Below are 57671 nucleotides of genomic sequence, written 5' to 3'. Positions count from 1 at the left end.
CAGGTTGATCAGCGCGCCGATCAACAGCCCCACCACCAGCGGGTTGGCCAGCGTCTTCAACAGCGACAGGACACCCGGGCGCTTGTCACGCCCGTGGCCGAGAGCGGCGTAGAGCGACTGAGTGGAGAACATCACCAGGCTGTGCAGCGCCAGCAGGGCGAACAGATAGACCAGCCCCTGCGGACCAAACAGCGCGCTGATCATGGGAATACCGATCAGCACGTTATTGGAGTAGCTGGCCGCCAGCCCTTCGGCGGAGGGGAGACCGCTACGCCAGTGCGTCCAGACATTGAAACCGGCAAAGAGCGCCAGCGCCGGCACGAAGTAGACCACCAGCAGCAGTGGCGACAGCGCCTCGCCCAGGGGCGCGCGGGCGATGCCGGTGAGCAGCACACAGGGTAGAAAAACGCGGAAGGTGAGCCAGGAGAGACCGCCGATGCTGTCGTGGCTCAGCCAGCGGCGCCAGCCCAGCACATACCCCAGCACGATCAGACCGAAAATAGGAAGAATGGCGATGACGGCGGCCATGGGCACCTCGCTTGTGCCTCACGACAGCCGGGAGGCGATGAATCGGACGGTAGTCACTGCCTCGAGGCAGCCGCCTCGGCATCATAACGCGTTGTGACACCTTGCGTCAGGCTTGCGGCGCTGTTCGGCTTTGGTCTCAACGCCGGGAAATTCTTTGCAGTCTTTCGTAATGTAGCGCTATGTTAATGCCACACATTGATCGGGGGCCCCTTCGGGCAATGACCGGACGGGACACCTCACGTCTTCAACGACATGCAGGCCATCGTCACAACAACAGGGACTATCATCATGATCATGCAAGGAAAGCGCCGCACTACCCTGACCGCCCTCGTCTCCGGCCTCGGCATGATGCTGGGGGCAGCAGTCATGTCCGGCAATGCCCAGGCAAGCGGGCAGCAGTTCATGACCATCGGCACCGGGGGCCAGACCGGCGTCTATTACGTGGTGGGGCAGTCGATCTGCCGCTTCGTCAACCAGGGGGACAGCGGCTACCGCTGTAACGCGCCCTCTACCGGCGCGTCGGTGGCCAACGTCAACGGCATCGAAAACGGCGATCTCGACCTGGGGGTGGCCCAGTCCGATGTGCAGTACAACGCCTACCACGGCGAAGGGCAGTTCGAGGGCAATGCCCGCGAGGATCTGCGCTCGGTCTTCGCTCTGCATGGCGAACCGATGACGCTGGTGGCGCGCGCCGACTCCGGCATTGAAAGCCTCGACGATCTGGTCGGCAAGCGCGTCAACATCGGCAACCCCGGCTCCGGCAACCGCGCCACCATGGAAGTGATCATGGCCGCCAAGGGCTGGACCACCGACGACTTCGCGCTGGCTTCCGAGCTCGACAGCGCCGAGCAATCCTCTGCACTTGCCGACAATAACATCGACGCCATGGTGTTCGTCGCCGGCCACCCCAACGGCTCGATCCAGGAGGCGACCACCACCACCGACGCCAACATTATCCCGCTGGATGACGAAACCATCCAGACGCTGGTCGAGGAGCACCCCTACTACAGCTTCTACACCGTGCCCGGCGGCATGTATCAGGGCAATCCGGACGACGTTCAGACCTTCGGCGTGGGCGCTACGCTGGTCAGCGCCGAGCGCGTCAGCCCGGATCTGGTCTATGCGGCTACCAGCGCAGTGTTCGAAAACTTCGATCGCTTCAAGCAACTCCACCCGGCTTTCAACAACCTCGACCCGCAGACCATGATCAGCGAAGGCCTGTCGGCGCCGCTGCACGAGGGCGCCGAGCGCTACTATCGTGAACAGGGCTGGCTCGAGGAGTAATCCTCTCCACACGGCTTCTCGTTACTGCAACGCCTCCGGTACCGCCGGAGGCGTTGTGTCGTTGTCACCGCCCGCCGCCACGGCGAGGAGATTGCCATGAACACTGCCTCCCGCGGCGACCATGCAACGCCCAACGCTCAGCAGATGGCGCAGGCCGCCGATACCGGCGGCCGCCAACTGGAAGGCATCACACGCCGACTGTTGCTGGCCGTCGCCGTGGCCTGGTCGCTGTTTCAGCTCTGGATCACCTCGCCGCTGCCCTATTTGATGGGCTTCGGCGTGTTCAGTGCCACCGAGGCGCGCTCCATCCATCTTGCCTTCGCGCTCTTTCTGGCCTTTCTCTCCTATCCGGCACTCAAGCGCTCACCGAAGGATCGCGTACCGCTGCCGGACTGGGCGATGGCGCTGGTGGGCGCCTTCTGCGCTCTCTACCTCTATCTGTTCTACGACCAGTTGGCCAACCGTCCCGGCAACCCCATTACCCAGGATGTGGTCGTCGGCATCGTCGGTATCGTGCTGCTGCTGGAGGGCACCCGCCGTGCGCTGGGCCCACCGCTGACCATCGTCGCGCTGGTGTTTCTCGGCTACTCGCTGGCCGGCCCGTACATGCCCGGCATGCTCGCCCACCGCGGGGTGAGCTTCGAGGCGCTGGTCAACCACCAGTGGCTGACCACCCAGGGGGTGTTCGGCATCGCATTGGGGGTGTCGACCAGCTTCGTCTTTCTTTTCGTGCTGTTTGGCGCCCTGCTCGACAAGGCCGGCGCCGGCAACTACTTCATCAAGGTCGCCTTTTCGATGCTGGGCCACTATCGCGGCGGCCCGGCCAAGGCGGCAGTAGTCGCCTCCGGCCTGACCGGTTTGATCTCCGGCTCGTCGATCGCCAACACCGTCACCACCGGCACCTTTACCATCCCCATGATGAAGCGGGTCGGCTTCAGCGCCACCAAGTCCGGCGCGGTCGAAGTCGCCTCTTCGGTCAACGGCCAGATCATGCCGCCGGTGATGGGCGCCGCCGCCTTTCTGATGGTCGAGTACGTCGGCATTCCCTATGTCGAGGTGATCAAGCACGCCTTTCTGCCGGCGGTGATCTCCTATATCGCGCTGATCTACATCGTCCACCTGGAGGCGATGAAAGCCGGCATGCAGGGGCTCAAGAGCGCCAATCCGCCGCGCCCCTGGCTTTTCAGGCTGCTGGGCTTCGCCACCGGCCTGGTGGGGCTGATGGCGCTCAGTGCGATCGTCTATTACGGCCTCGGCTGGCTCAAGCCGCTGCTGGGCAGTGCGACCCCCTGGGTGGTGGCGATACTGCTGGCGGCGGTCTATGTCGGTCTTCTCAAGCTGGGCGCGCGCTACCCGGAACTCGAACGCGACAACCCCGACAGCGACATCACCGAACTGCCGCGCACCAAACCCACCGTCATGGTGGGGCTGCACTACATCCTGCCGGTGGTGGTGCTGGTCTGGTGTCTAATGGTCGAGCGCCTGTCGCCGGGGCTGTCGGCCTTCTGGGCGACGGTGCTGATGATGGTGATCATGGTCACCCAGCGCCCCATCGACGCCCTCTTTCGCGGCCGCCTGCAGCTCGGTGACAACCTCCGACACGGCGTCAGGGATCTGTTCGACGGGCTGGTCGACGGCGCCCGCAACATGGTGGGCATCGGTATCGCTACCGCCACCGCCGGCATTATCGTCGGCGCCGTATCGCAGACCGGCGTGGGGCTGGTGCTGGCCGATCTGGTCGAGCAGCTGTCGATGGGCAGCCTCTTCCTGATGCTGCTGCTCACGGCAGTGTTGAGCCTGATTCTCGGCATGGGGCTGCCCACCACCGCCAACTATATCGTGGTGTCGGCGCTGCTGGCGCCGGTGATCGTTCAGCTCGGCCAGCAGCAGGGGCTGCTGGTACCACTGATCGCGGTGCACCTGTTCGTGTTCTACTTCGGCATCATGGCGGACGTGACGCCGCCGGTGGGGCTGGCGTCGTTCGCTGCCGCCGCCATCTCCGGCGCCGACCCCATTCGCACCGGCTTTCAGGCCTTCTGGTACAGCCTGCGCACCGCTGCCCTGCCCTTCCTGTTCATCTTCAATACCGATCTGCTGTTGATCGGTGTCGACTGGTGGCACGGCATCCTGATCTTCGTGGTCGCCACCGTCGCCATGCTGATCTTCGCCGCCGCCACCCAGGGCTGGTTCATCGACCGCAACCGCTGGTACGAAACCATCGCGCTGCTGTTGATCGCCTTTACCCTCTTTCGTCCCGGCTTCTGGCAGGACATGATCGTGTCGCCCTGGCAGCAGGTGCCGACGGCGCAGTTTGCCCGGGCCTACGGCGAGCTGGGCGACAATCAGTCGCTGCGGGTCAACGTCGAGGGGCTGGACAGCTACGGTGCGCCCACCAGTCTGGTGATCGAGGTACCGGCGGTAGCGGGCGATTCCGGGCAGCAGCGGCTCGACAATCTGGGCCTGACACTGCGTCAGGACGGCGAGCAGACCATCGTCGACATGGTGGCCTGGGGCAGCCAGGCGTCCGAGCTGGGTTTTGATCTCGATCAAACCGTGACCAGGGTGGCACTGCCACAATCGCGTTTTGCCAAGGAGTGGCTGTGGCTGCCGGCACTGGTACTGCTGGCGCTGGTTTTTGCCCTGCAGCGACGGCGGCGTGAGCCGGCGCTACGCAGTGAAGCAAAAGCCCGAAACGCCTGAAAGACGCCGCGCGCCATATCCGACGGTATGGCGCGCGGAGAGAATAGATTTTAAACCCCATTCAACATTGTAAAGCCCGGCTGTGGAATTCTCCCCGCCAGCGGCGTTAAATGGGACCAGATTCCTACTATTTATTTTTCGAGGTGCTGTCATGTCCGCCGAACGATCCCGACGAATCGACGCGACCGATATCTATCACAACACTCGCGCCGTGCGCCGCTGCTCGCTCGACCCCTCGATCCGCTGCCTGGCGGAACTGCGCGCCTCGCAGATCAACGGCGGCTGCGACAACTGCGAAAACCTGCGCGTCAGTGAAGCCGAAGCACTGGGCATCGACGCCGACAAACTGCGCGAACTGGCGCGCTGGGCGGATTCCGACCGCTTCAGCGCTCGCGAGCGCGCCGCCCTGGCCTGGTGCGAGTCCTTCACTCACTTCCGTCCCGTAGACAGCGGCACGCGCAAGCTGGCCATCACCACCTTTTCGCCCCGCGAACTGGCCGACCTGACGCTGGCCATCGAACTGACCGGCACCATGTCGCGTGTGGCGCGCCACATGGACACCCGGCAGAAGGGCTGAGCAGCGCCGACAGCACCGCTGCAAGCCCCTGCCCCACGGCTGCCCTCTCTACGGGCAGTCTCGTTGGCGTGTGTCTTTTATGGCACTGGCAACACCACCCCGCCTCCCTTACCATGGCTGTTACCGTCAACCTGAACGGCGCTGCTTGCGCGCGCCCTGTGCGTACGGGACACACCGCTCATGGCACCATCAGCCCATACCCTGCATCTCTCGCCGCACTGCCGGAACTGCTCGCTGAGTTCGCTGTGCCTGCCACTGGCGCTGTCGCCCGGCGACATCGAGCGCTTTGATAATATCGTACGCCGCCGTGCATCACTGGCCGCCGGCGAGACGCTGCAGCAACAGGGCGACAGCTTCGAATACGTCTACGCCGTGCGCAGCGGCAGTCTCAAGCAGACGGCGGTCGATGCCGAGGGCAACGCACAGATCAGCGGCTTCTATCTGCCCGGCGAGTTGATCGGCATGGACAGTATCGACAGCGGCGTATGGGCGGGGATGATCAGTGCCATGGAGCGTGCTGCCGTCTGCGAGATTCCCTTCGAACGCCTCGAAGAACTGGCCGCGCACCTGCCGGCGTTGCGCCGACAGCTCTATCGCGGCATGAGTCGCGAGATCGCCGGCGACCGACGGCTGATGCGCCTGCTCACCGGCCGCAGCGCCGACGAGCGTCTCGCCCACTTCCTGCTGGAGCTGACGCTGCGCCTTGATCGCGCCGGCGACAACCGCGACGCCGTGCGCCTGCCCATGCCGCGCCGCGATATCGCCACCTGGCTGGGGTTGGCGATCGAAACCGTCAGCCGCGTACTGAGCCGCTTTCAGGAACAGCAGCTGATAGCCGTACGCGGTCGCCGGCTGGAGATACTCGACCGGCCGGCGCTGGAGCGCGCCGCCGGCAGCGTCGACTGCTGCGGCCGGGGCGCCCCATCCTGATCAGGCTTCGAGGGCGTCGCTCTCCCGCAGCGCTTCAAGAATCACCTCGCGCAGGATCGGCAGGTGGCTCTCGTTCAGATTGCGCTCGGCGCTGATCAACGTCAGCCGCTGCTGTCGTGCCCGCGCCAGCAGCGGCTCAATATCCCCGGCGGTCAGCTCCTGACGATAGCGCCGCTCGAAGGTCGCCTGGTCGATCTCGCCGCCGCGCCAGGCACGCCGCAGCCGCGACGAAGGAGACACCGCGCGATACCATTTCTCCAGCGCCAGATCCTCCTCGCGCTTGCCCCGCGGCCATACCGGGTCGACCAGCCAGCGCGCCCCGTCGTGGTCCGAACTGCCCTGATAGACACGCTTTAAATGCACATCCCCGATCAACATATAACCCCCTGAAATCATAAGGTTGCCGCTATCGATCACGTTCTTTCGGATGGACCGTGAATAGAGCATACCCCGATCTTCGGGGCCTTGTCAGAGGGGGTAAATAAGCGCTGACCGATCCACCCGGGACTTTACCGGCTTCGACCCGGCGATGATTTTTTTATGGTATACGCCCCTTTGTTCATAGCGAAAAATGATGCTGGCGCCAAAGCGCAATAACCCCCTGCTGTTGCCGCTGCGCTGGTGGCGTGAAACGACCGGGGCGCCTTGACAACGCCGCCGGTTATCGATCCAGCCAGTCAAAAATGGCATGAGCCACATCGTCGGGGTGCTCTTCGTGTACCGACAGTCGGCCATGGGGTAACGACGCCGTATCCACGTCGGCAAGCGGCGACAGCGCTTTCATTTCGGCGCGCGAACGCGGCGGCATTGACTCGGTGATGACCACCAGCGCCCGCGCGCTGGATTTTTCCAGCGCCGCGACGAACGCCTCACGGGTTTCAAAGGGGTCCACCTCACCGGTCACGAAACGGATCGAGCCGTGGCGCGCGCCGGGCGTGCGCGCTACCCGCTGCTTGGCCGCCAGCCGCTCACCGGAGAGCCAGTTGGGGGTTTCGTAAACGTGCTCACCGGCCATGCGGCGGATGAACCAGCGGCTGACGTTGAGCCGGTAGAGCACTGCCCCGGCAACGGGGCGGTCGAACCAGCTGCGCAGATGGCCGAACCAGGGCTTGCGCTCTCCCGTCATGGTGGGTAGCGGCCCGCGCCAGGTCGGCGCGATCAGCACCAGCCGGTCGGCGGCTTCCGGGTGCGCCTGCAGGTGGCGCAGCACCGTCCCCGCACCGTGGCCGGCGGCGACGATCATCTCGGGCAGAAACACCACTTCATCGAGCAGCCAGCCGACGAAGTCGGCCAGCATCTTCGGGTTGGGCTCCAGGAAGGGGCGTGGGCGGTCACCATAGCCCGGCCAGTCCACCGAAATCGTAGCAAAGCGCGCTGCCAGCTTCTCCTGCAGGCCGTCCATTTCGTGACGCGTGGAGATGGTCGACAACGCCGGCAGCAGCAGCACCTGCGGCCCCTCGCCGCGGCGCGTTACCCCGACCTCGACGCTGCGTCCGCCCCACTCCCAGTGCAGGATCTGCTCGCTCTGATGCTCAGCGTTACTCATAGTGCAATACTCCGGTTGGACAATCGGGGCGGCGCGACAGGGTGACAATCTCTGCCAGGATAAGCAGTCTCGAACATTAAAACATTCCGGCCTGATTGCGACAGAAAGGAGCAGACAGTATGCAGATGGTGGCGGTGTACAGCATCAAGGGCGGCGTGGGCAAGACCGCCTCGGCGGTCAATCTGGCAGCCCGGGCGAGCCTTGCCGGGCATCGTGTCCTGCTGTGGGATCTGGACCCCCAGGCGGCGACCACCTTCTATCTGCGCAACAAGCCCCGAGTGCGCGGCGGCGGCGTGGAGAAGCTGGTCAAGGGCAAGGCGGCGCTGAACAAGGCCGTGCGCGATACGCCGCTGGACAACCTCGACCTGCTGCCGGCCAGCTTCGAATCCCGTGAGCTCGACCAGCTGCTCGAGGGCAGAAAATCAAGCCGCCTGCGCAAGGTGCTCAAACCGCTGTTCGAGGACTATGATCTGGTCATTCTCGACTGCCCGCCCAGCATCAGCACCCTCTCCGGCCAGGTGTTCTCCAGCGTCGATGTGCTGCTGGTGCCGGTGGTACCCACCACCCTGTCGCTGCGCACCCTCGAGCAGCTGCAGAACCACCTCGACCGGGAGGATATCGCCACGCCGGTGTGGCCCTTTTTCACCCTCGTCGACAAGCGCCGCAAGATGCACATGCAGACCATCGAGGACTTTCGGCAACAGTGGCCGGCACAGCTCTCCAGCATTATCCCCAACGCCAGCGTGGTCGAACGTATGGGCGTCGAGCAGGCGCCGCTGTCGAGCTTCGCACCACGCAGCGCCGCGGCGCACGCCTACCGGGAACTGTGGGAGGAGATCGAACGGCGGCTGTAAAACCCCGTTCAGCCCCAGTGGCTCAGCACCACGCCAGCCAGAATCAGGCCTCCGGCCAGCAGCCGTGCGCGACGCAGCGGCTCACCCAGCCACAGCGTGCCGATAGCGATGGCAAACAGCACGCTGGTCTCGCGCAGCGCGGCAACCAGCGCGAGCGGCGCCTGGGTCATGGCCCAGATGGTGATGCCGTAGGCGCTGATCGACAGCGCTCCGCCCATCAGCCCCACTCGCCAGTGCGCACCCAGTTGCGGCAACACCCGTACGCCGCGCATGACGATCAGCACCAGCAACATGGCGCTGCCGTCGAGCAGAAAGAGCCACACCACATAGCTGACGGCATCATGATTGGCGCGCGCACCGCTTCCATCGGCAAGGGTATAGCCGGCAATAAAGGCCGAGGTGATCAACGCATCGCGCAGCGCCGCCGCTGGCAGGCGCTGGTGGCGCCCACCGCGAAACGCCATGGCCAGAATACCCAGCACCAGCAGCGCAATACCGGCATAGCCCGGCAGCGAGGGCTGCTCGCTCAGGAAGAAAAGCCCTGCCAGCGTGACCAGCAGCGGCGCACAGCCCCGCGCGATGGGATAGACCTGGCCCAGGTCACCGCTGCGGTAGGCACGCACCAGAAAGACGTTATAGCCCACATGCAGCAGGGTAGAGACTCCCAGCCAGGGCCAGGCCGCTGGCCCCGGCAGCGCCACGAAGGCCACGCCGGCCAGCGCAATAAGACCGCAGGCGGTCTGGATCAGTGTGATGCTCAGCAGGCGGTCGAGCCCGACCTTGACCAGCGCATTCCAGCTGGCATGCATCAGTGCAGCGGCCAGTACGGCAAGAAAAACGGGGGTGGTCATGCGGTTTTCCCGGCGTCATCGAGGCAGGTATTGCCGCCCCGGACAGTAGTGTTACTGTCATTGAACCGTCACACACTACCGCATTCGGCGCAACCTGAAGCCCTCCGGACAGGCTCAGCGTCGCCCATGACCGAGCAGGCCCAGCGGCCGACGTGGGCTACAGGCTGCCGATCAGAACGCCGGCGGCAAACACCAGACCACCGCCCAGCACCACCTGGGCGGCGGCACGCCAGAAGGGGGTCTCCATGAAGCGCTTCTGAATCCAGGCGATCACCCACAGCTCGATGAAGACCAGCACAATGGCAAGCGTCGTCGCCGTCTGAAAGTGTGGAATCAGATAGGGCAGCGCGTGCCCCAGTCCTCCAAGGGTAGTCATGATGCCGGAGGCGAAACCACGCTTGACCGGCGAGCCGCGACCGGTCAACTTGCCATCGTCGGAAGCGGCTTCGGTAAAGCCCATCGAGATACCGGCGCCGACTGACGCCGCCAGACCGACCTGCAGGGTGGCCCAGGTATCGCCGGTGGCAAAGGCGGCGGCAAAGATGGGCGCCAGCGTCGACACCGAGCCGTCCATCAGGCCGGCCAGGCCGGGCTGCACATAGGTGAGAACGAAGTTACGCTTCGCGGTTTCACTTTCACTGGCGCGCGCGCCTTCACCGAGCATGGCCCCCTCGAGCCGTTCGGCGCGCTTTTCGTGGTCACGCTCGGCACGGGCCAGGTCGCCCAGCAGACGCCGCGTATCGGCATCCTCGCTGCGCTCCGCGGCGTGGGCGTAAAAGCGCGACGCATCGTGCTCCATTTCCCACGCCTGGGCGCGCACCCTGTCAAGATTGAGCTCGGCCATCAACCACACCGGCCTGCGCGTGATGAAACCACGCACATGCTCACGCCGAACGGGCACTATCAGGTTGCCAAAACGTGCGGCATAGCGGTCGATCAACAGGCGCCGATGCTCGTCCTCCTCCGCCGCCATGCCCTCGAACATGGCGGCAGAAGCGGGAAAATCATCACGCAGACGGTCCGCGTAGGCGGCGTAGATGCGGCTGTCCTCCTCCTCCGAGGAGATCGCAAGCGCCAGCATTTCCTTTTCTGTAAGCGAGTCGAAATCACGCCCGCTGGAGAGAAAGCGAAACAACATGGTCGTTCCTCCGAATGCTCGACTCTATAGTGTAACCGGCCGGCATTCACCGGCGCCGTTCAACGCCGCCCCGGCTCCAGAATCTCGCGCGCCACCTCGCGCCCGGTGGCGGTAAGCTGCAACAGTTCACCCTGGCGCTGGATATGGCCAGCATCCAGCGCCTGCAGTATCGCCCGCCGGGAACGCTCATGGCTCCACAGCAGGTGCTCGCGCAGTGCCCGGGCGACGTTCTCCTCACCCTGCTCGGGCTCGCCCTCGTGATTGTAAAGGTGCACCGCCAGGTTGCGGCTCTCGTTGAGGTGGCGCTGACGGCGGCGCTCGCGCGCCTGGGCCACCAGCCCGTAGCGCGGGCCAAATAGAAAGGCGAGCAGCAGGAAGACGCCGGTCATGGCCGCCATCATGCCACCGATCGACACATCCAGCCTGACGGCCAGGCCGTAGCCGCAGATGCTGGAGGCGATCGATACCGCCACGCCAATCGCCAGCATCAGCGCCAGGCGATCGGTGAGCAAATAGGCGGTGGATGGAATGACGATGACGAAGGCAACGAACAGCACCGCGCCCACCGCATCGAAGGCCGCCACGGCGGTGCCGCTGGTCAGCAGCAGTAGCGCATAGAACAGCACCCCGGGAGCAAAGCCCAGCGCCCTGGCCAGCGCCGCATCGAAGGTAGCCAGCTTGAGCTCCTTGAACAAAAGCCCCACGAAGAGCGCGTTGAGCAGCGTCATGGCGCCCATCGACAGCAGCGACTGCGGCACCTCGTAACCGCCCAGGGTGACGGTATCCAGCCACACGAAGCCGATCTCGCCGAGCAGCACGGTGTGGGTATCGATGTGAACGTTGCCGGCGTAGAGATTGAGCAGCAGCACGCCGATCGAGAACAGCAGCGGAAAAACCAGGCCGATGGCGGCGTCCTGCTTGACCCTTTTCGAGTTGACCAGCAATTCGGTGAGAAAGACCGTCAAAATGCCGGTCAGGGCGGCGCCGACGATCTGCACCGGGCCGCTCTGCTGATGCGTCAACAGCCAGACGATGACGATACCGAAGACGATCGAATGGCTGATCGCATCGGACAGCATGCTGGTGCCGCGCAGCACCAGAAAGGTACCCACCAGGGTCGCGGCGATACCTACCAGCGCGCCTACGGTCATGATCATGACGGCCGGATTACCCAGCAACGAGGCCAGCATCAGGTGACTCTCCCTTCCATGCGCGCCAGAATGTTCGCCGCCTCCTCGTGGCCGGCATCGGTCAGCATCCAGTAGCGTTCATGACGCGCTACCAGACCACGCTGCGCCAGGCGTTTCATGGCGCTGCGGGTGTGGGTACCGTGATAGCCGTCAAGCAGCCCCTGTTCGGAGCGAAAGTGGCTGTCACCGTGCGCCAGCGCCAGCCGGTGCAGGGTGGTCAAAAGCTGCTGGTGGCGCAGCCGGCGGCGCAGGCGCGACACCGCCTCCCACAAAAGCCCCCGGCGCGGCGCCAGCATCAGCGAGGCGATGACGAAAACGGAGACGCTGATAATGATCAGCGGGCCGGTCGCCAGACCGCGCCCGAGGGTACTGACCAGCGCGCCACACACTCCGGCAGCCATGCCGAACGCCGCCGACAGCGGCACCATCACCTCCAGCCGCGGGCTCCACTGGCGCGCCGCCACCGCCGGTGCAATCACCATCGCCGCCATCAGCACCACGCCGACCATCTGCAGACCGACCACCACCGCCAGCGCGATCATCACCGTCAGAATCACCTCCAGCAGCAGCACCGGCATGCCCAGTGCGCGGGCGAACCCGGGGTCGAAACAGACCAGCTTGAACTCCTTCCACAATAGCGCCACCAGCGTCAGCGCCAGCGCCGTCACCGCCGCCATGACGACCAGGTCGCTGCGCAGGGTGGCCGCCGCCTGGCCGAACAGAAAGGAATCGAGCCCGCCCTGGGAGGCGTTGTTCATGCTCTGGATGAAGGTCAGCAGCACCACGCCGAGGGCAAAGCTGGTGCTCAGCACGATGCCCAGCGCCGCATCGGTCTTGAGCCGGCTGTAGCGGGTCAGCAGCAGCACCATCAGTGCCGCCCCCGCGCCGCTGCCCAGCGCCCCGGCCATGATGCTGCCCATCTCGCGGGAGCCGGCGATGATGAAACCAAGACAAACCCCCGGCAGGGCGGCGTGAGAGAGCGCATCACCCAGCAGGCTCTGCTTGCGCAGCACCGCGAAGCTGCCCAGCACGCCGCTGATGGCGCCCAGCAGCAGCGCGCCCATGACCACGTTCTGCAGGGTGTAGTCATTCAGCAGGACGGCAAGACTCATGACGTGCGCTCCCTGACATCGGCGCCGGCTGCATCTGCCCTGTCGGCCCCGGTATCCACGGCCTCGTCATGACCGCTCTCGCGGCCCTCGCTGCCGGCACGGCTGATGAAGGCCTCGCTGTCGAGCAGGGCGATCTGACCACCGTAGGCGCTGCGCAGATTGTCGGCGGTATAGGTGCTCTCGACCGAGCCCTGGGCCACCACCCGCACGTTGAGAATCAGCAGCCAGTCGAAATAGGTACGCACCGTCTGCAGATCGTGGTGGACCACGATCACGGTCTTGCCCTCATCGCGCAGGCGACGCAGGATGTTGACGATGGCCCGCTCGGTGGTCGCGTCCACCCCTGCCATGGGCTCGTCGAGGAAGTAGATATCGGCGTTTTGTACCAGCGCCCGGGCCAGAAACACGCGCTGCTGCTGGCCGCCGGAGAGCTGGCTGATCTGGCGCCCGGCAAAATCCTGCATGCCGACCATCTCCAGCGCCTCCATGGCGCTGCGCCGCTCTTTACGCCCCGGCCAGCGCAGCCAGCCGAGCCGCCCGTAGAGCCCCATGGTGACGACATCCAGCGCGGTGGTGGGGAAGTCCCAGTCGACGCTGGAGCGCTGCGGCACATAGCCCACCCGGCGACGCTGCGCCCTGTAGGGGCGGCCAAACAGCGTGACGTGACCGGCGATGGGCGGGATCAGACCCAGCACGCTCTTGATCAGGGTGCTCTTGCCGGCGCCGTTGGGGCCGACGATGGCCGCCATCACGCCGGGCGGAATATCGAAGTCGATATCCCACAGCACCGGCTTGCCGTGGTAGCTGACGGTCAGGTCCTCGACATGCAGCGCCAGCTCGGGTTCGTGAAGATGATCGGACATAGAGGGTTTCTCCGCTGAAAGCGCAATGACAGCGGGCGCCAGCAAGTGCTCGCGCCCTGATGGCGACCTGCCGTGACGACAGTCGCGATGTCGTCGTGACAGGTGCGCCATTACTGCCTGACGTTACTGGCCGGCAGCGTCGCCGACCTGCCACTGCTGCGCCCAGTCGCCAAGCGCTGCGGGCAGCGGCGGTGTCTCGCCACCCAGCGCCTTCACGATGCGCGTGGTGTTGGTGTAGAGCATACCGATGTAGGTGCCGCCCATGGTGCCGGACTCGCCCATGGCATCGGAGTAGAGCTCGCCGCCGATCTCCACCTCATGGCCCTGCTGGCGGGCGGCGTCGATCACCGCCTGAACGGTGCGCGGGTTGATGGTGCTCTCGATGAAGATCGCCGGCACATTGCGCTCGCTGACGACATTGGCCATGTCACGAATATCGGCGACGCCGGTTTCGGTCTCGGTGCTGATACCCTGAATGCCGGCCACTTCGATATCATAGGCACGCCCGTAGTAGTTGAAGGCATCATGGGCGGTGACCATGATGCGCTGCTGCTCGGGGATACTCGCCACGCTCTCCTCGATCCAGCCATCCAGCGCCTGAAGCTCGTCGCGGTACGCCTCGCCGTTGGCCTCGAAAGTGTCGGCGCAGTCGGGGCGCTGTTCGCTGAACTGCGCGACCAGGGTAGGCACCAGATTGGACCACAGCCCGACGTCCATCCACAGGTGGGGATCGATCCCGTAGATATCCTGCACCGTAATCAGATCGCCGGGATCGATCGACTCCGGCGCCATCGCCACCGTCGGCTTCATCTGGCCGAAGCGCTCCAGGACGTCACCCAGCTGCCCCTCCAGCGAATAACCGGCGTAGAGGATCATGTCCGCCTGCTGCAGCGCATTCACGTCACCGGCACTGGCCTGATAGAGGTGCGGATCAACGCCCGGCCCCATCATGTTGGTCACCTCGACACACTCACCGCCTACCTGCTGGGCGACATTGCCGATCATGGCGATGGTGGCCATCACCTCGAGCGGCTGCGACTCGGGCTCGGCCTGTGCCGGTATGGCCAGCGTGGCCAGCGCCCCGGCCAGCAGCGTGGGTAGTGTCGTGCGCATATTTAAACTCCGGTTAATTATCAAAACATGGGTTACCATTGATAACACCGGCTAACGCAACTGTGAACACCCGTTAAGGTAAAAACAAGTTTTCCTGCAGCCTCTGTCACCGCCTTCATTTGCAGCCTTTATGATGTACCCTCCGCCGTATCAGGGAGCTCATTTCATGCGCATGTCCCCTCTGCCGCCGCTCAACACCCTGATTGCCTTCGAAGCCGCGGTACGCCACATGAGCTTTACCCGCGCCGCCACGGAGCTGAATCTGTCACAGAGCGCCGTCAGCCGCCAGATCACCGACCTGGAGCAGTTTCTGGGCCGAACCTTGTTCATTCGTCAGCAGCGTCAGCTGTTATTGACCCGCGCCGGTGAAATCTATGCACATCAGGTGCGCGATATGCTGGAAACCTGTACGCACGCCACCGCAGAGGTCATGAAAAGCGTCGGCGAAAACGAGCTGACGGTAGCCTGTACGCCTGGCGTGGCGCAGTTCTGGATGACGCCGCAGCTCAGCCGTTTTCGCCGCGAACATCCGGACATCCAGCTGCGTCTGATTGTGCGCAAGGACTTCGCTTCACTGAGCTCCTTTGAATTCGACCTGGGGGTTTATTATCTGCCCGGCAGCACACTCCACGGCTTCGATACCACGCTGCTGATTCCCGAAGAGGTCCACCCGGTCTGCTCGCCGGGCTATCTGGCAGCGTGCCGCCGCCGGCTGGGGCTGGATAGCAGTGAACTGCTCGGCCCCGCTCAGTTGAACGCCGAGACCCTGCTGGTACTGGAGGATTCCCGCAGTATCTGGCTCTCCTGGCCGCAGTGGTTTGCCTGTAACGGTCTGCTTGAACCGCGCCTGCATCACAACACCATGACGTCCAATCACTACCCCTCCCTGATCGAGATGGCCGCTCTTGGCGACGGCATCGCACTGGGCTGGCGGCATATCATCGACAGCCAGATCGCAACCGGCCGCCTGGTACGCGCCTCGCATCATTCAGCCAGCCACGGCCAGGGTTACTATCTGATCACGCCCGCCGAGCGCCATCGAAATCATGCTACCCGCCTGCTACATCGCTGGCTTCTGGCCAAAGCGCCGGACCGAGCATGACCGCCATGCGCTGCACGCATTCATGCATGCGTTTTTTGCACTTTCCTCCCCGCCGGATATCTCAATAGGCTCGAAAACCTCCGGATAACCACAATGACGGGAAGGTTTCATGAGCACTCATCAACGTCTCCTGCTACGTAATGCCAGACTGGTCGATGGCAAGCGTTCACAGCCGGTCGACGGCATCGAGGTACTGATCGAGGGCGAACGCATTGCCCGGGTCGCCTTCGAACCCATCGCGGCCGAAAACGCCCGTGTCATCGATCTTGGCGGTCGCACGCTGATGCCGGGACTGATCGATTGCCACGTCCATGTGGTCGCCACCACCGCCGACCTGGGCGCCAATGCGCTGCTGCCCGACTCGCTCGTTACCGCTCGCTCGGCCCACATTATGCAGGGCATGCTGGCACGTGGCTTCACTACCGTACGTGACGTGGGCGGCGCCGACCGTGGCCTGCAGCAGGCGGTCGCCGAAGGTCTGCTGGCCGGGCCGCGACTGGTGATCTGCGCCAAGGCCCTCTCCCAGACCGGGGGTCACAACGACTATCGCGGCTTCTTTGATGAGCGCGACGCGCAGTACCAGCGCCGCCGATTGGGTTCGATGGGACGTATCTGCGACGGCGTCGAAGCGGTGCGACTTGCGGTGCGTGAAGAGATCAAAAGCGGCGCGCAGTTCATCAAGGTGATGGCCAATGGCGGCGTCTCCTCACCCAGCGACCCGATCGATTTTCTGAGTTTTTCGACGGCAGAGCTTGCCGCTATCGTCGAGGAGGCCGGCAACGCCCAAACCTATGTCAGCGGTCACCTCTATACCGACGAGGCGATTCGCCGCGCCGTCGAGGCCGGTTTCCTGTCGCTGGAGCACTGCAACCTGATCACCTCGGATACCGCCCGACTGGCAGCGTCCAGCGGCGCGATCGCCTGCCCCACGCTGGTGACCTACGAGATGCTCAAGCAAGAAGGCGCGCAGTACGGCCTGAAAGAAGCATCGCTGGCCAAGATCGACGACGTGCGTCTGGCAGGGCTTGAAAGTCTTGTCACCATGCGCGAAGCCGGGCTGCCGATGGCCTTTGGCACCGATCTGCTGTGGCAGCGCGCCACGCCCGTTGCTGCCCTGATGGCGATGATTACAGGCGGCGCGATGACGCTCATCTGGGAAATCGCGCTGGGCAAGCCGCTGGGCTGGAACAGTGTGCTGGTAGCGATGCCGCTGGCTTCGCTGGTACTGATCGGTGTCAGTCTTGCGACCCGGCCACGGCTCGCATAAGCAAACTCGCTGATACCGGCTCTCCATACGCCCCGGAAAAACTAGCGAAAACTAGCGTTTTTCTCTAGACTTCGCTATACATCGCTAGTGCTCATCCTGGAAATGTTGTATGGACCCGTTCAGCAACCCCTTCGCTCCCGGTGCCGGAAGCCGCCCCCCGGAACTCGCAGGACGGGATCCTATTCTGCAGACTGCCAGAATATCGTGCGGGCGTGCCATCAGGGGGCGCGCGGCACGATCAATGATGCTGCTGGGCCTTCGAGGCACCGGAAAAACGGTGCTTTTAAGCGAAATTGGCCGTATCGCCGAGAGTGAGAAGTTTCTCGTTTCAAGGATCGAAGCGCCCGAAGAAACCAACCTGGCGGCTCTTCTACACCCGGAAATGCGCAAGATCTCTCGGGCATTATCAGGCATCGAGGCAGCCAGGCATCATGCTTCACGCGCCCTTGGGGGGCTGCGCAATTTCGCCTCGGTGTTCAACATCGAAGTCGCCGGTGTGAACGTTGGTGTCGAACCACCCTCCGAACCGGGCATGGCAGAGAGCGGCGATATGCAGCACGATCTGCCTGATATCTTTGACCAGATTGGCCGAGCGGCACAAGCTGCGGACAGGGGCTGGGTACTTCTGATCGATGAAATCCAATATCTCTCTCGGCAGGACCTCTCGGCTCTGATTGTCGCGCTTCACCGTATGTCACAGGACGGACGCCCCATCATTTTCATAGGCGCCGGATTACCGCAAGTAGCACGTCTCGCGGGGGAGGCGAAGTCCTATGCGGAAAGATTATTCAGCTATCCTGCTGTGGGTCCTCTGGATGAGGAAGCGGTGACAAAAGCGATCGAGAAACCCATCAGGGATGAAGGGGCCTCTATCTCTCGGGAAGCAGTGGCAGCAATATTCGACATGACGAAGGGTTACCCCTTCTTTCTGCAGGAACTTGCTTCCTTCGCCTGGAACAACGCGCGGGGAACCGAAATCGATGAGAGTGATATCCATGCGTCTCATGCAGAAACTATCAGCTCTCTGGACAACGGTTTCTTTCGTGTGCGCCTGGACCGTCTTACCAAAGCAGAGGTCAGTTTTGTCAAGGCAATGGCGACTCTTGGCGACGGACCTTATCAGGTCTCCGATATTGCCAAAAGAATGGAACGTACGCAGAAGTCAATCGGTCCGGCTCGCGCAAGCATCATCTACAAGGGGATGATTTACAGCACCGATCACGGCTACCTTGATTTCACCGTTCCGCTTTTCGCTGATTTTATCAGGCGAAAACACAGCCCTGACGGTTGATCAAACCTCCTTTTACGGACCAACGTCCCTGTATCGCCGGGTCTACTATCCCCGCGCCATTACTACCCGGGGTGCTACATCGCCCGGAATCTACCAAACCCGGGTAACACCATGAGGAGCCGTCCATGCTGTCACCCACCGAATCAGAGTTTCGTACGCCGGGGCGTTTCTCCTTTACGCTGATCGTGGCGGCCTTTCTGATCGCCATGATCGGCCCGACCCTGCCCACACCGCTCTACCCCATCTATCAGACGCAGATGGGCTATTCGCAGATCATGATCACGGTGATCTTCGCCGCCTATGCGCTTGGCGTGATCGGCGCCCTGATCGCCTTCGGCAGCTGGTCCGATCAGTTGGGACGCCGCCGGGTGCTGCTCGGCGGACTGACCTTCGCGATACTCAGTGACGCGATCTTTATCGCCAGCCCCGAGCTGACGCCGCTGCTGATCGGCCGAGTACTGTCGGGCGCCTCGGCGGGCATCTTTACCGGTACCGCCACGGTGGCGGTGGTCGAGCAGGCACCGCCCGAATGGAAAAACGGTGCCACCCTCGCCGCCACCGCCACCAACATGCTGGGCATCGGCCTGGGGCCTGTATTTGCCGGCGTGCTGGCGCAGTACGTTAGCTGGCCGCTGCATCTCCCTTACGCCCTGCACCTTGTCGCCTGCCTGCTGGTCGCCGCGGGGGTGTGCTACGCACCGGAAACGGTGCGCCCGCCGCAGCGCCTGCGCCTGCACGTTCAGCGACTGGCACTGCCTGCCGAGGTACGCCGCGTTTTTATTCCCGCCGGCATCGCCGGTTTTGCCGGTACCGCCGTGCTGGGGCTTTTCACCGCCGTGCTGCCAGCGGTAGCGCAGCAACTGCTGGGTATTCATAACCTCGCACTGATCGGGGCGATCATCTTCGTACTGTTTCTCTCCTCGGCGCTGGGGCAGGCGTCGATGACGCTGATTGCCACCCGACAGCGGCTGATCGTCGGCTGTGCGGTTCTCGCCGTGGGGGCGCTTTTGCTGTGCACGGCGGTAGCCCTGTCGTCGCTCGCGCTGACGCTTGGCGGTGCGGTCATCGCCGGGCTGGGCCAGGGGGTAGCGCTGCGCTCGGGGCTGGGCGAGGTGGTCAGCGCCGCGCCCGCCCGACAGCGCGGCGAGGTGACCTCGACGTTTTTCGTGGTGATCTATGTCGCCATCTCACTGCCGGTGGTCGGGCTGGGGATTACTATCCACCTGATCGGTCTACAGAGCGCCGGCATCGCCTTTGCACTACTCGTCGCGGCGCTGGCACTGATCGCCATGGCGCTGCTGATCCGCCTGCGCCGTCTGCGCGCCGCCGGCGCGCACTGACAGACCAGGCGGCGGCGGTTAGGCTATGCTGATGCCCATCTGCCGGAGCCCCTCATGACCACCCATGACCCGCACGCCACCCTTGCCGAAGTGTTCGGCTTCGACACCTTCCGCGACGGCCAGCAGCCGGTGGTCGAGCGGGTGGTGGCGGGGCGCTCGACGGCGGCAGTATTCGCCACCGGCGCCGGCAAATCACTCTGCTATCAGCTGTCGGCACTGCATCTACCGCATCTGACGCTGGTGATCTCGCCGCTGCTGGCGCTGATGCAGGATCAGCTTGCCTTCCTTCACCGCCACGGCATTGCCGCCGCCACCATCGACTCGACCCAGCCGCGCGACGAGGCCCGCGAGGTCATGGAGCAGGCCCGCCGCGGTGAGCTGAAAATCCTCATGGTGTCGGTGGAGCGGCTGCGCAACGAGCGCTTTCGCCGCTTTCTGTCGCAGGTCCCTATCTCGTTGATGGTGATCGACGAGGCGCACTGCATCTCCGAGTGGGGCCACAACTTCCGCCCCGATTATCTGCGCCTGCCGGACTACCAGCACGAGTTCGCTATCCCCCAGGCGCTGCTGCTGACGGCCACCGCCACCCCGCAGGTGATTGCCGACATGCGCGAGAGCTTCGCCATCGCCGCCGAGGATGTCGTCACTACCGGTTTCTATCGCGCCAACCTACAGCTCGAGATCGACCCGACCCCCGCCGACGAGCGCAGTGCGCGCCTGGTCGAATGGCTCGCGCCGCGCCAGCAGCCGGGCTTTGAAGCGCCCACGGTGGTCTACGTGACCCGCCAGCAGAGCGCCGAGACACTGGCCGCCACCCTGCACCGCCACGGCATCGCTGCGCTGGCCTATCACGCCGGGCTCGACAGCGAGACCCGCGACGACATCCAGCGCCGCTTCATGAGCGGCGAGGTGGCGGTGATCGTGGCGACCATCGCCTTCGGCATGGGCATCGACAAGAGCGATATTCGCGGCGTGGTGCACTTCGATCTGCCCGGCTCGATCGAGAACTACAGCCAGGAGATCGGCCGCGCCGGGCGCGACGGCGAACCGTCCACCTGCCTGATGCTGGCCGGCCGCGACGGCCTGGGTGTGCTCGAGAACTTCGTTTACGGCGATATTCCCGAGCGCAGCGGCATCCACCACGTGGTGCGCGAGATCGCGAGTGCCGGCGAGCAGCCGGATCGCCACTGGCAGGTGGTGATGCATACGCTTTCCACCGAGAGCAACATTCGCACCCTGCCGCTCAAGACGCTGCTGGTGCAGCTGGAGATGGACGGGGTGATCGCGCCGCGCTACACCTTCATGGCGGAGTATCGGCTGCGCTACGTTATCGAGCCGCAGGCGCTGGTCGAGCGCTTTAGCGGCGAGCGCGCCGATTTCGTGGCGCTGCTGGTCGGCAATATTCGTATCGCCCGCAGCTGGGGCACCCTCGATTTCGACAGACTCCACAATGCCGGGCGCGAGGCGGGCATCGACGCCTCGCGCTCGCGGGTGCTCACGGCACTCGAGTATTTTCAGGACAAGGGCTGGGTGGTGCTGGAGGGCAAGCGCATGACCGACGTCTTCGAGGTACGCGCCGCCGATATCGACATCGAGATGCTCACCGATACACTTCACGCGCGTTTTCGCCGCCGCGCCGATAGCGAGATCGCACGGCTGGACACCATGCTCGCGCTGTTCGAATCCGACACCTGCCTGACCCGCCGGCTGGCGCTGCACTTCGGCGACGAGCGCGCCCCCGAACGGTGCGCCCACTGTTCGGTATGCCGTGCCGGCCCGGCGCGGCTGCCGGCAGCCGCCACGCCGCCGCTACCGGACGACAACCGGCTGACGGCGCTGGCCGCCCCCTTCATCGCCCACCATCGGGAAGTGCTGGGCGAGGCGCCGAGCCCCGAACGGCTGGCGCATTTCCTCTGCGGCCTTGCCATGCCGGTGTTCACCACCCTGAAGGCGCGCCGGCTCGACGGCTACGCGGCGCTGGCCGGCCACGACTATCCGGCCGTGCAGCAAAGGGCAGGCGCGCTCTGAGATGGCACCCGCGCGACTGCCGCTGATTCATCACCCCGGCTACAGCATCGACTGGCCGACCCGCCACCCCTTCCCGATGGCCAAATTCAGCGCGCTGCGCCGCTATCTCGCTGACCGGGGCTTTGACGACGACCCGCTGGTCGAATGGATCACACCGCAGCCGGCCACCACCACCCAGCTGTTGCGCGCCCACACGCCGGACTACCTGCAGACCTTCTATCTGGGCGACAGCGACCCCGTCGCGCGCAAGCGCAGCGGCTTTCCGTGGTCGCAGGCGCTGGTCGAGCGCACCCTGCTGGAAGTGGGCGGCACCCTCGCCGCCGCTCATGCGGCGCTGACCACGGGGCTTGCCTGCAACACCGCCGGCGGCACTCACCACGCCTACCCCGACGCCGCCAGCGGCTACTGTCTGCTCAACGACCTGACGGTGGCGGCGCATGAACTGCTGGCGCGGGGACTGGCATCGCGCATTTTGATCGTCGACGGTGACGTCCACCAGGGCGACGGCACCGCCTTCGCCTTTCGCCACGAGCCGCGGGTGTTCACCTTCTCGCTGCACGGTGCGGATAACTTTCCCTTTACCAAGCGCGACAGCGACCTTGATATCGCACTGCCGCGCAGCAGCGGCGACGACGACTACATGGCCGCCCTGCAGGCCCACCTGCCACGGCTGATGCACGAATTCGCGCCCGATTTCATGTTCTACGACGCCGGCGCCGACGTGCACGCCGGCGACCGGCTGGGCCATTTCAAGATGAGTCTCAAGGGTATCAGGCGGCGCGACCGCTACGTGCTGTCGCGCTGCCTGGCGGCGGAGGTGCCGGTGGCAGCGGTGATCGGCGGCGGCTACGACCGCGACCTGGCGGCGCTGGTCGAGCGCCATGCGGTGCTGCACCGCGTGGCACGAGGGTTGTGGGGGGAATACCGCTCATGAAGCAATCGTCAGTCAGTACCGGAAACGGTCATGGCCGAGTCATCGGCGAGTGACGAACGACGGTCGCGGAACAGCAGCGCAAACAGCAGCAGTACCCCCAGCGCAAAGAGCGCCGGAAACAGCCAGACGGCCTGCCAATCGGTAACGCCGGCGGTCGCGAAGTAGTCCGTCACCCAGCCGGCCACCTGGAAACCGATCAGCATGCCAACACCATAAGTCGCCAGCGTAATCATGCCCTGTGCCGAACTCTTGAAACGCTCCCCTGCGCGGGCATCGGTATAGATCTGCCCCGACACAAAGAAAAAGTCGTAGCAGACGCCATGCAGAGCGATACCCACCAACAGCATAAAAGCGATCCCGTCGGCTTCACCGAAGGCAAACAGCAGGTAACGTAAACTCCAGGCCAGCATGCCTATCAGCAAAGTGCGCTTGATACCGAAGCGCTTGATGAAAAGCGGCAGCAGCAGCATGAAAAGGACTTCCGACAGCTGGCCAAGCGTCATCTTGCCGGTCGGGTTGGTCATGCCGATATCGGCCAGAAAAGGGTTGGCATTCTGATAGTAGAAGGCCAGCGGAATGCAGATCAGCACCGAAGCCACGAAGAAGATGGCGTAGTGTCGGTCCTTGAGCAGCCCCAGGGCATCCAGCCCCAGCACCTCCTTTAAACGTGTACCGCGCTCGGCGCGGGGCGGAGTTGCCGGCAACGTGAAGCTGTAAAGCCCCAGCGCCAGGGAGGCGATGGCACTCATCAGAAAGGTATGTTGCAAAAGCCCGGCCTCGATGGCGGCCCCAGAATCCCAGGAAAATACGAAGCTGATGACCAGACCGGCGATAATCCAGCCGATAGTGCCCCAGACGCGAATGCGGGCAAACTCGCTGGCCGGGTCCGCCATCTGCCGGAAGGAGACCGCATTGACCAGCGCCAGCGTCGGCATATACAGAATCATGTAGCACAGCACCAGCGGATAGAAGTTCGCGAAACTGTCACTGCTATAGAGTGCAAACAGTAGTACGGCGCCCGCCAGATGCAACAGACCGAGCAGCCGTTCGGCATTGAAATAGCGATCGGCGATCAGCCCAACGATGAAAGGCGCAATGATTGCGCCCCACGACTGGGTCGAAAAGGCCATGCCGATCTGGCCACCCGTGGCTTCGAGATTGTAAGCCAGGAAGGTGCCGAGGGTGACGAACCAGCCACCCCAGATGAAAAACTGTAGAAACATCATGATGCCGAGTCGTGAACGTAGCACTGTCATGAGCTGATCCTCTTTCCTTTCCGCTCGATCACTGCTTCACCGCGCTGCCTGTCAGCGCCCTCGGTCTATGGCCTTACTCCGAGCGAGAACACTGGCACAGCAAAGTAAACGTTTACATTTTCTGCATGACACACTAGCGCTACTGAAGGAACGGGAGTATTCGCCAAAAGTCCAGGAGGTTTTCAGGCTGTTGGCAATAGGCGTAAAAATTGTTAATAATCAAAATACTGAAGTTATTTAGAATTCATCCGAAAAGCGGGAAAGACTATATCGGTACATGTGCCCCTGTATTTTCAAAAATGAAAACCTTTACTATTGGTAGCCATGATGTCGATCAATGAAGTGGCACGTGAAGCCGGTGTATCGATTGCCACCGTCTCGAGGGTCATCAACAACAGCGGGGCCGTTCGCGCCAGCACCCGGGAAAAGGTCGAGGCCGCCATCAATGCGCTCGGCTATAGCGCCAACCGGTTAGCGCGCAATCTGCGCACCTCCGAAAGCAGGCTGATACTGGTGCTGGTGCCGGATTACAGCAACACCTTCTATGCCGGCATCGTGCAGGGCATTGACGGCGAGGCGAGACGACGGGGATATCACATGCTGCTTTGCGACACCGGTGCAGACCCCGATGCGGAGCGCACTTATATCGAACTGCTGAAAAACCGGATGGTGGATGGTGCTATCTGTCTCGACCCGGACAGCGTGCAGTCCCTGCTGGGTGAGCAGCCCCGCGCCCTGCCCTGGGTCGCCTGCTGCGAGTTCGATCCCGACAGCGGCATTCCCTGGGTCGGCATCGACAACGCACGCGCCGCCGCCGATGCCGTGCGCTTTCTGATCGGACGCGGGCGTCGGCGCATCGCCATGATCGGCGGTGACGAGCGTTTCATGTACGCCCATGAACGCCGCCGTGGCTATCTGACAGCACTCGCCGAGGCCGGACTGACACCACCGCAGGGCAGCCCTCTGGATACCTTCTCTCCTGACTTTGACGATGGCTACCGGCTGGCCGCTCGGATGCTGTCGGTCTCGCCGCGATGCGATGCCATCTTTGCTGTGGCCGACCCGCTCGCCGTAGGCGCCATGCAGGCGGTACATGATGCGGGGCTGCGGGTGCCGGAAGATGTCGCCATTGTCGGTTTCGATAACGTGCCATTCGCCACCATGGTGCGCCCCAGACTGACCACGGTGGCCCAACCGATGAAGCGGCTGGGCGAGAATGCGGCCCGTGTGCTGATCGAGCGGCTCAACGACCCGGAGTTGCCGGTATCGGGAACCATGCTCGAACATGACATCATTGTCCGGGAAAGCGCCTGAATCAGCCCGGACCGGACTCAGGAAGGTATGACAAATGAAATCACTACGCGGACCGGGGCTCTTTCTAGCCCAGTTTGTGGGCGAACAGGCCCCCTTCGATTCGCTCGCCGGCATGGCCGAATGGGCTGCCGGCTACGGCTATCGCGGCGTGCAGATCCCCAGTGGCGAGTCGCGCCTGATGAATCTCGCCACGGCGGCCGACAGCCAGGCCTATTGCGACGATTTACGCGCAACGCTTGACCGGCACGGCCTGCAGCCGACCGATCTTTCGGTTCACCTGCAGGGGCAACTGGTCGCCGTTCACCCCGCCTACGATGCGCTGATGGATGGCTTCGCTCCCGGTGAACTCCGCGGTCGCCCCGCGGCGCGTCAGCAGTGGGCCTGCGAACAGATTCGGCTGGCTGCCCGAGCGTCCCGCCGGCTCGGCCTGACCACCCTGCCCGCCTTCTCGGGCTCGCTGGCCTGGCCTTATCTCTACCCCTTTCCACAGCGTCCGCCCGGACTGATCGAAGAGGCCTTCGATGAACTGGCGAGGCGCTGGCGACCGCTGCTGGATGCCTGCGACGAGCAGGGTGTAGACCTCTGTTTCGAACTGCATCCCGGCGAGGATCTCTTTGATGGCAGCACCTTCGAGCGCTTTCTGGAAGCGGTCGATTATCACCCTCGTGCACAGCTGCTCTACGACCCCAGCCATATGCTGCTTCAGCAGCTCGACTACCTGGGCTTTATCGACTGCTATCACGAACGCATTCAGGCCTTTCACGTCAAGGATGCAGAGTTTCGCCCCTCCCCCCACCAGGGCGTCTACGGCGGCTATAGCGGCTGGATAGAGCGTGCCGGTCGATTTCGCTCACTCGGAGACGGGCAGATCGATTTCGGCGCGATCTTCTCGAAGCTGGCGCAGTACGACTACAGCGGCTGGGCAGTACTGGAGTGGGAGTGCGCGCTCAAGCATCCGCAACAGGGCGCGCGCGAAGGGGCCGAATTCATCCGCCGCCACATGATCGACGTCGCCGATAGCGCTTTTGACGACTTTGCCGGGGTAGCGCTGGATGACGCCCAGCGGCGCCAGCTGCTGGGTCTGAACGGTAAACAGGGAGAGACAGAATGACAGCTCCAATTCGCATCGGCATGGTAGGCGGCGGCTTCATGGGCCGTGTGCATCGCATGGCGCAACGCCTCGACGGAGATTATCAGCTCATCGCTGGCGCCTTCTCTTCCGACCCTGAACGCGCCCGCAGCAGTGGTAAAGCCCTCAATCTCGATCCGGCACGGGTCTATACCGACTTTACTACCATGGCCGAGCGGGAAGCCGCTCGCGAGGACGGTATCCACGTCGTCAGCATCGTCACTCCCAATCACCTTCACGCTCCGATTGCTCAAGCTTTCATCGAAGCCGGCATCCATGTCATCTGTGAAAAACCACTGTCGATATCGCTCGAAGAAGCCATGGCACTGCGCGCACTGGTCAGGCGGCACGGCGTACAACTGCTGCTGACACACAACTACTCGGGCTACCCGGCCGTGCGGCGTGCCCGCCAACTGATACGTGAAGGCACGCTGGGCGAGCTGCGTCTGGTCGAGGTGGACTACGCCCAGGACTGGCTGAGCGAGGCGGGCAGCGAGGGATGGCGCGGCGATCCGGCGCTGGCCGGCCCGGCGGGAGCGCTGGGCGATATCGGTATCCATGCCTGGCAGCTGGCGGATTATGTGACCGGCCGCGAGATCGATACCCTGAGTGCGGATCTGCACACCTTCGTAGCAGGTCGGCAACTGGACGATTTTGCCCAGGCGATGCTGCGCTATCGGGACGGCGCGCGCGGGCGACTGTCGGTCAGTCAGGTATCGCCGGGCAACAACAACCGCCTGCGACTGGCCGTTTACGGCAGCCGGGGCGGGCTCCATTTCGATCAGGAGAGTCCCGATGCGCTGTGGTTTGCCCGGCTGGGCGACCCCTTGCAGCGCCTTTCACGCAATGGCCCCGGAAGCGGAGCGGCTGACCTGCAAGCCAGCCGGCTGCCGGCCGGTCACCCGGAGGGCTATCTGGAAGCCTTTGCCCAGCTCTATCGCGATTTTGCCTGCAGCCTGCGCGGCGAAGCGCCACCTGATATCGCACTGCCCGACGTGGACACCGGCTGTCGGGGACTCGCCTTCGTTGAAGCCATGCTGGCAAGCTCACAGTCGAACGGTGCGTGGACAGCACCCGCTTATCCGACGGACTGAGCGTAGCGCCCGGCCGCTGATAGACATGACACAACGCGGCGCGATGAAATGGCCAGCCACGCTGCCGGAAGGCCGCCGCTGCCGGTGCCGCGCTCACTCACCCCAGTTGCGCGCCAGCACGCTCAGCCAGTTATCGTGGCACAGCCGCGTCATCAGGGCGTCATCGAAGCCGTGGCGGCGCATCGCGTCGCGCAGCGCCGGTAGCCCGCTGCAGTCGCCGATATCGCGGGAAACTTCCGCGCCGTCGAAATCGGAGCCCAGCCCCACGCCCGTCTCGCCCAGATGTTCGAGCAGGTGGTCGAGATGGCGCAGCATGATATCGAGGCCGAAGTCGCCGTTCATGCGGCCATCGGAGCGCAGAAAGGCCGAGGCGAAGTTGAGCCCCACCAGGCCGCCGCTCTCGGCGATCATATCGAGCTGATAGTCGGTCAGGTTGCGCGCATGAGGGCAGAGGGCATGGGCGTTGGAGTGGCTGGCAACCAGCGGCGCGTCGGTGAGCGCCGCCACGTCGCGAAAGCCCGCCTCGTTGAGGTGGGAGAGATCGATCACAATGCCGAGCCGGTTGCACTCGCGCACCAGCCGCCGCCCGGCGTCGGTCAGCCCCGGCCCGGTATCGCCTGTGGCGGGGAAGCGAAACGGCACGCCGTGCCCGAACAGCGTCGGGCGGCTCCACACCGGCCCCAGTGAGCGCAGCCCCAGACCATGAAAGCGCTCCAGCGCCTCGCAGCCTTCGTCGATCGCCTCGGCGCCCTCCATGTGCAGTACCGCCGCCAGCCGCTCGCTACCCAGCGCGGCACGAATCTCGCCCGCCGTGGTGCAGGGCGTGATGACGCCCTGCGCCGCCAGTCGCTCGAACTGCTCGACCTGCGCCAGCGCCACCGGCAGTGCCTGCTCGGCGGGCAGTGCCGCGGGTAGCGGCAGGTCGTAACCCGCGCTCCCGGGTGACATCATGCCGGCCACGCCCGACTCGCCCGTCGGCGGCACGAAGATCGCGAACAGGCCGCCGCCCCAGCCACCCTTGCGGGCACGCGGCAGATCGATATGACCACCCCTGCAGCCATCATGAATCGCCTGCGCGTCTACCTTGCCGCTGTAGAGCCGCAGCAGCAGGTCGTTATGGCCGTCGAAAACAAGCGGTTGTGGAGACACGTCATCTCTCCGCAGGAGGGCAGATGGGAAAGTCAATCGTCGTATTCCGGGGCCCAGTTTTCATAATAAAGGAGCAGATGCAGGTATCGAGCATGTAGGTCGTCACGGCGCGAAGCGCCCTTCATCGTCCACAACCGACCGCCGCTCTTCGAGAAATTGACCATCGGCCTTCGGCAGCTCGGACAGTGAAGCCCAGCAGGGGCGCACGGGACGAAGCGTAATCACGTCTCCCTCCCGCGAGATTTCCAGCTCACCGACGCCTTCGTACGCCATATCCGCCGGCGGGCACGACTGGCATATGCAAGGCATATGCAGAGACATCAGCGCAAGCCACTGAGCAGAGCCGGCCAGCAGACCGGCTCTGAAGGGCAGCGGCGATGATCACTGCGCCGGACCCCGCACGCCGGTGACCAGCGCGTCCGGGCGCAGATAGTTCTGCCACACCTGCTGAATCGTCGCGGCATCGAGGGTGCGGTACTGCTCCGCGGCCTGCTGTTTGGCATCCAGCGGTCGGCCGGCCAGCGACAGTGACAAGAGCTGCCCACCAATCGCCGAGTAGCTGGTCTCGCTCAGCGGCATGCTGCGCAGCAGCTTGCTTTTGGCGCGGTTCAGCTCGCTGTCGGAGACCGGCGCCTGCTGCATCCGTTCGATGTTGCGAATCACCAGCGCGCGCGCCTCGTCGACCTTCTCCGGATCGCTGCCGTAGCTGACCTCGAAGTCGCCGCGATGAGCATCAAGCGAGATGTTCGAGCTGACGCCATAGACCAGCCCGCGCTCGACGCGCAGATCGCGCCACAGCCGCGAGGCGAAGTCGCCGCTGAGCACCTGATTGCCCAGGTAGAGAGCATAGCGATCATCGCTGTCGCGGTTCATGTCGATCATCTCGGCCAGCGTCACGTTCGCCTGGCTGGCCGAACGGTCGGGCGTATAGAAGCGCGACGCCTGGTTGAGCGGCACCGCCGGATAGTCGGTGTCGGGCCTGTCACCGCTGGCCTGCCAGTCACCGAAATAGCGCTCGATCACCTCACGAGCATGCTGCGCCGTGATGTCGCCCACCACCACAATGGTGGTCATATCGGGGCGGAAGGCGCTGTCGAAGTAGCTTCGCACCTGATCGAGGGTCAGGTTGTCGATCGACTCGGGCGTCATGTGGCGCAGCGCCGGGTCATTGTCCGGCAGCAGCGCGCGGTTGAGCGCCTGGCTGTTGAGGAAGTCGGGGCTTTCAAGATAGCCGGGCAGCGAGCTGGCGTTCTGCTGCTTGAGAATCGAGAAGGCGCGCTCGGAAAAGTTGGGGTTGCGCTGATGCTCGGCGAGCAGCTCGACGCCGCGCTCGAAATGGTCCTTCGCAACCGACAGCGAAAAGCTCGAGCCGGCGCTTTCATCGGCAGCGATCTCGTCGAGCGCACGCTGCAGGGCGATACGGTCCATCGACTGGCTACCGTAGCGATAAAGGCCGTCGAGGATCTCGGCAGCCCCCTCCTCGCCCTCGGGTACCTGCAGATCGGGGTTGGTGTCGACGGCGCCCATCAGCGTCAGGCGATTGCTGGCGCTCTCCGGCTGGACGATCAGGCGGATGCCGTTGGGCAGCGTCATGTCGACCGGGTCGAGCGTCGACACCGGCACGTCGAGATCGGCAAGGGCGCTACGCGCCCACTGCGGCAGCTCGACCGGCCCGTCCGGCGTGGCGCCGAACTGCTCCGGTTCGCCGTAACTGTCGCGGCTGACCGGCTCGCCGGAAGACTGCGGCGTCAGGGTCGCGGTGATCGGCGGCGTTGCGAACACCCGCGCCGCCAGCGCGTTGACCTGCTCCGGCGTGACCGCCTTGATGCGCTCGATCATTGCCTGCGGCGAGTCCAGCCCCTGCTGCACGATCGCCTGCGACCAGGCGCTGGCAAGGCCGGACACGGCGTTGCGCTGCGATTCGATATCGGCAATCGCGCGGCGTTTGGCGGCACTCACCAGCTCGGGATCGATGCCTTCACTGGCGGCTTTGTCGATGATCTCGCGCATGCGCTCCGCTATGGGCGTCGGATCGGCACCGGCGGCGAAAACGCCGTAGGCGGCCGCCATGCCGGCGTAGGGCATCTGGTTGCCGAACACACCGCCGGACAGCGCCGTACCGTCGAAGCCCATGCTGGCCAGCGCGCCGCGCTGCGAGCCCAGCGCATCGAGCATAATGCCGGCCACCGTGGCCTCGTCATCGCGCAGGCCGGGAATGCGCCACGCCATGTAGATCGAACCGTAGGGATCGTTGGTGTCCATCTCGATGGTATCGGTTTTTACCGGCTGGAAATCGAACCCGGGACGCTCCGGGGTATCGCGACGGGGAATATCGCCGAACTGCGCCTTCACCTCGTCGAGGGTCTGCTGCGGATCGACGTCACCGCTGATCACCAGCACGGCGTTGTTGGGCACATACCAGTCGTTGTGAAAGGTCTGCAGCTGCTCGGCCGTGGTGTTGTCGAACGATTCGCGGGTGCCCAGCGGCGTATGGGCATAGGGCGTGCCGGCGAACAGATCGCTCACCATGCGGGTGTAGGCCAGAAAGGACGGGTTGGAGAGATCGCCGGAGACCTCCTGGTTGATCGCCCCGCGCTCGTCCTGCCAGCCTTCGGGGGTGATCTCCAGCGCCTTCATGCGGGTCGCCTCGATGCGCAGTGCCACCTCGAGGTCATTACGCGGCACGGTAAAGTAGTACTGCGTCTGATCCTGGGCGGTGAAGGCGTTCATATTGGCGCCCAGGCTTGCGGTAATCGCCGACAGCTGGTCGCCGGAGAGCTCCGGGCCGCCGCGAAACATCATGTGCTCGGCGGCATGAGCCATGCCGGGAAAGCCCTCGGGGGCTTCGCTGGAGCCGACCCGATAGTTCATCTGGGTGGTCACCGCCGGTGCCAGGTCACTCTCGACAATGACCACCTCGAGGCCGTTGTCGAGCGTCGCCCGCAGTACGTCATCCTGCGCTGCCTCGACGCCGCTGTCGGCGGCCGGCACACTCATGGGCGTCAGGCAGAGCGTGACCAGCACGCCACCCGCAAGCTTTCCGAACAGGCCCATTGAACCTCTCCCTGCATGCTTTTATTGATTGAAGAAGCCACCCGCGGAGGTGGCGCACGCCTTTGACAGCGGCGCACGGCAAACGCTCCCGGTGGTGAAAGAAAGTATGGAGATCGCCCCTGTGAGCGGATACTGCGGTAACGACCGGAGCGCCCGCAGGCGCTCCGACGTCGCGCCTTCAGCTGGTGTGTTCGCTGGGCTGCGGCAGGGCCGGAAGCGAGTTATCCATAAGCTCGACGCTCTGCTGATAGTACTGCTGGCTCTTGCTGTGCTGCCCAAGGTTGGCGTAAAGACGCGCCAGCTCGGCGCAGGCCGTACTGCTGGGGCGCTGGCGGTGGCTCGCCTCGAAGTACTCCTGCGCCTTGCCCCACCAGGCATTACGCAGCGACAGCCGACCCAGCGCCATCAACAGCTCGGGGTCGTTGGGGCGCTCCTGCAGCCATTTCTCGGCGGTCGCCAGCTGACGCTCGGGCTCTACCGACAGCAAGCCATAATGGTGAATGAGGCGGGCGTCCCAGTGACTCTTGAGCGCATTGCGCAGCAGGATTTCCGCCTCGGAGGTCTCACCGTTGCGCTCCAGAATCGAGGCGTAGAGCAGTACCAGCTCGACATCCCCCTTGTGGATGTCGGGCATCTCCGCCCACAGCGTGCGGGCCCGGTGATGGTTGCTGTTCTGCGCGGTCTGCTCCAGCAGGGCGAGATAGGTCGTGCGCTCCAGCGCCACGCGCTCCTCGTTACCGACCAGATCATGGCGCTCCAGCGCCGGCAGCAGGCGCCGCATACCCTCCCAGTCATGCACCTGCAGATAGGCCTGCTTGAGAAGCCGCAGCACCTGCTGGTGTTGCGGCATGCTCTCGTGCAGGCGGGTCAGAATCGCCAGCGCCTGCTCCGGCTGGCGACGATCCAGCAACAGCTGCGCCTGCATCAGGGCCACTGCGTTGTCAGCGTCGCTGTTACCCTGCTGAGCCTGCTTCAAAAGCTCGTCGGCCTGGTCATGACGGCCCTGATAGTGCGCCGCCAGCGCTGCCGAGAGGTAGTTGACCAGCGGCGTCGAGGCATCATCCGCCGAGCGTGTCAGCGCCCGTTCGGCGCGCTTCCAGCGCCCGTCGCCCAGTGCCACCAGCCCCTTGTGGGTACGATGCATGGCCTGACGATGGCGCGAGCGCCGGGTCCAGCCACGCAGACCTTCGACCGGATGACGCATACGCCACAAAAGACGCAACACAAAGTGTAGCGCCAGAAAAATGGCAAACAGCAGCAGCAGGCCGAACCAGAAGGAGGTCTGCACCGAGGTATCGCCCACCCGGAACATGATGTAGCCCGGCATGGTGATCATCAGCTGACCGAGCAGGGCGCCAACCGCCAGAACGACGACGATAAAGAGAATCAGCTTTCTCATGCCTGACCTCCCTGGTCGTCGCCCGAACCGCTACCGCCATTCTGTGCGCCGCCGCCGTTCGAATTCGTGCTGTCACCGCTCTGCGAGCCGCTGGCGGAACCATTACCGCCACTCTGACGCTGCTGCTGAAACTCGCGCAGGGCATTGAGCGATTCACTGATATCGGGCAGCTGCGGAGTAATGTTGCGCGCGGCGAGAGTGCCCAGCTGATCGACCAGCTGCGATACGTTGCTGTTGTCGCTGCTGAAGTAGCTGCTCACCAGCGACTGCGCCCGCTGCAGGGCGCTCTGGTACAGCTCGCCGTTGTCGCGCATCAGCGCCAGCTGCGCCTGCTCGATCAAAAGCTGCACGTTCTGGCGCAGGTAGGTCTCCTGAGCGGGGGTAATCAGCGCCTCCAGCGGCTCATCGTGGCGGCGCACGGTCACCAGTCCCTGGAGCTGCTCGCCGAGCCGTGCGAGCTGCTGGCGCCAGCCGCCGGAGAACAGCGCCTCGCTGTCCTGCTGCGCCGTCTGCCCCTGCAACTCCTGCGACAGCGGCAGGCCATCGACGCGCTCGGCGAGCGCCGCCAGACGCAGATAGAGGCCGCTCTCGTCGACATCGGGTACGGCCTCGAGCGATGAAATTTCGGAGGCGACCGCGCGGCGCACCGGCAGCAGTGCCGGATTGTCGATGGCCTCGAGGCGCTGGTCGGCGGTTCTCAGCAGCGCCAGCGCACCGCTGACATCGCGCTCCAGCTGCAGTCGCTGATTGGCCATGCGCAGCAGATATTCCACCTCGGCCAGCTGCCAGATACGCGCATCGGTCTGCTGCGTGCTGGAGAACGCATTGAGCGCCTGCTGCAGCGCCTGGTCGTTCTGTTCGAACTGCGACTGTAGACGACTGACCTGCGAGCGCAGGTTCTGAATGCCCTGTGAGCCCTCCTGCACGCTACTGGAGAGCTGGCTACGCTGCTGATTGCCCTGGTCGAGACCGCTCTGCAGCCGAGCGATCGTCTGCTGCTGTTGCCAGTTCCACCAGCTGCCGGCGGCAATCGCCGCAATCAGCACAATCAGGACGATCACGACCAGCGCCATCGGCCCCCTGCTTCCGCCTCCGCTGCGGCGCGAGCGATGTTCGGGGCGGGTATCGCCCGGCTCCGGGGCGCGGCCGCCGGTGCCGCTCGAAGCGCTGCTGCCACTGGTACCGGAGGTAGCGCTGGCGCTGGAGGCTCCCTTCGTGGCACGACCTGTCGCGCTGCTGCCGGCACCCTCGCTGGCACCCGTTGAGGACGTACCGGAGGAGGCAGCTCCCGAAGGTTTCGAGGCTGTCGAAGAAGAGGCGGTTGATGCCGCGCCGGCACCCGAGTCGGTCTGCGGCGAGGCGTCATCGCCGCCTGCCTGCTGGTCTCGACGCCTCTCGGCGTCGTGATTGCCCTGCTCGTCCGATGCGCTGCGCTTGTCTTTATCGTTTTCCTGATTGCTCATTGATCGCTGCCCTTTTTCTGATCCGATAGAGGCGGCCCCGGTCTATGGTGTCCGAGCCCCGGCCGCCGTCTGCGCCAGTGTTTGTGGCGTGGCATCCCCGGCAATGAAAACACACTTATAGTGATGGCCTGCTGCCATTGTAGCCAAACGTTGACTGGATACGATAAGCGGCCTTTGTCGAGTCGCTGCGCTGCACCACTGATCGAGCCACTCGAGCTGCTCACCGCTGGTGACGATCAGCACGGCGAAATCGCCCGCCGCCAGCCGCCGGCGCGCGCCTTCGGGTGGCGGTGACAGCCGCCGCCGATAGAGCGCCAGCCGCGTCAGCGTTGCCCCGCGCGCGGCAAGCGTCATCTCGATCAGTTCGCGCCCGCCCTCACCGGCGGCCAGCAGCACGCGCTCACCCGCCACTTCCTGAAGCCCCGGCAGCGCCAGCAGCGCCTCGCTGGCGCTGCCCGACCCCGCCTCAGGCGCGCCGACCTCGACGCCCAGCTGCGCACTCAAAAGCTCGGCGGTGCTGCGCCCTGTCGCGTAGAACGCAACGCCCTGCGGCAACTGTGGCCAGCGCGCCTCGACCGCTTCGGCAAGACGTTCGGCGGCGAAGGGGCTGGTGCAGATCACGCGGCTGAAATTGTCGAGATCGTACAGCGCGGTCTCCTCCGGCGGCGTTGGCGCACGGGGTTCCAGCCGCATGATATCAAGAGACAGCGGCGCCAGACCGGCACCGCGCAGCGCCTCTTCCAGCGCCGCCGCGCGGGCGCCGGGGCGAGCCATCAGGGCGCAGGGCATCGTCTGCCGGCGCCTCGACGAGCCGGCCGCATCCACCGGGCAGACGCTCAACGCGGCGGCGCCTCGTCGCCATACACCGCCTGCAGAATCCTGCCGGCACCGCGCGACAGCAGGTCTTCGGCGACCCCGACACCCAGCGTCTCGGGGTCGTTGGCCGGGCCGCGCGCCTCGGCGTGAATGACCTCGGAGCCGTCGGGCGCCCCCACCAGGGCGCGCAGCCAGAGGGTCTGATCATCATCCTCGAGCACCGCATAACCGCCAATCGGCACCTGACAGCCGCCTTCGAGGCGGGTATTCATGGCGCGCTCGGCCAGCACCCGCAGGGTGGCGTGCTCATCGATAAGCGGCGCGATCAGCGCCCGCAGGGTGTCGTCGTCGCTGCGACATTCGATGCCCAGCGCCCCCTGACCACAGGCCGGCAGCATCACCTCCGGCGGCAGCCGCTGGGTAATGCGCGCCTCCAGTTCAAGACGCTCGAGACCGGAGGTGGCCAGGATGATGGCGTCGAACTCGCCGGCATCCAGCTTGCCCAGCCGGGTCTGCACATTGCCGCGCAGATTGAGTACCACCAGGTCGGGGCGCGCGGCACGCACCTGAAGCGCCCGGCGCAGGCTGGAGGTACCGACACAGGCCCCCTCCGGCAGGAGATCGAAGCGCTGGTGATGGTTGGAGACAAAGGCATCGGTGGGCGCCCCGCGGTCGAGGATGGCGTGCAGTCCGAGGCCGTCGGGAAAATGCATGGGCACGTCCTTCATGGAGTGCACGGCGATATCGGCCCTATCCGCCAGCATCGCCTCTTCGAGCTCCTTGACGAACAGCCCCTTGCCGCCGACCTTCGCCAGCGGCGTGTCGAGAATGCGATCGCCGCGGGTCGACATCCCCACCAGCTCGACGTCAAGCGTCGGATGCAACGCCTCCAGCCGCGCCTTGACATGCTCCGCCTGCCACAGCGCCAGCTGGCTTTTACGGGTGGCGATTCTGATCCTCTGTGCTGTCACGAACGCTCCCTGCATTGACTGATAAAAAGGTGTCCCATCGGCCGGTCATCATAGTGCAGAGCCGTGCGAGGCGTCATCCGGGCGTGCCGAGCGCCACAAGAGTTCTGTTACACTGCGTGCATCCGTGGCGCCTCCGCGCTCCGGCCCCCGTTATGCAGGACGCCGACAGATGACACAGAGTACCCACCAGACCTGGGGCGGTCGCTTCAGCGAGCCCACCGACGCCTTCGTCGCCGCCTTTACCGCCTCGATCGGTTTCGATCAGCGCCTCTATCGTCACGATATCCGCGGCTCCATCGCCCACGCCACCATGCTCGCTCGCGTCGGCGTATTGACGCCCGATGAGTGCGCCGCGATCGTTACCGGCCTGGGCGAAATCGAAGCCGAGATCGAGCGCGGCGAGATCGAGTGGTCGGTGGCGCTGGAGGATATTCACATGAATATCGAGGCGCGGCTTACCGAACGCATCGGCACGGTGGGCAAGAAACTCCACACCGGCCGCTCGCGCAACGACCAGATCGCCACCGATATCCGCCTTTACCTGCGCGACGGCATCGACGCCGTGGCAAGCGAGCTTACCCGCCTGCGGCGCGCGCTGATCGAACTGGCCAGCCGCGAAGCCGACACCGTGATGCCCGGCTTCACCCACCTGCAGAGCGCCCAGCCGGTCACCTTCGGGCACCATCTGCTGGCCTGGCAGGAGATGCTCGACCGCGACCAGCAGCGCCTGCTGGACGCGCGTAAAAGGGTCAATGTGATGCCGCTGGGCGCCGCGGCGCTGGCCGGTACCAGCTACCCCATCGACCGCCACGTCACCGCCGAACTGCTGGGCTTCGAACGACCGGCGGAGAACTCGCTGGATGCGGTCAGCGATCGCGACTTCGCTATCGAGTTCACCTCTTTCGCCAGCCTTTTGATGATGCACCTGTCGCGCATGAGTGAGGAACTGGTGCTGTGGACCAGCGCCCGGTTCGACTTCATCGACCTGCCGGATCGCTTCTGCACCGGCTCGTCGATCATGCCGCAGAAGAAAAACCCCGATGTGCCGGAGCTGGTGCGCGGCAAGACCGGCCGCGTCTACGGCCACATGATCAGCCTGCTGACACTGATGAAGTCGCAGCCGCTGGCCTACAACAAGGACAACCAGGAGGACAAGGAGCCGCTTTTTGACACCCTCGACACCGTGCTCGGCTCGCTGCGCGCCTTTGCCGACATGATGCCGGCAGTGGTCGCCAAAAGGGACAACATGGCGCTCGCCGCGCGTCAGGGCTTCGCCACCGCCACCGATCTCGCCGACTACCTGGTACGCCGCGGCATCGCCTTCCGCGACGCCCACGAGATAGTAGGCCACGCCGTGGCCTACGGCATCGAACAGGATCGCGACCTCTCCCAAATGAGTCTCGACGAGCTGCAGCGTTTCTCCGATCATATCGGCGAGGACATCTTCGAGGTGCTGACGCTGGAGGGCTCGGTCGCCGCCCGTAACCATATCGGTGGCACCGCGCCGGATCAGGTGCGCGCCGCTGCCGACCGCGCCCGTCGCGCGCTCGACGTCCTGCCCGACTTTGCCCTGGAGCGCGAGGGAGACGCATGAGAACCGCACTTTCCATCCTGCTGCTGACGCTGACGCTGGCCGGCTGCGGCCAGACCGGACCGCTCTACATGCCCGACAACGAACGGGCCAGCGAGCGCTACGATCCTCAGGGCGCCTACGAAGATGACAGCGCTGGCGACAGCGATGCAGCCGGTGGCGGCGCCGAAGTAACGGTACCCGACAGTGGCGACAGCCCCACCACCACCAGCCCCGGGGCCAGCGGCGTATCGGCTACCGCGGCGGGCGCTCCCGCAGCGCCGGAGGCAGCCGAGTAATGTCCGGACATTTTCACTGGCAACAGGGCCGGCTGCACGCCGAGGGCGTCAGCCTCGAAGCGGTCGCCGAACGCTTCGGCACGCCCTGCTACGTCTACTCGGCGGCCGCCTTTACCGATCACTTCCGCCAGTACGCCAGGCCGCTGGCGGGGCGCGATCATCTGATCTGCTACGCCCTCAAGGCCAACTCGAACCTGGCCGTTATCGACCTGCTGGCGCGCCTGGGCGCCGGCTTCGATATCGTCTCGGTGGGGGAGCTGGAGCGGGTGCTGGCCGCCGGCGGCGATCCCGGTCGAGTGGTCTTCTCCGGCGTCGGCAAACGCGATGACGAGATGGCCCGGGCGCTGCAGGTCGGTATTCGCTGCTTCAACGTCGAATCCGAGGCCGAGCTCGAGCGGCTCGACGCCATCGCCGGCCGACTGGGCAAGCGCGCGCCGGTGTCGCTGCGGGTCAATCCCGACGTCGACGCCCGCACCCACCCTTACATCTCCACCGGCCTCAGGGACAACAAGTTCGGCATCGCCATCGACGACGCCGAGCGCGCCTATCGCCGCGCCGCCGAGCTTGCCCACCTCGAACCGGTGGGTATCGACTGCCATATCGGCTCGCAGCTCACCGAGCTGGCCCCCTTTCTGGACGCCCTCGACCGCCTGCTGGCGCTCCACGACCGGCTGGTGGCGCAGGGTATCGCGATTCACCATCTTGACCTCGGCGGCGGTCTGGGGGTCGACTACCGGGGCGAAACGCCGCCGGCGGTGGCCGACTACATGGCCGCCCTGCTCGAACGCATCGGCACGCGGCCCCTGTCGCTGATGTTCGAACCGGGCCGCTCGATCGCCGCCAACGCCGGCGTGCTGCTCACTCGTGTCGAGTATCTCAAGCCCGGTGAGGCGAAAAACTTCGCCATCGTCGATGCCGCCATGAACGACCTGATCCGCCCCACCCTCTATCAGGCCTGGCAGGCGATCACGCCGGTAGTGAACAACGGCGGGCGCGAGACACGTCAATGGGACGTGGTGGGGCCGATCTGCGAATCCGGCGACTATCTCGGCAAGGATCGCCAGCTGGCGCTGGCCGAGGGCGACCTGCTGGCGGTGCACTCCGCCGGCGCCTACGGCTTCGTCATGGCGTCGAACTACAATACCCGCAGCCGCCCGGCCGAGGTGATGGTGGTGGGCGACGCACTGTTCGAGGTCGGCGCCCGCGAGCCGCTTGAGGCCCTGTGGCAGCGTGAATCGCGGCTGCCGCAGGGCGCTGTTGTCGCCGACGCCAACGGGCACCGCTCATGATGCTGCACTTCACCAAGATGCACGGGCTGGGCAACGACTTCATGGTGGTCGACCTGGTCACCCAGCGCGCGCGTCTTGATGCCGAGCTCATTCGCCGGCTGGCCGATCGCCGCTTCGGCATCGGCTTCGACCAGCTGCTGCTGGTCGAGCCGCCGACCCGACCGGATGTGGACTTTCGCTATCGCATCTTCAACGCCGACGGCAGCGAAGTGGAGAACTGCGGCAACGGTGCGCGCTGCTTCGCCCGCTTCGTGCTTGATCAGCGCCTCACCACACGCCGCGAGATCAGCGTGCAGACCGCCGGCGGCGATCTTCAACTGCGTGTCGCCGGCGACGGTCGGGTCAGGGTCGACATGGGGCAGCCGCGCTTCGCCCCCGCCGATATCCCGCTGAACGCCGAAGCGCCCGCCAGCGCCTACAGCCTCGACCATAACGGCCTGGAGGTGACCTTCGATGCCCTGTCGATGGGCAACCCCCACGCGGTGATCGACGTGGCAAGCGTCGACAGCGCGCCGGTGGCGCAGCTGGGACCGGCGATCGAGGCGCATCCGCGCTTTCCACACCGGGTCAATGTCGGCTTCATGGAGATTGTCGCCGAAGACAGGGTGCGGCTGCGCGTCTTCGAACGTGGCGTGGGCGAAACCCTGGCCTGCGGTACCGGCGCCTGCGCCGCCGCGGTCAGCGGTATTCGCCGCGGCCTGTTGACCTCGCCGGTGAGCGTGACACTGCCCGGCGGCGAGCTGACCATCGAGTGGGCGAACCAGGCCACCTCTGTCATCATGACCGGCCCCGCCGTGCGGGTGTTCGATGGCCGCATCGCGATCTGACAAGGCGCCGCCACAGCCAGCAGGAGAGCAAGATGAGCGACGAAAGCAGTGCCGCGGACCGCACGCCAGCGGTCGAGCTCGACGCCGATCAGGTCGGCGCCTGGCTGGCACGCCACCCCGATTTCTTCGCGGGTCGCGAACAGCTGCTCACCACGCTGCGCGTTCATCATCCGCAGCGCGGTAACGCCGTCTCGCTGATGGAGCGGCTGACGCTGGCACTGCGCGACCGCGCCGAACGTGCCGAGGCGCAGCTCGACGGCCTGCTCGACAGCGCCAGGCGCACCGAACAGCAGTATCGTGGCCTGCGCAGCCTGGTACTGGCACTGCTGACCGCCGACTCCCGTGACGCCCTGACGCAGACGCTGGCAACCGAGCTGCATGAGCAGTTCGGCATCGAACATCTTGCGCTGTGGCGCCACTCGAACGCCGGCACGCCCCTTCAGCCACCCGACCGGCAACTGGATGACGCACGCGCAGCGTCCATCGAGGCGCTGCTGGGCGACTCACGCAGCCGCTGCCTGGCGCTCGACGATGACAGCGCCGAACTATTGCTGCCGGGCAGCGGCCTGGCGGGCGGCTCCTGCGCCCTGACCCGACTGACACTGGGCCAGGCGCACGGCTACCTGGCGCTGGGACACGCCTCGCCGACGCATTTCGCCAGCGGCATGGAGACGCTGTTCGTCGACTATCTCGGCGAGGTGGTCATCCGCCTGCTGCTGCGGGAGACGTCATGAGCGCACTCGAAGGCAGCATCGAACGCTTTGTCGCGCACCGCGCCCTGCGCGCCAGCCCTGCAACCCTTGACGCCTATCGGCGCGATCTGCACGCGCTGGCCGCTTTCCTCGCCGCCGAGGGGGTGACCGCCTGGTCGGCACTGGAAGCCGCCATGCTGCGCCGCTTCATGGGTCGCGAACGCAGCCGCGGCATGGCGCCGCGCAGCCTCGCTCGCCGGCTGGCCTCGATCAGACAGTTCGGCGACAGCCTGGTAGAAGAGCGCATCCTCGAGCACAATCCGGCGCGGCTGGTGGAAACGCCCAAACTGCCGCGCCACCTGCCACGGCCGGTGGATGTCGATACCCTTGGCCACTTTCTCGATACGCCCCATGACGGCAGCGCGCTGGCGCTGCGCGACCAGGCGATGCTGGAGCTTTTCTACACCGCCGGGCTCCGGCTGGCAGAGCTGGCGGCGCTTGATCTCGGCGATCTGCGCGACCGGCGGGTCCAGGTGGTGGGCAAGGGCGGCAGGGCGCGCCGGATGCCGACGGGGCGACGCGCCGACGAGGCGCTGAGCGCCTGGCTCGGGGTGCGCGCCACGCTCTGCGCGGAGATGGAAAAAGCGCTGTTCGTCAGCCAGCGCGGCAGCCGACTGGGCCACCGCGCCATTCAGCAGCGCCTCGCGCTGATCGCCCGGCAGCGCGGTCTGCCCGAGCACCTTCACCCGCACCGGCTGCGCCACAGTTTCGCCAGCCACCTGCTGGAGTCGAGCCACGACCTGCGTGCGGTGCAGGAACTGCTGGGCCATGCCCATCTTTCCACCACCCAGGTCTACACCCGCCTCGACTGGCAGCATCTGGCCGACACCTTTGACCGCTCCCACCCCCGTGCGCGGCGGCGTTCCCCATCCTCCGACGAGCAGGAGCAGAGCCCGTGATTTCCGCCATCACCTTCGATCTCGACGATACCTTCTGGGACAATTCGCCGGTGATGGCGACCACCGAACCGGGCCACTATCAATGGCTCAACGAGCGTGTCGGCCACGCCGAGCGCTTTCCGCTGGAGGAGTATCAGCGCCGCCGTATGGCACTGGCGGAGCGCTATCCGCTGCGCCGCGGCGATTTCAACTGGCTGCGCCACCAGAGCCTGACTGCCATCCTGGTCGACTTCGGCTACGACCGCGACAGCGCCTCGCGCTGGGCCGATGATACCCTTGAGCACATGCTGGATCTGCGCCATGAGGTGACGATCTTCGACGAGGTCCCGGCGCTTCTGATCAGACTTCGCGAGGCGGGTCTGCGGCTGGGCGCGATCACCAACGGCAACGTCGATCTGCAGCGGCTGGCGATCGCCGAATATTTCGAGGTGATCATCAAGGCGGGGGTGGCGCTGGCGCCCAAGCCCGACGCGCGCTGCTTTCTCTCCGCCATGGCGAGGCTGGGAGCGCGGGCGCCCGGCGAGGTGATGCATGTCGGCGACTCCTGGGCCGAAGACGCGCTGCCGGCACAGCGGCTGGGCATGCAGGTAGCGTGGATCGACGTACATCAACGAGGCGTACCGGAACCCTGTCCGCCCGGTATTCATCGCCTTGCCCACATTCGCGAGCTGGCGCCGCTGCTGGTCGAGCAGAACCTGCTGAGCCCGAACACCTGAAGGCCATGACGCCGCGGACCGTGCGGGCGGGCAGCTTAAAATCTTCCCTGAACGCACGGGTCGCCATGGTCGACCGCAGGAATTATCATTATCATGTCGGGCCGCGCGAGGCGGCCCACGCCCCGTTTCGAGGTCAGCGGATCATGCGCCCACTCGACATTCTCAGTATTACCCTGGTGCTCTGCGCCACTGCCATGGTGCTGGTGCTGCCGCTGAGCAGCGAAGGCAACATTGCCCGCGGATTCGGCGCCGACGGCAGCGTGCTGCACTATCCGCACGACGCCATGCCGGATGCCGCCCCACCCGACGCCGAAATCGACATGGACCACCTGACGATGGGTGGCGAAGAGAAGTCGAAACGGGGCGACAGGCATCTTTTCAGCCTCGACGACGCGTATCAACAGGAGATCGGTGACGCGCTCTACTCCGACGCCCCCGACAACGAGCGCAACCGCACCACCGAGCTGCGCTATACGCTGAGCGATCGGGTCTATCGGCTATAGCGCTGATGCCACGCCCGACCGGCGCGGCGTCAGCTATCGCTCTCCGGCGACAGCCAGTTCGAAAGCCGCTCGCCGAGTTCTTCCACGCCCTGCTGCTTGTGGGCCGAGAAGAGCTGTACGCTGACCAGATCCTCCCACTCCTTCAACTGATGGCGCACCTTCGACAGCACGCCGGCACCGGCGCCGCGCCCCAGCTTGTCGGCCTTGGTAAGCAGGATATGCAGCGGCATATCGGCCTCGTCGGCCCAGCCCAGCATCATCTGATCGAACTCGGTGAGCGGATGGCGCACGTCCATTACCAGCACGGTGCCCTTCAGCGAGCGGCGCTCGCGCAGGTAGTGAGCCAGGTGGGTCTGCCACTCGCGCTTGACCGCCTCCGGCACCTTTGCAAAGCCGTAACCGGGCAGATCGACCAGCCGGTAGTGCGGCGCGCCGATGGTGAAGAAATTGATCAACTGAGTGCGGCCCGGCGTTTTGGAGGTACGCGCCAGCGCCTTCTGGCGGGTCAGGGTATTGATCGCGCTCGACTTGCCGGCGTTGGAGCGCCCGGCGAAGGCGACCTCGGCGCCGCTGTCGGCGGGTGCTGTGGCCAGCGTCGGCGCACTGGTCAGAAAGCGGGTCTGCTGAAAGTTGTGGCGCATGGCGTTCGCCTTCCGGGGCGGGATGAACTCGGCGCGCAGTGTACCATCGCCGCCGGCGCTGCGCTCGTCAGCCGCCGATCGCTCGGGTAGGATAAGGCCATCCGGGGAACCCTGCCGACACGACAGGTTCCAAGGGGTTGGGCGGGCGTGGTACCACGGCTGGCCCGGTCCACCCAATGATCAAAAATCAGGGAGCACGACTGCAATGCGAAAGTTTTTACCCGGCGCACGCTGGCTGCTGACCGCCATGGCCCTGTGCGGCTTCGCCAGCGCGGCGATGGCCGCCGAGCCCGTTGCCGGACAGGATTACGAGGTGCTCGACAACCCGGTGCCCACCGAGCTGCCCGAGGGTCAGATCGGCGTCACCGAGGTGTTCTGGTACGGCTGCCCGCACTGCTATGAATTTGAAGAACCGCTCGAGGCGTGGGTCGCCGAGCAACCTGACGACGTCACCTTCGATCGCCTGCCGGCGACCATGGGCGACACCTGGATGCGTCACGCGGCCGCTTTCTATGCGGCGAAGGATCTGGGTATCTTCAGCGAGCAGTTTCATCGCGATTTCTTCAACGCCATTCACCAGGAAGGTCAGCGCCTGATCGATCCCGACGACATCGCCGAGTTCTTCACCCATTACGGCGTCGACCGCCAGGCCGCTCTCGATGCACTCGACTCCTTCGGCGTGCGCAGCCAGCTCAACCAGGCCACCGCCCGCATGAAGGCCTATCAACTGATGGGCGTGCCGGCGCTGGTGGTGGATGGCCGCTACGTCATCACGCCGCGCAGCGCCGGGGGCCTTGCCAATATGCTCAAGGTCGCCGACTCGCTGATCGAGCAGGTGCGCGAGCAGCAGGCCAACGCCGGCTGATAGCGGGCGTCCGAGCCGGGACGTGTTCGGTCCCGGCTCTCAGTGCACAGCCTTTGCTCAACCCCGTTGGCGCGCTCCGACCGGGAGCGAGCCTACTCAACGTCCGGAGCCCCATGGACACCAGCGCCACCAACACACCCGTGAGGCTGCGCCTGCTGACCTTCAACATGCAGGTCGGTATCCATACCCGCGGCTATCACGACTACATCACCCGCAGTTGGCAACACCTGCTGCCCAACCGCGGTCGCGCCACGCGGCTCGACCTGATGTGCGATACCTTTACCCATTTCGACCTGGTCGCACTCCAGGAGGTCGACGGCGGCAGCTTCCGCTCCAGTAACATCAATCACGTCGAATATCTGGCGGCCCAGTCGAAATTTCCCTGGGCGCGACAGCAGCTCAACCGCGACTTCGGCCGTATTGCCAAACACAGTAACGGCCTGCTGAGCCGGCTGGCGATCAGCCACGTCGACAACCACCGCCTGCCCGGCCCCAAAGGGCGTGGCGCCATGCATGTACGCTTCGGCGAGGGGCCGGAGGCGTTGCATCTTTTCGTGCTGCACCTGGCGCTGGGCGCGCGTACCCAGAACCAGCAGCTCGACTATCTGGCCAGCCATATCGAGCCGCTGAAAAACGTCATCGTGATGGGCGATCTCAACTGCACCAGCGAGAAACTGCAGGCTCACTCGCGCTTTTCTCGCGCGCTGAAGTTCAGCCCCGGACGCGGCGTCGCCAGCTACCCCTCGTGGCAACCGCGCCGCGCGCTGGACCACATTCTCGTTTCGGCACCGCTCGAACTGACCAACCTTCATCCCCTGCCGGCACTGTTTTCCGATCACCTGCCGCTGGCCGCCGATCTGCAACTGCCCGCGGCCTGCGCGCGCAGCATCGCCATTGCGTCGCTGGGCGGCACGACGCCGGACAGTCTGCGCTAACGTCACGCCCCAACGCTTCCCGCCACCTTTTCGGCCCGTGACGCCAGTATGCTCAGGCTCGGCGCCTGCTCGCCTTCGACTAAAGCGTCATATGCTCAATCCTGTAGAGGTGTATGTTGGACATACTACGGCGCCCGACTGCGTCAGGACCGCTGTATTCCGTTCACCTGCCAGGGAAAGAGAACCATGGCACTTACCGCCGACAGCTGGCCGATCACGGCCGCTCCATTGCAGTTTCCGGGTGTCGATGCCCAGGGCCGCGCCGTTACGGACGCCGAGCCCGAGGTATGGCACGGGGTTTTCAATGAGGTCCTCGAAGCGGGTTTTGACAATATCGACCTCTTCGACGGCTGGGTGCGTCCGGGGGATCTCTCCCCCGAGCGCCTTGATCTGTTCAAAAAAACCGCTCGCGATGCGGGTATCGGCACGCCGGCGATCTCGCTGATCCGCCGCAGCGTGATCGACGCCGAGCACGGTCGCGACAATCTCGCCTACGCCCACCGCAGCCTCGAGGCGGCCGCCGAGCTGGGCTGCAAGGTGGTATCGGTGGGGCTGCACCAGGCGCTGACGCCGGCGCAGCAGAAGCAGCTGTGGTTCTGGACCGTCGAAGGTTACAAGGACCCGGTGGGCGATCGCGACAGCTGGAATCTGGCCGTCGAGCGCCTGCGCGAACTGGGCAAGCGCGCCGACGAGCTGGGGCTGATCCTGTCGCTGGAGATGTACGAGGATACCTATGTGGGTACCGCCGACTCGACGGTGGCCCTGGTCGAGGATATCGGCCTGCCGACGGTGGGCATCAACCCCGACGTCGGCAACCTGATTCGCCTGCATCGTCCCATCGAGGCGTGGCAGGAGATCTTCGAAAAGACCATGCCCTACGCCAACTACTGGCACGCCAAGAACTACATCCGCGACGAGGACATCGCCCGCGATCATTTCGTTGCCATGCCGGCGCCGCTGGAATCGGGGCTGATCAGCTACCGCAAGGCGGTCGAGCTGGGGCTGGCCAACGGCTTCCAGGGCATTATCTGCATGGAGCACTACGGCGGCGACGGCCTCAGCGTCTCGGCGACCAATCAGCGCTATCTGCGCGACATGATTCTACCCAAAAAGGATGGCTACGCGCTCGGCACCAGCCGCGTGCGGCAGAGCTACTGATTACTGTCACCGCCGCGCGGCTGCGCGGCCCCTGATCCTTACGGAGTATCCCTATGACACGCACAGTCGCCATTGTCGGCTCCGGCTATATGGGCGGCGGTATCGCCCAGGTCATGGCGCTGGCCGGCGCCGAGGTTCGCATCAGCGACATCTCCTATGACGTCACGCTCAAAAACCGCGAGCGCCTGATCGAGGAGGCGCGCAAGTTCGTGGCCGACGGCCTCTTCCCGGCCGACGCGGTGGAACGCATCGAAGCGCGCATCAGCGCCGCCGAGACGATCGAAGCCGCCGTCGAGGGTGCCGACTTCATCGAGGAGGCGGTGCCGGAGAAGATCGACATCAAGCACGACATTCTGCGGCGCATCTGCGCCGCCGCGCCGCCGACCGCCATCATCGGCTCCAACACCTCGACCATCTCGATCGCCAGCCTCGCCGAGGCGGTCACCGAGCCGGGGCGTTTTCTCGGCGTGCACTTCTCCAACCCCTCGCCCTTCATTCCCGGTGTGGAGATCATTCCCCACGCCGGCACCAGCGAGGAGACGGTGCGCGAAGCCTGCGCGATCGTCCACGAGACCGGCAAGGAGACCGCCACGGTCAGCGACGTCACCGGCTTCGTACTCAATCGGCTGCAGTACGCGCTGTTCCACGAGGCGACCCAGTTGCTTGAGGAGGGCGTCGCCAGCGCCGAGGATATCGACACCCTGGTACGCACCACCTTCGGCTTCCGCCTGCCCTTTTTTGGTCCCTTCGCGATCGCCGACATGGCCGGGCTGGACGTCTACAACTTCTGCTATCAGTCACTGCAGAAGGACTTCCCCGAGCGCTTCGCCACCCCGAAGGTGCTCAGCGACCTGATCGACCAGGGCAAGATGGGCACCAAGAGCGGCGGCGGTTTCACCGACGTGCCCGCCGAACGCATTCCCGATTTGATCGCCTGGCGTAATCGCGCCTACGTCAAGCTGTCGAAACTGCTCGACGAGCTGGGGCCGCCGCCAATGTCGTAATCGACGCCAGCTCCTCTATCAAGCGGCGCCTCCGGGCGCCGCTTTTTGTGCCCTGCCATCCCTGCCCTGCCATCCCTGGCGGGCACCCTTCGGGCCGCCTTTGGCGTCAAAAATTGCTCCCGGCGATTTTTTGTGCCCTGCCATCCCTGGCGGGCACCCTGACGATAACCCGGTGCCAGTGACGATCCTTCACGGGAGGGTTATATTGGCTCTCCCTTTTCGGGGCTGGATAACAACAACCGGATGGATGCCATAGACATGATAATCAAAAAACTCTCCCCGGCGCTGCTGCTGGCGCTGCCCTTTGTCGCTACGCCCGGTCTCGCCTGGGACTACGGCGAATACGCCGAAGAGACCGTCGATGTTCTGATCGACGACTACCCCGGCCGTTACAGCGGCACCACGAGCTATCGCGGCGCCACCGACTGGATGCGCCAGCGGATCGGCAGTGACACCAGGCTGCAGGACTTCGAGGCGCAGGGCGGCGACGCCTGGAACGTGGTCAGAACCCTGCAAGGCAGCAGTGACCGCAAGCTGGTCGTCGGCGCGCACTACGATAGCGCCTACGGCGTACCCGATCTCGAGGGCCTTGATGATAACGCCTCCGGCGCCGGCCTTTTGACCGAGCTGGCACAGAATCTGAGCGGCATCCCCATGGAAAACGGTATCGAGGTGATCGCCTTCGGCGCCGAGGAGGAGGGGCTGGTCGGCTCGCGGGAGTATGTCGAGCGCCTGAGTGACAGCGAACGCAGCGCCCTGATCGGCATGATCAATATCGACAGCCTGATCACCGGCGACCATATGTACGCCAACGCCGGCAGCGACAGCGTCAACAATCCAGCACTCTTTGCGCTGCGCGATCGACTGCTGGCGATCGCCGATGAGCTATCGATCGATCTGCGCAGCAATCCGGGCCTCAACCCCTCTTATCCGACCGGTACCGGCTGCTGCAGCGACGGCGAAAGCTTCGAGGATCTGGGTATTCCGGTGATCTTCATCGAATCGACCAACTGGAGCATTGGCGCCGACGACGGCTATACGCAGACCACCAACCCCGCCATACCCGGCGGCAGCACCTGGCACGATCCGGCAGAAGATAATCGCGAAGTGCTGACCAATGCCTTCGGCGAGGAGCGCGTTGCCGAGCGCCTGCGGCTCTACTCACTGCTGCTGACCCGACTGCTGGTGGAGCGCAGCAATGCCGATCTGCTCGCCTCGGCGCGCTCGGCAGCTGCGATGGCGCGGGTACAGGCCGACCTGCTGGCAAACCAGCGCTCGGCAGCCACGCGCTTTTATGATGATCGCTTCGGCCAGCTGCTGGTCAGCGCGCCGGTCGCCGGGGAAACCGAGGGCGGATTCGGTATCGAAGGTGCTCACCAACCGGAAGACGGTTTCGATGTGGCGGGCGAACAGCAGCGCAAGGGCGCCAGCTTCTATCTGTGGGGCGACCGCCAATTCGAGGGCGACGTTACTCTCGGCGTCAATGCGCGCTTCGACTATCGCCGTGACGATCTTGCCCACAGCGGCAAACTGTCGAGCGATACCTGGCAGCTGGGCAGCTATGCACTCTGGAACGACGGTGGCGCCTGGTGGCTGGGCGGCAACCTGGGCGCCGGTTACGCCGACCTGGATGCGCGTCGCAGCGTTTTCCTGCAATCGGGCAACGGCCCGGTACTGCTCGACCAGCGCATCGACAGTGACACCAACGCCACCTTTTATGGCGCTCGCCTGATGGGTGGCTACGACGTTGTCAGCAATGCGCTGCGTACCGGGCCCTTCGCGGCGCTGGATTACGGCCGCTACCACATCGACGACTATCGCGAAGACGACCCGCGGCGCACCGCCCTGAATGTCGAATCACAGCGCTTTGACAGCCTGCAGGGCAGTCTCGGCTGGCGTGTGCAGGGCCTGCTCGACCTGCAGGGTGAGGCCGCACTGCTGCCGCGCGCGTCGCTGGCGTGGGTCGAGGAGTGGGGTGACGGGCGTGAAAACTCGCTGCGAGTCACCCCGGCCGCCGATGGCGTCACCCGTGACGTGTCGCTGCCTGCGGTCGATGAGCACTTCGGTCGCGTCGAGGCCGGCGTGGAGATGCGCATGACGTCAAACTTCAGCGTGACCGCCGATGCCACGTCGCGTTTCTCTCATGATGAGGGCAGCCAGGCCGGCTATACGCTGGGCGCACGCTGGCGCTTCTGACGCCTTTCGCCAACGAACGCCGAACCGTTTCCATAAAAAACCGCCGCCGGACTTAACCGGCGGCGGTTCTTTTGGCAGGCAGCAAGCTAACGCTGCTTTACCCCACCGCCATGGTCGCGGCGTCGACCAGCTGCAGCATCGGCTGCGGATAGATACCCAGCGCCAGCACGGCAAGCGCCAGCAGAATGACCATGATGCCGCCGGCGCGCTGGACCCAGTCATTGGCGGCATCGTAGCGCTGCTCGCCACCGGGATCGTCATCGTGCAGGTAGAGCATCACCATCACCCGCAGGTAGTAGTAGAGGCCAAGCGCGCTGCCGATGATGACGCCCGCCACCAGCCACCACAGCCCCGCTTCGACGCCGGTGGCAATAACGTAGAACTTGCCGATGAAGCCCGCCGTCATCGGAATACCGGCCAGCGACAGCATCATTACCGTCATGACCGCCGCCAGATAGGGGCGGCGCCAGAACAGCCCGCGATAGTATTTCAGCGAGGCAACGTCGCTACCCCGCCAGGGGCTGGAGATCAGCGCCACCACACCGAAGGTGGCCAGCGTTGTTGCCACATAGGTGATCAGATAAACGCCGGTGGTCAAAAGCGCCATGTCATCGCTGGCCACTACCACGGTGAGCAGATAGCCCAGATGCGCAATCGAGGAGTAGCCCAGCAGCCGCTTGATGTTGTCCTGACGCAGGGCCATCAGGTTGCCCACCAGCATCGACAGGAAGGCGATGATACTGACCACGACGTGCAGGCTGGCCAACCCGGTGACCGGCGCGGTCATGAAAAGGCGCATCAGCAGGGCAAATACCGCAACCTTGCTGACCGTGGCGAGAAAGGCCGACACCGGCGCGGGCGCGCCTTCATAGACGTCCGCCGTCCACAGATGAAAAGGCACCAGCGACAGCTTGAACGCCATCGCGATGACCATCATGCCGATGCCCATCGAAAGCCAGCTCTGATGGGCGCTATCGCCGTAGAGCGACGCCCCCAGGGCGCTGAACGACAGCGAGCCGGACTCGGCGTAGAGCAGCGCCATGCCAAACAGCAGAAAGGCCGAGGCGGCCGCCGACAGCACCATGTACTTGATGCCGGACTCCAGCGACGGCCGGGTACGGTAGGCGTACGCCGCCATGCCGTAAAGCGGCACGCTGAGCAGTTCAAGACCGAAAAAGAGCGACAGCAGGTGGTCGCTGGCCACCAGCGTCATGCCACCCAGCACCGAGCAGCCGAGCAGCAGGTAGTACTCCTCCTTCTGGTCGTCGAAGCCTTCCAGATAGGCGTGCGCCAGCGTCGTCGCGGCCAGCGCGGCAATCAGCATCAGCGCCATGTAAAGCAGCGCATAGTGATCAATCAAAAGGATCGGCGTGACGCGGATCGGCGCCAGCGGCAGCACCGCCAGCAGCGATAACAGCGCCAGGTTGAGACCTACCGTGGTGATGGTGGCGCTGACAAAGTGGTGGCGCCGCCAGGCGATGCCGAGCATGACCACGATGACCGTGACGCAGACGATCACAAGCGGTAACAGGGCGATCAGATGTGACAATGTCATATTCATGTCGGCTCAGCCCGCAAACGAGGATGAAACAGCAAACCAGTGGCGCACTTCGTTCATCGCGCCCTGAGAGACATCGAGTACCAACTGGGGATAGAAGCCCAGCGCAATCAGCAGTACCAGGGTGCCCAGCAGCATAAGGTACTCACGCCGGTCGAGCCGCGCGATGGTGGTTTCCGCCTTCGGCGGCCCCCAGTAAACGCGATGCATCAGAATCAGCGAGTAGACCGCCGACAGCACCAGCCCGAAACTGGCCACCACCACCACCCAGGGCGCGACGTCGAAGGCGCCGAACAGAATCAGAAACTCGCCAATGAAGTTGCCGGTGCCAGGCATACCCAGCGAGGCCATCACGAACGCCAGCGCAAAGCCGGGTAGCGCCCCCAGCCGGCCGAACAGGCCACCCATCTTTCGCATGTCGCGGGTGTGCAGCCGCTCGTAGAGCTGACCGCTGATCATGAAAAGCCCGGCCGCCGAGAAGGCGTGTGCCACCATCTGCAGGATTACGCCCTGCAGCGCCAGCTGAGTGCCGGCATAGATGCCGATCAGCACGAAGCCCATATGAGAGATACTGGAGCAGGCGATCAGACGCTTGATATCCGTCTGCGAAAAGGCCAGCACCGCGCCGTAGAAGATACCCACCAGCCCCAACCCCATGGCCACCGGCGCAAAGGCCTGGGAGGTGTCCGGGAACAGCGGCAGGGCAAAGCGCAGGAGGCCGTAGGCGGCAGTCTTGAGCAGGATACCGGCGAGATCCACGCTGCCCGCGGTGGGCGCCTGGGCGTGGGCATCCGGCAGCCAGCCATGCAGCGGCACGATCGGCAGCTTGACCGCAAAGGCGATGAAAAAGCCCAGCATCAGCACCCACGCCATGGTGCCGGTGATCGGCGTGTCGCGCAGGACGGTGTAGTCAAAGGTGAGTACGCCGGTCTGGGCGTAGTGGAAAAAGACCAGCCCCAGAATCGACACCAGCATCAGAAGGCCCGAGGCCTGGGTGTAGATAAAGAACTTGATGGCGGCACTGACCGGCGAGCGACCTTCCGATTCATGACCCCACAGGGCGATCAGGAAGTACATCGGGACCAGCATCATCTCCCAGAAGAAGAAGAACAGAAACAGGTCCACGGCGAGAAAGACCCCTACCACACCGCCGATCACCCACATCAGGTTGAGGTGGAAAAAGCCAATGCGATGGTCGATCTCCTTCCACGAGCAGACCACCGCCAGAATCCCCAAAAGGCCGGTCAGGGTGATCATGATCAGCGACAGGCCGTCCAGCGCCAAATGAAAGGAGATGCCGAAAAAGGAGATCCACGGAATGCGGAACTGACTCTGCCAGTCGGGCTCGCTGCCCACCGTGGAGATGGCGTAGTCGCCGGTCACCCACTGCCACAGCGCCAGTACCAGCAGCAGTACCATGGTCGCCAGCGCGATCCAGCGCGGTAATGCCGTGTTGGGTCTGACCAGTTCGTACTGCCAGCACAGCAGCCCCCCGACAAAGGGGATGAGTAACAGCAAGGGCAACATCATGGCGTGTTCGCTTCTCTGATCGTCATCATTGTAATGTGCAGCGTTACCGTCGGCTCTCTGCCCCCGGCAATAACGCTACCCACTCTGTCGGCTCGCATCGGCTCTCTCATCGCGCCCTCTCAAAAAAGCAGCAGCAGGAAAAGCATGCTCACCGCGCCACCGGTCATCACTGCGGCGTACCAGCGCAGTCGGCCGTTCTGAGTGCCCAGCAGCAGGTCGTTGAGACCCAGCGCCAGCGCCGGCCACATATTGACCAGCGAATTGACCCAGTCACGCCGATGCAGGCGGGCAATGAACAGGAAGGGGCGGACCGTGATGCGCTCGTAGAGCCAGTCGAAGGCGAAGCCGCTGTAGAAAAAGCGTCGCAACCGATCACCCTCCTTCGCCTCCATCAGATTGCCGATCAGGCGCCGGCGGCCGAGGAACAGCGCGGCCGCAATGCCCACGCCAACCAGCGCAACCACGGCGGCCAGCACCTCGGTCAGCACCCTGATCAGGTGGCCATACTGCCCTTCAGGCCCCGCCGGCAGCACGTTGGCCAGCGGCGGATGGATCATGCCGCCTACAAAAGTGGAAAGCAGCGCCAGCGCCAGCAGCGGCAGATGATGGGCGATACCGCGACCGGCATGCGGATGAATCTGCTCGCGGCCGTGAAAGACGATGAAGATCATGCGGAAAGTGTAGATCGACGTCAGCAGCGCTCCCAGCAGGGCCCCCAGCCACAGCAGGCTGTAGCCGTGATCGAAGGTCAACCACAGGATCTCGTCCTTGGAGTAGAAACCCGCCGTGACCAGCGGCAGCGCCGAGAGCGCCGCCCCGCCGATCAGGAAGCAGGCGTAGGGCAGCTTGAGCGAGCGCCACAGGCCGCCCATTTTGAAGATGTTCTGCTCATGATGGCAGGCGATGATCACCGACCCCGAAGTGAGGAACAGCAGCGCCTTGAAGAAGGCGTGAATCATCAGGTGGAAGATCGCCACGTCCCACGCCTGGACCCCGAGGGCGAGAAACATGTAGCCGATCTGACTCATCGTCGAATAGGCCAGTACACGCTTGATATCGGTCTGCGCCAGCGCCGTGAAACCGGCCACCAGCAGCGTCAGCAGGCCGATCAGCGCCACCAGCGAAAGCGTGAAGGGGGCCAGTTCGAAGATGGTATGGGTGCGGGCGATCAGATAGACACCGGCGGTCACCATGGTGGCGGCGTGGATCAGCGCCGACACCGGGGTGGGACCGGCCATGGCGTCGGCAAGCCAGGTGTGCAGCGGCAGCTGCGCCGACTTGCCCAGCGCTCCACCGAGCAGCATCAGCGCCGCCACCTCGGCCATCAGGTCGCCCTCCTGCCATACCTGCGGCGCCTGCTGCAAAAGCTGCTGGATATCGAGAGTGCCAAAGCGGGTGAAGAGCAGAAACAGCCCGATGGCCAGAAAGACATCGCCGATTCGGGTGACAATGAACGCCTTGAAGGCGCACCAGGCGTTGTACTCGCTTTGGTAGTAGTAGCCGATCAGCAGGTAGCTGCACAGGCCGACGCCCTCCCAGCCCAGATAGAGCAGCAGCAGATTGTCTCCCAGCACCAGCAGCAGCATGCTGAATACGAAAAGATTCATGTAGGCGAAAAAACGAGCATAGCCGGGGGCGCCTTCAAGATCCTTTTCCATGTACCAGGAGGCAAACAGATGAATCAGAAAGCCCACCCCGGTAATCACGCTGATCATGGTCAGCGACAGGCCGTCGAGGTAGAGGGTGAACCCCATGCGGAAATCACCCACCGTTACCCACTGCCACAGGGTCTGGGTAAAGCCACCGCCATCGCCGAGATAGAAAAGCCAGTTGAGCCACACCATGACCAGCGCCGAGAGGCCGATCGAGCCAACGCCCACCAGCGCGGCAAGGCGGTTCGGCAGGCGCGGGTTGAAGGCCAGAATCAGCGCGCCGAGCAGCGGAAACAGAACGATCAGGGGAAGTATATTCATCCTTTCATCTCGCTGGCTGCGTCAATATCGAGAGTACCGAAACGGCGGCGCAGTTGAATCAGAAAGCCGAGACCGATACTCGCTTCGGCTGCCGCAAGGGTGATGATGGCAATAAACATCACCTGACCGTCGGGCTGCCCCCAGTGCATGCCGGCAACGATGAAGGCCAGACCGGTGGCGTTCATCATGATCTCGAGGCTCATCAGCATGAACAGCAGATTGCGGCGTACCAGCAGCCCCATGAGCCCCAGCGCGAAGAGGATCGCGGCCAGCGCCATGCCATGTTCCAGCGGTATACCCATTGCGCCTTCGCTGCCCATTACGCCTCCTCCTCGTCAACGCCGCTCGGCGCGCGCTGACGCGCCTCGTTCATGTCACGCTCGAGCTGTGTGTCCTCGTTGCGACCCACGTGGGAGGCGGCAATCAAAGCGGCCAGCAGCAGCATGGCCGCCAGCTCTACCGCCAGCAGGTAGGGACCGAACATCTGCATGCCGACCTCCCTGGCGCTGAGGGTATCGCCACCGACACTGCCGATACCGCCGCCGTACCACAGCGAGAAGCACAGAATCGCCAGCAACAGCCCCGCCAGTACCGCCGGTCCTTTCCAGATACCGGGGGTCAGCCAGCTGCTCTCATGGTGCGCCGTCTGGCCGCCAAGGTTGAGCATCATCACCACGAAAACAAACAACACCATGATAGCGCCGGCGTAGACGATCACCTCCAGCGCCGCGGCAAATGGCGCGCCCAGCGCATAAAATACCACCGCCACCGCCAGCAGCGAGATGATCAGATAGAGCAGCGCATGCACCGCATTGGTGTGCATGATCACCCGGAAGGTGGCAAAAACGGCGATCAATGCGGCCAGATAAAAAGCGATTTCCACGGCGTATTCCCCCGGCTGAGCCCGCGTCAGGGCATCAGCGTCTTGACGTCGACAGGCTCGGCCTCGTTCTGCGCGGCCCCCTTGGGCTTGCCGGAGATCGACAGCCCCGCCACTCGATAGAAGTTGTAGTTGTGATCCTTGCCGGGTCCCGAGATCAGCAGGTCACGTTTTTCGAACACCAGCTCCTGGCGGTTGTACTCGCCCAGCTCGAAATCCGGCGTCAGCTGAATTGCCGAGGTGGGGCAGGCCTCTTCGCACAGGCCGCAGAAAATGCAGCGCGAGAAGTTGATGCGAAAGAACTCGGGATACCAGCGGCCGTCCTCTTTCTCGCCCTTCTGCAGCGAAATGCAGGCGACCGGACAGGCCACCGCACAGAGGTTGCAGGCCACGCAGCGCTCCTCGCCGTCGGGGTCGCGGGTAAGCACGATGCGCCCGCGATAGCGCGGTGGCAGATAGGGCATCTGCTCCGGATAGTTGACGGTTTCACGCTTGTGAAAGGCGTGACGAAACACCATCCAGCCGGTACGCAGCTGGGTACCGGTGCCCATCACCACCTTTTTGATCGAATGCAGCATGTTTCTGCCTCGTCGTTATCGGTAAAGGGCGCTCAGGCGCCGAGCAGAATGAAAAAGCCCGTTACCAGAAGATTGATCAGCGTCAGCGGCAGACAGAACTTCCAGCCGAACTGCATCACCCGGTCATAGCGCGGTCGCGGCAGTGCGGCGCGGGCGAGCACGAAGAGCATGACGAAAAAGCCGGTCTTGAGCGCGAACCAGACGATCGGCGGCAACAGCGGACCGTGCCAGCCGCCGAAAAAGAGCGTGGCGATCAGCGCCGACACCAGCACGATGCCCACGTACTCGCCGATGAAGAACATGCCGAACTTCATGCTGGAGTACTCGACGTGGTAACCGTCGGCGATCTCCTGCTCCGCCTCGGGCTGGTCGAAGGGCGCCCGGTGGGTCACCGCCACGCCGGCGATCAGAAAGGTCACAAAGCCGAAAAACTGCGGGATGATGAACCAGAAGCCTTCCTGAGCGTTGACAATATCGCGCATGTTGAACGAGCCGGTCATCGCCACCACGCCCATCAGCGACAGACCCATGAACACCTCATAGGAGAGCGTCTGGGCAGAGGCACGCATGGCGCCGATCAGGGCGTACTTGTTGGCGCTGGCATAGCCGCCGAACAGCACCGCATAGACGTTGATACCGGCCATGGCGAAAAAGAACAGAATGCCGATACTCAAATCCGCCACGCCCCAGCCCGGGGTAATGGGGATGATCATGAAGGAGAGCAGCAGCGAGGCGAAGGCGATTGCCGGCGCCAGCACGAACAGCTTGCGATCCCCGAAGGAGGGCACCCAGTCCTCCTTGAAAAAAATCTTGATCATGTCGGCGATCAGCTGCCCCGCACCGAACGGCCCCACCCGATTGGGGCCGTAGCGGTCCTGCCACAGTCCCAGCAGGCGGCGCTCGACCACGGTCAGAAAGGCGCCGCAGATCACCGCACCCAGCAGAATCACGATCGCCTTGAGAACGGCGATGACGGTCAGAACGAGCACATCCGAGGTCAGCCAGCTCATGCGCTCACCTCCACATTGACGCTCGCCCACTCACCCGCCAGCCCCTGCGGAATACCCGGCAGCAGCGGTACGCCAAGCAGACCCGAGCGCATGTCGCGACTGATGCGCAGCGGCAGACTGAGCTGCCTTCCCCCGGCCTGAACCGACAGCTCATCGCCGGCCGCGATACCCAGGCGTTCGGCGTCTTCCTGGCTC

The 57671-nt window shown here is 64.5% G+C and carries 51 protein-coding genes and 1 pseudogene (2 of these 52 running past the window's edge); 27 read left to right on the top strand and 25 right to left on the bottom strand.

Annotation, left to right across the window (positions count from 1 at the left end; all coding sequences use genetic code 11):
* A protein-coding gene (locus H146_RS0103805) for an AEC family transporter (RefSeq protein WP_019950528.1) crosses the window boundary here: on the bottom strand, positions 1-528 show its 5' portion. The gene continues 375 nt to the left of window position 1, outside the view; only the first 528 of its 903 coding nucleotides appear in the window; it begins with the start codon at positions 526-528; the stop codon falls past the left edge of the window.
* A gap of 288 nt (positions 529-816) precedes the next feature.
* Between H146_RS0103805 and H146_RS0103800 the strand changes: the two genes are divergently transcribed.
* The 4 genes from H146_RS0103800 (at position 817) to H146_RS0103785 (ending at position 6019) form a co-directional block, all read left to right on the top strand.
* Positions 817-1812, top strand: a complete 996-nt coding sequence (locus H146_RS0103800) for a TAXI family TRAP transporter solute-binding subunit (protein ID WP_019950527.1) — start codon at positions 817-819, stop codon at positions 1810-1812.
* 96 nt (positions 1813-1908) lie between these two features.
* The gene (locus H146_RS0103795; RefSeq protein WP_019950526.1) at positions 1909-4512 is read left to right on the top strand and encodes a TRAP transporter permease; all 2604 of its coding nucleotides are present in this window, start codon (positions 1909-1911) and stop codon (positions 4510-4512) included.
* Positions 4513-4663: 151 nt separating this feature from the next.
* On the top strand, positions 4664-5089 hold the full coding sequence (locus H146_RS18370; protein WP_019950525.1) for a carboxymuconolactone decarboxylase family protein: 426 nt from the start codon (positions 4664-4666) through the stop codon (positions 5087-5089).
* A gap of 180 nt (positions 5090-5269) precedes the next feature.
* Positions 5270-6019 carry a helix-turn-helix domain-containing protein gene (locus H146_RS0103785; protein WP_019950524.1) on the top strand — a complete coding sequence of 250 codons (750 nt, stop codon included), beginning with the start codon at positions 5270-5272 and terminating at the stop codon, positions 6017-6019.
* Here the strand turns inward: H146_RS0103785 and H146_RS0103780 are convergent, their stop codons facing one another.
* On the bottom strand, positions 6020-6397 hold the full coding sequence (locus H146_RS0103780; RefSeq protein ID WP_033195432.1) for a DUF488 domain-containing protein: 378 nt from the start codon (positions 6395-6397) through the stop codon (positions 6020-6022).
* A gap of 283 nt (positions 6398-6680) precedes the next feature.
* Positions 6681-7565: an alpha/beta fold hydrolase gene (locus tag H146_RS18365; protein ID WP_019950522.1), complete on the bottom strand. Its 885-nt coding sequence runs from the start codon at positions 7563-7565 to the stop codon at positions 6681-6683.
* 119 nt (positions 7566-7684) lie between these two features.
* On the opposite strand from H146_RS18365, the gene H146_RS0103770 reads away from it, so the two are divergent.
* Positions 7685-8419 carry a ParA family protein gene (locus H146_RS0103770; protein WP_019950521.1) on the top strand — a complete coding sequence of 245 codons (735 nt, stop codon included), beginning with the start codon at positions 7685-7687 and terminating at the stop codon, positions 8417-8419.
* 8 nt (positions 8420-8427) lie between these two features.
* Here H146_RS0103770 and H146_RS0103765 read toward each other — a convergent pair whose 3' ends face one another.
* From H146_RS0103765 to H146_RS0103740, 6 genes are all read right to left on the bottom strand, one after another.
* A complete protein-coding gene (locus tag H146_RS0103765) occupies positions 8428-9270 on the bottom strand; it encodes an EamA family transporter (RefSeq protein ID WP_019950520.1) in 843 nt (280 codons plus the stop codon).
* A 157-nt stretch (positions 9271-9427) separates the two neighbouring features.
* The gene (gene mbfA, locus H146_RS0103760; RefSeq protein ID WP_019950519.1) at positions 9428-10408 is read right to left on the bottom strand and encodes an iron exporter MbfA; all 981 of its coding nucleotides are present in this window, start codon (positions 10406-10408) and stop codon (positions 9428-9430) included.
* Positions 10409-10467: 59 nt separating this feature from the next.
* Complete coding sequence (locus H146_RS0103755; RefSeq protein WP_019950518.1) at positions 10468-11598, bottom strand: metal ABC transporter permease; 1131 nt, start codon at positions 11596-11598, stop codon at positions 10468-10470.
* Entirely contained in the window at positions 11598-12710 is a 1113-nt protein-coding gene (locus H146_RS0103750; RefSeq protein WP_019950517.1) for a metal ABC transporter permease, read from the bottom strand. The genes H146_RS0103755 and H146_RS0103750 overlap by 1 nt, the downstream gene beginning before the upstream one ends.
* Positions 12707-13573 (bottom strand): metal ABC transporter ATP-binding protein, encoded by an 867-nt coding sequence (locus tag H146_RS0103745; protein WP_019950516.1) that lies wholly within the window; start codon positions 13571-13573, stop codon positions 12707-12709. Before H146_RS0103745 ends, H146_RS0103750 begins: the two co-directional genes overlap by 4 nt.
* 123 nt (positions 13574-13696) lie before the next feature.
* Positions 13697-14686: a metal ABC transporter solute-binding protein, Zn/Mn family gene (locus H146_RS0103740; protein ID WP_019950515.1), complete on the bottom strand. Its 990-nt coding sequence runs from the start codon at positions 14684-14686 to the stop codon at positions 13697-13699.
* Positions 14687-14852: 166 nt separating this feature from the next.
* Here H146_RS0103740 and H146_RS0103735 point away from each other — a divergent pair, with 166 nt between their 5' ends.
* The 6 genes from H146_RS0103735 to H146_RS0103710 all read left to right on the top strand — a co-directional run bounded on the left by H146_RS0103735 (position 14853) and on the right by H146_RS0103710 (position 22648).
* Positions 14853-15788, top strand: coding sequence for a LysR substrate-binding domain-containing protein (locus H146_RS0103735; RefSeq protein WP_019950514.1), 936 nt, complete (start codon positions 14853-14855; stop codon positions 15786-15788).
* A gap of 109 nt (positions 15789-15897) precedes the next feature.
* Entirely contained in the window at positions 15898-17055 is a 1158-nt protein-coding gene (locus H146_RS0103730) for a metal-dependent hydrolase family protein (protein WP_019950513.1), read from the top strand.
* A gap of 109 nt (positions 17056-17164) precedes the next feature.
* A complete protein-coding gene (locus H146_RS0103725) occupies positions 17165-18346 on the top strand; it encodes an ATP-binding protein (RefSeq protein ID WP_026351727.1) in 1182 nt (393 codons plus the stop codon).
* 125 nt (positions 18347-18471) lie between these two features.
* Positions 18472-19686, top strand: a complete 1215-nt coding sequence (locus tag H146_RS0103720; protein WP_019950511.1) for an MFS transporter — start codon at positions 18472-18474, stop codon at positions 19684-19686.
* 54 nt (positions 19687-19740) lie between these two features.
* On the top strand, positions 19741-21714 hold the full coding sequence (locus tag H146_RS0103715) for a RecQ family ATP-dependent DNA helicase (RefSeq protein WP_019950510.1): 1974 nt from the start codon (positions 19741-19743) through the stop codon (positions 21712-21714).
* 1 nt (position 21715) lies between these two features.
* Complete coding sequence (locus H146_RS0103710; protein ID WP_019950509.1) at positions 21716-22648, top strand: histone deacetylase family protein; 933 nt, start codon at positions 21716-21718, stop codon at positions 22646-22648.
* Between the two features lie 8 nt (positions 22649-22656).
* Here H146_RS0103710 and H146_RS18360 read toward each other — a convergent pair whose 3' ends face one another.
* Positions 22657-23904, bottom strand: coding sequence for an MFS transporter (locus tag H146_RS18360; protein WP_019950508.1), 1248 nt, complete (start codon positions 23902-23904; stop codon positions 22657-22659).
* Between the two features lie 327 nt (positions 23905-24231).
* On the opposite strand from H146_RS18360, the gene H146_RS0103700 reads away from it, so the two are divergent.
* The 3 genes from H146_RS0103700 to H146_RS0103690 are packed head-to-tail and all read left to right on the top strand — an operon-like array spanning position 24232 to position 27441.
* The gene (locus H146_RS0103700) at positions 24232-25218 is read left to right on the top strand and encodes a LacI family DNA-binding transcriptional regulator (RefSeq protein WP_211213281.1); all 987 of its coding nucleotides are present in this window, start codon (positions 24232-24234) and stop codon (positions 25216-25218) included.
* A gap of 34 nt (positions 25219-25252) precedes the next feature.
* Complete coding sequence (locus tag H146_RS0103695; protein ID WP_019950506.1) at positions 25253-26329, top strand: sugar phosphate isomerase/epimerase family protein; 1077 nt, start codon at positions 25253-25255, stop codon at positions 26327-26329.
* On the top strand, positions 26326-27441 hold the full coding sequence (locus H146_RS0103690) for a Gfo/Idh/MocA family protein (RefSeq protein ID WP_019950505.1): 1116 nt from the start codon (positions 26326-26328) through the stop codon (positions 27439-27441). Before H146_RS0103695 ends, H146_RS0103690 begins: the two co-directional genes overlap by 4 nt.
* Positions 27442-27534: 93 nt before the next feature.
* On the opposite strand, the gene H146_RS0103685 is transcribed toward H146_RS0103690, so the two are convergent.
* The 6 genes from H146_RS0103685 to hemC all read right to left on the bottom strand — a co-directional run bounded on the left by H146_RS0103685 (position 27535) and on the right by hemC (position 36308).
* Positions 27535-28590: a dipeptidase gene (locus H146_RS0103685; protein WP_019950504.1), complete on the bottom strand. Its 1056-nt coding sequence runs from the start codon at positions 28588-28590 to the stop codon at positions 27535-27537.
* A 381-nt stretch (positions 28591-28971) separates the two neighbouring features.
* Entirely contained in the window at positions 28972-31644 is a 2673-nt protein-coding gene (locus tag H146_RS0103675) for a M16 family metallopeptidase (RefSeq protein ID WP_019950502.1), read from the bottom strand.
* A 178-nt stretch (positions 31645-31822) separates the two neighbouring features.
* Positions 31823-33043, bottom strand: a complete 1221-nt coding sequence (locus H146_RS0103670; RefSeq protein WP_019950501.1) for a heme biosynthesis HemY N-terminal domain-containing protein — start codon at positions 33041-33043, stop codon at positions 31823-31825.
* Positions 33040-34506, bottom strand: coding sequence for a uroporphyrinogen-III C-methyltransferase (locus tag H146_RS18355; RefSeq protein ID WP_156826678.1), 1467 nt, complete (start codon positions 34504-34506; stop codon positions 33040-33042). Before H146_RS18355 ends, H146_RS0103670 begins: the two co-directional genes overlap by 4 nt.
* A 42-nt stretch (positions 34507-34548) precedes the next feature.
* Entirely contained in the window at positions 34549-35295 is a 747-nt protein-coding gene (locus H146_RS18345) for a uroporphyrinogen-III synthase (protein WP_019950498.1), read from the bottom strand.
* A gap of 47 nt (positions 35296-35342) precedes the next feature.
* A complete protein-coding gene (gene hemC / locus H146_RS0103655) occupies positions 35343-36308 on the bottom strand; it encodes a hydroxymethylbilane synthase (RefSeq protein ID WP_033195405.1) in 966 nt (321 codons plus the stop codon).
* A gap of 154 nt (positions 36309-36462) precedes the next feature.
* On the opposite strand from hemC, the gene argH reads away from it, so the two are divergent.
* From argH to H146_RS0103615, 8 genes and pseudogenes are all read left to right on the top strand, one after another.
* Positions 36463-37887, top strand: a complete 1425-nt coding sequence (gene argH, locus H146_RS0103650; RefSeq protein WP_019950496.1) for an argininosuccinate lyase — start codon at positions 36463-36465, stop codon at positions 37885-37887.
* A pseudogene (gene lptM, locus H146_RS22045) lies at positions 37884-37985 on the top strand (LPS translocon maturation chaperone LptM); the annotation flags it as partial. The gene argH and the pseudogene lptM, both read left to right, overlap by 4 nt.
* A 176-nt stretch (positions 37986-38161) precedes the next feature.
* Positions 38162-39451 (top strand): diaminopimelate decarboxylase, encoded by a 1290-nt coding sequence (lysA, locus tag H146_RS0103640; RefSeq protein ID WP_019950494.1) that lies wholly within the window; start codon positions 38162-38164, stop codon positions 39449-39451.
* Positions 39448-40278, top strand: coding sequence for a diaminopimelate epimerase (gene dapF / locus H146_RS0103635; RefSeq protein WP_019950493.1), 831 nt, complete (start codon positions 39448-39450; stop codon positions 40276-40278). Before lysA ends, dapF begins: the two co-directional genes overlap by 4 nt.
* A 32-nt stretch (positions 40279-40310) precedes the next feature.
* Entirely contained in the window at positions 40311-41012 is a 702-nt protein-coding gene (locus tag H146_RS0103630; protein ID WP_019950492.1) for a DUF484 family protein, read from the top strand.
* Entirely contained in the window at positions 41009-41929 is a 921-nt protein-coding gene (locus H146_RS0103625; protein ID WP_019950491.1) for a tyrosine recombinase XerC, read from the top strand. Before H146_RS0103630 ends, H146_RS0103625 begins: the two co-directional genes overlap by 4 nt.
* Positions 41926-42645, top strand: coding sequence for an HAD family hydrolase (locus H146_RS0103620; protein ID WP_019950490.1), 720 nt, complete (start codon positions 41926-41928; stop codon positions 42643-42645). The genes H146_RS0103625 and H146_RS0103620 overlap by 4 nt, the downstream gene beginning before the upstream one ends.
* 143 nt (positions 42646-42788) lie before the next feature.
* Complete coding sequence (locus tag H146_RS0103615; protein ID WP_156826677.1) at positions 42789-43148, top strand: hypothetical protein; 360 nt, start codon at positions 42789-42791, stop codon at positions 43146-43148.
* Between the two features lie 29 nt (positions 43149-43177).
* On the opposite strand, the gene yihA is transcribed toward H146_RS0103615, so the two are convergent.
* On the bottom strand, positions 43178-43789 hold the full coding sequence (gene yihA, locus H146_RS0103610) for a ribosome biogenesis GTP-binding protein YihA/YsxC (RefSeq protein WP_019950488.1): 612 nt from the start codon (positions 43787-43789) through the stop codon (positions 43178-43180).
* Positions 43790-43994: 205 nt separating this feature from the next.
* On the opposite strand from yihA, the gene H146_RS0103605 reads away from it, so the two are divergent.
* The 5 genes from H146_RS0103605 (at position 43995) to H146_RS0103585 (ending at position 49947) form a co-directional block, all read left to right on the top strand.
* Positions 43995-44654 (top strand): thiol:disulfide interchange protein DsbA/DsbL, encoded by a 660-nt coding sequence (locus H146_RS0103605; RefSeq protein ID WP_019950487.1) that lies wholly within the window; start codon positions 43995-43997, stop codon positions 44652-44654.
* Between the two features lie 113 nt (positions 44655-44767).
* A complete protein-coding gene (locus tag H146_RS0103600; protein ID WP_019950486.1) occupies positions 44768-45589 on the top strand; it encodes an endonuclease/exonuclease/phosphatase family protein in 822 nt (273 codons plus the stop codon).
* 186 nt (positions 45590-45775) lie between these two features.
* Positions 45776-46747: a sugar phosphate isomerase/epimerase family protein gene (locus H146_RS0103595; RefSeq protein ID WP_019950485.1), complete on the top strand. Its 972-nt coding sequence runs from the start codon at positions 45776-45778 to the stop codon at positions 46745-46747.
* A gap of 53 nt (positions 46748-46800) precedes the next feature.
* Entirely contained in the window at positions 46801-47751 is a 951-nt protein-coding gene (locus H146_RS0103590) for a 3-hydroxyacyl-CoA dehydrogenase family protein (protein ID WP_019950484.1), read from the top strand.
* 258 nt (positions 47752-48009) lie between these two features.
* Positions 48010-49947: an autotransporter domain-containing protein gene (locus H146_RS0103585; RefSeq protein ID WP_019950483.1), complete on the top strand. Its 1938-nt coding sequence runs from the start codon at positions 48010-48012 to the stop codon at positions 49945-49947.
* 97 nt (positions 49948-50044) lie between these two features.
* On the opposite strand, the gene nuoN is transcribed toward H146_RS0103585, so the two are convergent.
* From nuoN to nuoG, 8 genes are all read right to left on the bottom strand, one after another.
* Complete coding sequence (gene nuoN / locus H146_RS0103580; protein WP_019950482.1) at positions 50045-51508, bottom strand: NADH-quinone oxidoreductase subunit NuoN; 1464 nt, start codon at positions 51506-51508, stop codon at positions 50045-50047.
* A 6-nt stretch (positions 51509-51514) separates the two neighbouring features.
* Positions 51515-53032 (bottom strand): NADH-quinone oxidoreductase subunit M, encoded by a 1518-nt coding sequence (gene nuoM / locus H146_RS0103575; RefSeq protein WP_245558686.1) that lies wholly within the window; start codon positions 53030-53032, stop codon positions 51515-51517.
* 122 nt (positions 53033-53154) lie between these two features.
* On the bottom strand, positions 53155-55008 hold the full coding sequence (gene nuoL / locus H146_RS0103570) for an NADH-quinone oxidoreductase subunit L (RefSeq protein WP_019950480.1): 1854 nt from the start codon (positions 55006-55008) through the stop codon (positions 53155-53157).
* Positions 55005-55328: an NADH-quinone oxidoreductase subunit NuoK gene (gene nuoK / locus H146_RS0103565; RefSeq protein WP_019950479.1), complete on the bottom strand. Its 324-nt coding sequence runs from the start codon at positions 55326-55328 to the stop codon at positions 55005-55007. Before nuoK ends, nuoL begins: the two co-directional genes overlap by 4 nt.
* A complete protein-coding gene (gene nuoJ, locus H146_RS0103560) occupies positions 55328-55891 on the bottom strand; it encodes an NADH-quinone oxidoreductase subunit J (protein WP_019950478.1) in 564 nt (187 codons plus the stop codon). Before nuoJ ends, nuoK begins: the two co-directional genes overlap by 1 nt.
* Positions 55892-55917: 26 nt before the next feature.
* Positions 55918-56466 carry an NADH-quinone oxidoreductase subunit NuoI gene (gene nuoI, locus H146_RS0103555; RefSeq protein WP_019950477.1) on the bottom strand — a complete coding sequence of 183 codons (549 nt, stop codon included), beginning with the start codon at positions 56464-56466 and terminating at the stop codon, positions 55918-55920.
* A 32-nt stretch (positions 56467-56498) separates the two neighbouring features.
* Positions 56499-57476, bottom strand: coding sequence for an NADH-quinone oxidoreductase subunit NuoH (nuoH, locus tag H146_RS0103550; protein WP_019950476.1), 978 nt, complete (start codon positions 57474-57476; stop codon positions 56499-56501).
* A protein-coding gene (nuoG, locus tag H146_RS0103545) for an NADH-quinone oxidoreductase subunit NuoG (RefSeq protein ID WP_019950475.1) crosses the window boundary here: on the bottom strand, positions 57473-57671 show its 3' end. It continues 2546 nt past the right edge of the window; only the last 199 of its 2745 coding nucleotides appear in the window; its start codon lies off the right edge, out of view; its stop codon occupies positions 57473-57475. The genes nuoH and nuoG overlap by 4 nt, the downstream gene beginning before the upstream one ends.

The sequence above is a fragment of the Kushneria aurantia DSM 21353 genome (assembly GCF_000382245.1).
GTDB classification, from domain to species: domain Bacteria; phylum Pseudomonadota; class Gammaproteobacteria; order Pseudomonadales; family Halomonadaceae; genus Kushneria; species Kushneria aurantia.
The sequence above is the reverse complement of the archived record's forward strand: the minus strand, read 5'-3'. Positions and strand labels throughout refer to the sequence as shown.

Bases quoted from the DNA above. Each gene is read 5' to 3' on its own strand.
- H146_RS0103700 (WP_211213281.1), top strand. From the start codon at position 24,232: ATGTCGATCAATGAAGTGGCACGTGAAGCCGGTGTATCGATTGCCACC.
- H146_RS18370 (WP_019950525.1), top strand. From the start codon at position 4,664: ATGTCCGCCGAACGATCCCGACGAATCGACGCGACCGATATCTATCAC.
- nuoK (WP_019950479.1), bottom strand. From the start codon at position 55,328: ATGGGCAGCGAAGGCGCAATGGGTATACCGCTGGAACATGGCATGGCG.
- H146_RS18360 (WP_019950508.1), bottom strand. From the start codon at position 23,904: ATGACAGTGCTACGTTCACGACTCGGCATCATGATGTTTCTACAGTTT.
- H146_RS0103770 (WP_019950521.1), top strand. From the start codon at position 7,685: ATGCAGATGGTGGCGGTGTACAGCATCAAGGGCGGCGTGGGCAAGACC.
- argH (WP_019950496.1), top strand. From the start codon at position 36,463: ATGACACAGAGTACCCACCAGACCTGGGGCGGTCGCTTCAGCGAGCCC.
- H146_RS0103765 (WP_019950520.1), bottom strand. From the start codon at position 9,270: ATGACCACCCCCGTTTTTCTTGCCGTACTGGCCGCTGCACTGATGCAT.
- H146_RS18355 (WP_156826678.1), bottom strand. From the start codon at position 34,506: ATGAGCAATCAGGAAAACGATAAAGACAAGCGCAGCGCATCGGACGAG.
- H146_RS0103590 (WP_019950484.1), top strand. From the start codon at position 46,801: ATGACACGCACAGTCGCCATTGTCGGCTCCGGCTATATGGGCGGCGGT.
- H146_RS0103675 (WP_019950502.1), bottom strand. From the start codon at position 31,644: ATGGGCCTGTTCGGAAAGCTTGCGGGTGGCGTGCTGGTCACGCTCTGC.
- H146_RS0103745 (WP_019950516.1), bottom strand. From the start codon at position 13,573: ATGTCCGATCATCTTCACGAACCCGAGCTGGCGCTGCATGTCGAGGAC.
- H146_RS0103605 (WP_019950487.1), top strand. From the start codon at position 43,995: ATGCGAAAGTTTTTACCCGGCGCACGCTGGCTGCTGACCGCCATGGCC.
- H146_RS0103710 (WP_019950509.1), top strand. From the start codon at position 21,716: ATGGCACCCGCGCGACTGCCGCTGATTCATCACCCCGGCTACAGCATC.
- lysA (WP_019950494.1), top strand. From the start codon at position 38,162: ATGTCCGGACATTTTCACTGGCAACAGGGCCGGCTGCACGCCGAGGGC.
- nuoM (WP_245558686.1), bottom strand. From the start codon at position 53,032: ATGTTGCCCTTGCTGTTACTCATCCCCTTTGTCGGGGGGCTGCTGTGC.
- H146_RS0103625 (WP_019950491.1), top strand. From the start codon at position 41,009: ATGAGCGCACTCGAAGGCAGCATCGAACGCTTTGTCGCGCACCGCGCC.
- nuoL (WP_019950480.1), bottom strand. From the start codon at position 55,008: ATGAATATACTTCCCCTGATCGTTCTGTTTCCGCTGCTCGGCGCGCTG.
- nuoI (WP_019950477.1), bottom strand. From the start codon at position 56,466: ATGCTGCATTCGATCAAAAAGGTGGTGATGGGCACCGGTACCCAGCTG.
- H146_RS0103670 (WP_019950501.1), bottom strand. From the start codon at position 33,043: ATGAGAAAGCTGATTCTCTTTATCGTCGTCGTTCTGGCGGTTGGCGCC.
- yihA (WP_019950488.1), bottom strand. From the start codon at position 43,789: ATGCGCCACAACTTTCAGCAGACCCGCTTTCTGACCAGTGCGCCGACG.
- mbfA (WP_019950519.1), bottom strand. From the start codon at position 10,408: ATGTTGTTTCGCTTTCTCTCCAGCGGGCGTGATTTCGACTCGCTTACA.
- nuoN (WP_019950482.1), bottom strand. From the start codon at position 51,508: ATGAATATGACATTGTCACATCTGATCGCCCTGTTACCGCTTGTGATC.
- H146_RS0103690 (WP_019950505.1), top strand. From the start codon at position 26,326: ATGACAGCTCCAATTCGCATCGGCATGGTAGGCGGCGGCTTCATGGGC.
- dapF (WP_019950493.1), top strand. From the start codon at position 39,448: ATGATGCTGCACTTCACCAAGATGCACGGGCTGGGCAACGACTTCATG.
- H146_RS0103800 (WP_019950527.1), top strand. From the start codon at position 817: ATGATCATGCAAGGAAAGCGCCGCACTACCCTGACCGCCCTCGTCTCC.
- H146_RS0103630 (WP_019950492.1), top strand. From the start codon at position 40,311: ATGAGCGACGAAAGCAGTGCCGCGGACCGCACGCCAGCGGTCGAGCTC.
- H146_RS0103795 (WP_019950526.1), top strand. From the start codon at position 1,909: ATGAACACTGCCTCCCGCGGCGACCATGCAACGCCCAACGCTCAGCAG.
- hemC (WP_033195405.1), bottom strand. From the start codon at position 36,308: ATGCAGGGAGCGTTCGTGACAGCACAGAGGATCAGAATCGCCACCCGT.
- nuoH (WP_019950476.1), bottom strand. From the start codon at position 57,476: ATGAGCTGGCTGACCTCGGATGTGCTCGTTCTGACCGTCATCGCCGTT.
- H146_RS18345 (WP_019950498.1), bottom strand. From the start codon at position 35,295: ATGCCCTGCGCCCTGATGGCTCGCCCCGGCGCCCGCGCGGCGGCGCTG.
- H146_RS0103725 (WP_026351727.1), top strand. From the start codon at position 17,165: ATGGACCCGTTCAGCAACCCCTTCGCTCCCGGTGCCGGAAGCCGCCCC.
- H146_RS0103740 (WP_019950515.1), bottom strand. From the start codon at position 14,686: ATGCGCACGACACTACCCACGCTGCTGGCCGGGGCGCTGGCCACGCTG.
- H146_RS0103780 (WP_033195432.1), bottom strand. From the start codon at position 6,397: ATGTTGATCGGGGATGTGCATTTAAAGCGTGTCTATCAGGGCAGTTCG.
- H146_RS0103730 (WP_019950513.1), top strand. From the start codon at position 15,898: ATGAGCACTCATCAACGTCTCCTGCTACGTAATGCCAGACTGGTCGAT.
- H146_RS18365 (WP_019950522.1), bottom strand. From the start codon at position 7,565: ATGAGTAACGCTGAGCATCAGAGCGAGCAGATCCTGCACTGGGAGTGG.
- H146_RS0103785 (WP_019950524.1), top strand. From the start codon at position 5,270: ATGGCACCATCAGCCCATACCCTGCATCTCTCGCCGCACTGCCGGAAC.
- H146_RS0103695 (WP_019950506.1), top strand. From the start codon at position 25,253: ATGAAATCACTACGCGGACCGGGGCTCTTTCTAGCCCAGTTTGTGGGC.
- H146_RS0103755 (WP_019950518.1), bottom strand. From the start codon at position 11,598: ATGCTGGCCTCGTTGCTGGGTAATCCGGCCGTCATGATCATGACCGTA.
- H146_RS0103615 (WP_156826677.1), top strand. From the start codon at position 42,789: ATGCGCCCACTCGACATTCTCAGTATTACCCTGGTGCTCTGCGCCACT.
- H146_RS0103735 (WP_019950514.1), top strand. From the start codon at position 14,853: ATGCGCATGTCCCCTCTGCCGCCGCTCAACACCCTGATTGCCTTCGAA.
- H146_RS0103715 (WP_019950510.1), top strand. From the start codon at position 19,741: ATGACCACCCATGACCCGCACGCCACCCTTGCCGAAGTGTTCGGCTTC.
- H146_RS0103720 (WP_019950511.1), top strand. From the start codon at position 18,472: ATGCTGTCACCCACCGAATCAGAGTTTCGTACGCCGGGGCGTTTCTCC.
- H146_RS0103600 (WP_019950486.1), top strand. From the start codon at position 44,768: ATGGACACCAGCGCCACCAACACACCCGTGAGGCTGCGCCTGCTGACC.
- H146_RS0103750 (WP_019950517.1), bottom strand. From the start codon at position 12,710: ATGAGTCTTGCCGTCCTGCTGAATGACTACACCCTGCAGAACGTGGTC.
- H146_RS0103585 (WP_019950483.1), top strand. From the start codon at position 48,010: ATGATAATCAAAAAACTCTCCCCGGCGCTGCTGCTGGCGCTGCCCTTT.
- H146_RS0103595 (WP_019950485.1), top strand. From the start codon at position 45,776: ATGGCACTTACCGCCGACAGCTGGCCGATCACGGCCGCTCCATTGCAG.